The organism is Streptomyces sp. NPDC048415 (assembly GCF_040651675.1).
Classification (GTDB): domain Bacteria; phylum Actinomycetota; class Actinomycetes; order Streptomycetales; family Streptomycetaceae; genus Streptomyces.
In genome coordinates, this window is the sequence record NZ_JBEZKJ010000001.1 from 1 (window position 1) to 57671 (window position 57671).

The window sequence follows — 57671 nt, forward strand, 5'->3', positions numbered from 1 at the left end:
CGCAGCCGCCGCAGGCGGTGGCCATCGCCATCCGCCGCGACGGCTGCGCGGGCAGGGATAGGGCCAACACGCATACTCCGCCCCCAAAGTATGTTGTCCCGCCATATGTGCGCCTGACCTGCGCCTTCCTACCGTGTGCCGACACCTACCCGTCCCCACCGCACACGAGGAAGTGGCGCACATGGCCTCCGCAGCAACCGCTCCCCCACCACCCACGAGCCTCAAGCGCATCGTCGCCGCGAGCCTCATCGGCACCACCATCGAGTGGTACGACTTCTTCCTCTACGGCTCGGCCGCCGCGCTGGTGTTCAACAAACTGTTCTTCCCGGGCTCCGACCCTCTCGTCGGCACGCTGCTGTCGTTCCTGACGTACGCGGTCGGGTTCGCCGCCCGGCCGCTGGGCGCGCTCGTCTTCGGGCACTACGGCGACCGGCTCGGCCGCAAGAAGCTGCTGGTGCTGAGCCTGCTGCTGATGGGCGGGGCGACGTTCGCGATCGGCCTGCTGCCCACGCACGCGACTGTTGGCTCGGCCGCCCCCGTGCTGCTGACCACACTGCGCCTGGTGCAGGGTTTCGCGCTGGGCGGCGAGTGGGGCGGCGCCGTCCTGCTGGTGTCCGAGCACGGGGACGCCGAACGGCGCGGGTTCTGGGCCTCCTGGCCGCAGACCGGCGCGCCCGCGGGGCAGTTGCTGGCGACCGGTGTGCTCTCGCTGCTGACCGCCACGCTGTCGGACGACGCCTTCGTCTCCTGGGGCTGGCGCGTCCCGTTCCTGCTCTCCGGCGTTCTGGTCGTCGTCGGTTTGTGGATACGTCTGTCTGTCGATGAATCACCCGTCTTCCAGCAGGCGTTGGCGCGGGCCGAGGCCCGCAGGGCGGCGCCGAACGCGGGGGCCGCGGAACCCGAGAAGCTGCCGCTGGTCTCCGTACTGCGCCACCACTGGCGTGACGTGCTCGTCGCGATGGGCGCCCGCATGGCGGAGAACATCAGCTACTACGTGATCACCGCCTTCATCCTCGTGTACGCCACCACCTCGGCCGGCGTCTCCCGGCAGACCGCGCTCAACGCGGTGCTCATCGCGTCCGCCGTGCACTTCGCCGTCATTCCGGCGTGGGGCGCGCTCTCGGACCGGATCGGCCGCCGGCCCGTCTATCTGCTGGGCGCCGCCGGAGTAGGCCTGTGGATGTTCCCGTTCTTCTCCCTCATCGACACCGGCGGCTTCGGCAACCTGATCCTCGCCGTCACCGTCGGCCTGGTCCTGCACGGCGCCATGTACGCACCCCAAGCCGCCTTCTTCTCCGAGATGTTCGCGACCCGGATGCGCTACTCCGGGGCGTCCATCGGCGCCCAGTTCGCCTCGGTCGCGGCGGGCGCGCCCGCCCCGCTCATCGCGACCGCGCTGCTGTCCGCCTACGGCAGCTCCACACCGATCTCTCTGTACGTGATCGGGGCGGCCGTCCTGACCCTGATCGCGGTGGGAGCCGCCAAGGAGACCCGGCACCGCGACCTGGCCGACGTGGAGGCCGCGGGCGACGACCGGCCCGCGACGGCCCCGGCGGCGGACGCCCGTACTGCCTGACCCCCTCCCCGCCCCTCGACGACCCCCGTATGCCGACGGCGTGTGTACGGGGGTCAGGGCGATGTCGCCGACGACAACCGGTGCAACCGCAGGGCGAGTTGGATCTCGAGCGCCCGGGCCGGGCTCTGCCAGTCGTCCCCGAGCAGGCGCCCCACTCGCTCCAGTCGCTGCGCGACGGTGTTCACATGCACATGCAGGTCGTCCTTCGTGCGCGCCGGGCTCATGCCGCACCCGAAGTACGCGTCGAGGGTGCGCAGCAGATCGGTGCCACGCCGTTCGTCGTACGCCACGACCCGGCCGATGGTGCGTTCGACGAAGCCGGAGATGTCCCGGTCCCCGGCGAGCAGCAGCCCCAGGAACCCGAAGTCCTCAGCGGCGGCACCGTCTCCCGCCCGGCCCAGCACGAGCAGGGCCTCCAGACAGCGCTGCCCCTCCGCATAGGCCGCCGCCACGGCGTCGGGGCGGGCGGCGAGTCTCTCGACAGGCGCGGAGGCGCCGACAGTGACTCGCTCGCGCACGGCGGTGCCGAGGTCCCTGGCCGTACGGCGGGCCAGGGTCGTCGCGGTGTCACCGGGCCCGAGGGGAAGCAGCAGGACGGTGCCGCCGTGGCGGGCCGCGGCCAGTCCGCGCCGGGTGGTGGCGAGATGGGACGCGGTCGACCACAGGCGTCTGCGGGCGGAGGCCTCCTGGTCGGCGTCGGCGGCTCCGGCGTCGAGTCGGGCGGCCAGCACCACATGGGAGCCGTCGAGGTCGGCGTGCAGGCGAGCGGCCCGTTCGCGCAGCAGGCGGGGATCGCGGTCGCGGGCGTCCAGCAGGTCGTCCAACAGCTCGCCCCGAACGCGCTGTTCTGCCTCGGAGGCCGAGCGTCTGGCCAGCAGGAGCAGTGACGTGACCATGGCCGCGCGCTCCAGGGTGCGCTGGTCGACGGGGTCGAGGCCCGGATGCCCGCGCAGCACCAGCGCGCCGAGCAGCTCGCCTCCGGCGGCCACGGCGGCGATCCAGTCGTCTCCGTGCCGCACGGCGTGGCCCTCGGCTCGGGATGCCTCCAACGGAGCGGCCGGCGCGTCGCTCGATTCGGCGAACTCGACCATGCCGTCGAGGACTTCCGACACCGCGGCGGCCACGTCGTGGACCCCGCCACCGCGCAGCACGAGCTCGGCGAGCCGGTCGTGGACATCCGACGCGCGCTCGATCACTCCGCTCCGGTCCCGGATGATCTCGTTGGCGCGGCCCAGACGGTCCAGGGCGGAACGCGTCTCCGTGAGCCAGTTGGCCGTGTCGATGGCCGCCGCGGCCAGGGCGGCGAACGAGCCCAGCAGGGCGATCTGCTCCCGCTCGAAGACCCGCGCCCGGCGGTCCGCCGCGAACAGCACCCCGATGACCTGGGGCCCGATCATCAACGGCACGCCGAGAATCGCGACGAGCCCTTCGTCCCGTACGCCCGCGTCGATGCTCTGGGTGTGCTGGAAACGTCCGTCCTTAAAATAGTCGTCGGTGACATAGGGGCGGGCGGTCTGAGCGACCAGTCCGCCCAGCCCCTCCCCCATGCCGAGCCGCAACTGCTGGAACCGCGCGGCGACCGAACCCTCGGTGACCCGCATGTACGTGTCGCCCCTGGCCGCGTCGTTCAGGCTCAGATACGCCACGTCGGTGCCCAGCAGTGACCGGGCCCGCTGCACGATCGCCTGCAGCACGGCGTCCAGATCGCGCAGGCCCGCCAGATCGTGCGCGGTCTCGAAGAGTGCGGAGAGCTCGGCCTCACGGCGGCGCCGTCCCTCTATCTCCGAGCGCACCCGCAGGGCAAGCAGCTTGGCCCGCTCGAGCGCGGCGATGCGCCCGGGCGGCCGGCCGTCGGCGCGGGCGAGCAGCACGGGCTGCTCGTACGCGTCGGCGGACGCCCCCCTGGCCAGGAGTTCCAAGAACGGCGCCTCGGCGCTGTCGGCGGAGCGCTCGGCGGATTGCACGTGATCGCTGGACATGGTCACAGGATCGCTCATCCGCGGCTCGGCGCCACGGCCCTGTGGATAACTCACGATCGGCTCCGGATGGCTCCCTCGGTCTCCGTCGGTTTCCGGCTCAGTGCGCGGTCCAGCCGCCGTCCAGCGCCAGGGACGTACCGGTGATGAAGGCCGCCTGCGGGCCGCACAGGTAGGCCACCGCCTCGGCGACCTCCTCCGGCTCGATGAGCCGTTTGACCGCACTGTCCTGCAGCAACACCTCGGCGAGCACTCGCTCCTGTGGAATGCCGTGCGCCTGCGCCTGATCGGCGAGCTGCTTCTCGACCAGGGGGGTGCGGACGTAGGCGGGGTTCACACAATTCGAGGTGACTCCATGGGGCGCGCCTTCCAGAGCGGCGGTTTTCGAGAGGCCCTCAAGACCGTGTTTCGCGGCCACATAGGCGGACTTGAACACCGAGGCGCGCAGCCCGTGGACCGATGAGACATTGACGATTCGGCCCCACCCCTGCCCGTACATGTGGGGCAGGGCTCCCCGGATGAGCCGGAACGGTGCCTCCAGCATCACGGTCAGCACGGTGTGGAAGACGTCGGGTGGGAACTCCTCGATGGGGCACACGAGTTGCAGTCCGGCGTTGTTCACGAGGACGTCGGTGCCCGCCGCGGCCTGCTCCGCCGCGTCGAGGTCGGTGAGGTCGAGGACATGCGGCTCGACGGTGCCCGCGAGACCGTGCGCCTGTTCGGCGAGCGCGTCCAGGCCCGCGGCGTCCCGGTCGACCGCTCTCACCTTGGCTCCGGCGGCGGCGAGCCGCAGCGAGCAGGCGCGGCCGATGCCGCCTGCGGCGCCGGTGACGAGGGCGGTGCGGCCGCCGAGGTCACGTGCGGGAGTGTGGGTGCCGGGGAGGGCGCTGGGCGCGGTCATGCCTCGACCCTAAGCAGCTCGCCCACCTCAACCGATGTGGTTGCCACACACACTTAAGGCTCAGGTCATAGGGTCAAACCATGTGGGTCCATCCGAAAGCGCCTGCTTGATCCGGAACTGACTGTGCTCATTGAGCACGGGCAGCGCGTCCACCTCGAACCAGCCGACCTGGAGGGACTCTTCGTCGTTGACGCGCGCCATTCCGCCGACGGCCCGGCAGCGAAACGTGATGTCCATGAACTGACAGACGTCGTCGTTGTCGAAGACGACGGGCTTCGTGGCGTACACACTCACGATCCGCTCGACCTCGCAGCGCACGGCGGTCTCCTCGTACACCTCGCGCACCGCGCAGGCGGCGGGCTGCTCGCCCGGGTCCGGGATGCCGGCGAGCACCGCCCACTGGCGGTTGTCGGCGCGCTGGCCCAGCAGGACTCTGCCCTCGTCGTCGAAGACGACGGCGCTCACGCCGGGGAGCCAGAGGAGCTGATGGCCCGCGGAGGCCCGGATCGTGCGGATGAAGTCGGGAGTAGCCATGGCCCGACCCTAACGGGCCAACTCCGTTACCCCGCCGCGTTCCCGGGCGCCCCGTCCTAGCCGCCGGTGCTGCGCCGTCCACGAACCGCCGTCGCCACCGCCCAGCCGAGCCCGCCCGCCGCGACAAGCACCAGGACCATCTCGGGGACGATCCCGAGCTTCGTGGCGGGTGTCTGGGAGTAACGCAGCGGGACCTTCTGGACCAGCGAGTCGGCCACGAACATCCCGGTCTTCTGGGTGATCTTCCCGTCCGGCATGATCACGGCACTGACACCGCTCGTCACCGGCACCGTGACGGTGCGGCTGTGCTCGACGGCACGAACGCGGGACATGGCGAGCTGCTGGTAGGTCATCTCACTGCGGTCGAACGTCGCGTTGTTGCTGGGTACCGAGATCATCTGGGCGCCGTCCGTGACGGTGTCCCGCACGGCCCAGTCGAAGGCGGCCTCATAGCAGGTGGCGAGGCCGACCTTGGTGCCGTCCATGGTGAACACGCCCGCCTTGGAGCCGCGGCTGAAGTCCTGGCGCACCATGCTCGTCCAGTTCTTGTTGATGGCCCCGAGAAGCGGACGCAGGGGAAGGTACTCGCCGAACGGCTGGACCTGCCGCTTGTCGTACGTGTCGACGACGCCCTTGGCCGGGTCCCACAGGATCTGTTCGTTGTAGAGCTTGCCGCCCCGCTCGACGACACCGCCCACCGAGATGGGAGCGCCGATCGCCTTGGCCGCTTCGTCGATCACGGCGCGCGCGTCGGGGTTGGTGAACGGGTCGATGTCGGAGGAGTTCTCCGGCCACAGCACGAAGTCGGGCTTGGCGACCTTGCCCGCCTTCACCTTGGCGGCCAGCCGCTCGGTCTCGCGCGCGTGGTAGTCGAGGACGGCGCGCCGCTGGGCATTGAACTCCAGTCCCGCACGCGGCACGTTGCCCTGGATGACCGCGACGGTAGCCGTCCCGTTCTCGGCCTTGTCGCTCACCAGCGTCCGCGCGGCAAGCGCTCCCCCTACCGGGACGGCGATGCTGAGCAGCGCCGCCGTGGCCGCGCCTCGCTGGACCACCCGGGTGCGGCGGCCCTCAACGGCCAGCCGTACGACCTCGTACAGCGCGAAGCCGCACAGCACGACAGCGAAGCCGAGCACCGGAGTGCCGCCCACCGCGGCGAGCGGCAGGAAGACTCCGTCGGCCTGTCCGAAGGCGATCTTTCCCCAGGGGAAGCCGCCGAACGGCGCACGCGCGCGTGCCGCCTCGCCCGCGATCCACACCGCCGCCGCCCACAGCGGCCACGCGGGCAGCCGGGACACGACAGAGATGCCGGCGCCGACGAGCGCGGTGAACACCGCCTCCACGGCGACGAGCGCGAGCCACGGCCCGGAGCCGACCTCGACACCCGTCCACACCAGCAGCGGCAGCAGGAATCCGAGGCCGAAGAGATAACCGAGGCCGAGACCGGCCTTCCAGGTGCGGCCGCGCAGGGTCCAGCCGAAGACCGCGAAGGCCGGCAGGGCCAGCCACCACAGCGTGCGTGGCGGGAAGCTGACGTACAGCAGCACTCCGGAGAGCGCCGCGGCGGCGGCCGGAACGAGACGCCGCACCCGCTCGGCCCCGCGCGAGGCGGGAGCGGCCTGGGGTTCGAGCTGTTCCGGCTCGTCTACGGTGGTTGCGGTGGCGGTCACCCGGGGAGTGTACGGCGGGTGAGCTGGGCGCCGACAGCACGGTCTCATCGCCCCCGGCAGGAGACCGATGGTCCGGCAGGACCCTTCGCACACATCTGCTGCAACGTTCCTGCGCAACATGTCCACAAACCGCCACATCACCCGTTACGGTGTGCCCGAGCCTCTGACGTGCGGCCGGATGCGGTCACCACGGCCGGGGCCCGTCATAGTCGGGGGGCGACGGGGTGGGGTCCACGGGGATGACGTCCGCGGCCGGTTCTGCGGCCGAGGGCGAAAGACGCAGCGCTTCGGACGCCACGGGTGTGATCGTGCTCGCGGCGTGCGCCGTCTGGTCCTTGATCACGGGGGCCACGCACGACGGCCGGCCCGAGGGTGTGCTGCTGGCAGTGCTCGCCCTGGCCGCCGGTTACGCCTCGGGGCGTATCTTCGGGGCGCTCCTGCCCGTCGCCGCCCCCTGCGCCGGTGCGCTGGCAGGACTGGGCCTCGCGATCGTCACTCCCGGCCCGCAGATCACCTCGCAGCTCGGACACACCGGCGCCACGGCCGCCCTGCTGACGCTCTCGGCCGGAGCCGCGTGCTGCGCGGCCTGGGCGGCGCGTCCGCCGGCGCTGCGCCTGACGCTGAGGCTGCTGGCCGGCGGGACAGCGGTCACCGCGGCGGTGCTGGGCTCCACCACCGCATTCGTCACCTGCGCCGGCGTCCTGCTGTGTTCGCTCGCCGCCGCCCGTGTGCGCCACCGCGCCCTGGGACTCGCGGGCCTCGCGCTCGCCGCGGCACTCGTGACGGGAGCCACCTGGGCGATCGCCGAGAACGCACTGCCCGACGGACTGACTGCCGCCCTGGAGGGCCGGCTCACCCGGCACCGAGTGCTGCTCTGGCACGACGCGCTGCGCCTGGCCCGCCACGATCCGGCGCTGGGTGTCGGTCCCGGTCGCTACGGAGATCTCAGTCCGACGGTCGCCCAGTCACTGCTGCCCGACGGCAAGCCGCATTCCGCTCCCCTGCAGCAGGCGGCCGAGCAGGGTGTGATCGGCGTGGCGCTGCTCGCGGCGGCCTTCTGCTGGGTGCTGTACGCGCTGTGGCGCACTCCGCGGTCCACGCCGATCGCCCTGACGGCGGGCGCGGCCCTGACGGCGCTGGCCGCCCTCGCGTCGATCGGCAACGCGCTGAGCTTCACCACGGTGACGGCCGGTGCGGGGCTGCTCGCCGGGCTCGCCACGGCCCGGCCGCTGAGCGAGGACGGGCCGGGTGCGTCATGAACACGGCCCGGCGGCCACGCGCACTCGTGAGTCGACTCAGTGCACTGCGCCGGGAATGCTCGGCCGCAGCCGGTCACGGATGACCCGTACCGCCGCCTCCGCGTTGTCCACCGTGATGGTGAACGTGTGGCCGTCGCCGAGCCGCAGCACTACGCCCTCGCCGCGCCGGACGATGACGGCGGTGCCCTTGTCGGGCCGCCAGCGGTAGCCCCAGCCGCCCCACTGGCGCGGGGTGACGCGGGGCGCGAAGTCGGCGCCGACGACATGCGAGAGAGGGATGCGGCGACGCGGCAGTCCGATGTGGCCGCAACGCACTTCCACGTAGTCCTTGTCGACCTTCACTGCGACATGCACGAACGCCAGCGTGCCGCAGAGGATCAGCAGTCCCGCCGCGATGCATCCAACGACGGACATGGCGAGCGGGGCGCTGCCCGACGTCCACACCGAGTCGACGGCGAGCTCGATCCCGAGCGCTATACAGGCGGCACCGCCGAGCGCGGGCAGCCACTGGACGCGGTTGGTCGCACGCCCGGTCCAGATCTCCGGATGCGGGCTGTTCTCGCCGTGGGAGTGGTCCCTCATGCTTATGAGACTACTCAGGTTCCGCGCTGCGGGCACTGGGTTGCGCAGCGTTACTGCTCCGCAAGGACGCGCCTCGTACGCAGGGCGTTCATCCGGCGACCGACTGTACCCACCGGCACGTCCGGCCTGTGTACGGCAGTCAGCGTGCGGGGCTGACCGCCGACAGGATGCGCCCTTCCTCATATGTCAGAGCGGTCGCCGGCAGCGCGCCCTCGCGACCGCCGAGGAGCACCGTGACGGCCGAGTCGGCGGCGGGTGCCTCAATGTCCGGCAGCTCACCGATCCTGCGCAGCGCCTGGGCGGCGACCGCGCCGGCGGAGCCGTGCAGGACGAGCGGCGGAAGGCCGGGACGCTGCACGGCGGCCCGGATGCGTTCGGCGACCAGTTCGTAATGGGTGCAGCCCAGGACGACGGCCCTTACATCCTGAGGGGTGCGGGCCGCGGCTGCGGCGATCGCGGCGTCGATGGCGGCCTGGTCCGCGTGCTCCACGGCGTCCGCGAGTCCGGGGCAGGCCACTTCGGTGACGCTCACCCCGTCCGCGAACTCACGGATGAGGCCCCGCTGATACGGGCTGCCGGTGGTCGCGGGCGTGGCCCAGATCGCCACGGGCCCGCCGCCCGCGGCGGCCGGCTTGATCGCCGGGACGGTGCCGATGACGGGCACCTCCGGCTCCAGTCGGGCGCGCAGCGCGGGCAGAGCGCGTACGGAGGCGGTGTTGCAGGCGACGATCAGCGCCTCGGGCCGGTACCGGGCGGCGGCCTCCGCGACGGCGAGCGCGCGTGCGGTGACGTCCTCCGGCGTGCGAGGCCCCCAGGGCATGCTGCCGGGGTCCGAGGAGAGCACCAGATCGGCGTCCGGCCGCAGTCGACGTACCGCGGCGGCAGCAGCCAGCAGTCCGATTCCGGAGTCCATGAGCGCGATCTTCACCCGGTCACCTTAGACGATCCCCCTCGAGGGGCGGCCGTGGTGGGGCAGACTGCGGCGGATGAGCGCCGTTGTGTGGACCGCCGTGGGGTCACTGGCCGCGTGGCTGTGGCTGCTGCTGGGCCAGGGTTTTTTCTGGCGTACGGATGTGCGGTTGCCGCCGCGACGGGAGCCGGAGGACTGGCCGTCCGTCTGTGTCGTCGTACCGGCCCGGGACGAGGCCGCCGTCCTGCCCGAGAGCCTGCCGTCGCTCCTCGCGCAGGACTACCCGGGGCGGGCCGAGGTCTTCCTCGTCGACGACGGCAGTTCGGACGGCACGGGAGAACTGGCCCGCGAGCTGTCGCGCCGGCACGGCGGGCTGCCGCTCACCGTCGACTCGCCCGGGGAGCCACCGGCGGGCTGGACGGGGAAGCTGTGGGCCGTGCGCCACGGCATCGGTCTGGCACGCGCGCGTGCCCCCGAATATCTGTTGCTGACGGACGCGGACATCGCGCATGCCCCGGACAGCCTGCGGAGGTTGGTGGCGGCGGCGCGCACGGGCGGTTTCGATCTCGTCTCGCAGATGGCGCGATTGCGCGTGCGGAGCGTGTGGGAGCGGCTCGTCGTACCCGCGTTCGTCTACTTTTTCGCTCAGCTCTATCCCTTCCGGCGGATCGCCGTGAAGGGCGCGCGCACGGCGGCGGCTGCGGGCGGCTGCGTCCTGCTGCGCACGGACGCCGCGGAGCGGGCGCGGATTCCTGACGCGATCCGGCATGCCGTCATCGACGACGTGGCCCTCGCCCGGGCGGTCAAGCGCGGTGGGGGCCACATCTGGCTGGGACTCGCCGAGCGGGTGGACAGTGTGCGCCCGTATCCGCGGCTGCACGACCTGTGGCGGATGGTCTCCCGCAGCGCGTACGCCCAGCTTCGGCACAATCCGCTGCTGCTCGCCGGCACGGTCGCCGGTCTTGCCGTGGTCTATCTGGTGCCGCCGGTCGCACTCGTGGTCGGTCTCACGGCGGGGAACGCGTGGGCGGCGACGACCGGAGGGCTCGCGTGGCTCCTGATGACGGCGACGTATCTTCCGATGCTCCGCTACTACCGGCAGCCGCTGTGGCTGGCTCCGCTGCTGCCGGTCACGGCGTTTTTGTACCTCCTCATGACGGTCGATTCCGCGGTGCAGCACTACAGGGGGCGCGGCGCGGCCTGGAAGGGCCGCACCTACGCGCGCCCCGACACCGCCTTCGACGAGGGCTGATCGCTCACTTCCTGCCGGGGGTCCAGTTCATGCCCCAGCCGTAGACGCGGTCGACGGTGCGCTGGGGGCTGACTCCACGCTCGGGGACCAGGTAGCGGGCCTCTCGCTGGACGACCAGGTCGCCGCCGTTGTTGGTGATGAGAGCGAGCGCGCAGACGGTCGAGGGCACGGTGCACTCGTCGAGCGAGAAGTCGACGGGTGCGCCGCCCAGGGGTTGAAGGGTGACCGTGGCGTGCAGATCCGCGAAGGAACGGGCTCCTTCGTAGATGGTCACGAAGATCAGGATGCGCCGGAAGCTCTGCTGGTGATCGAGGTTGATGGACAGGTTCTCGCCACTGGCCACGGCACCGGTGCGGTCGTCCCCGTCGAGAAGGATGTACGGCGGCTGGTGCAGCGCCCCGAAGGCGTTGCCGAGTGCCTGGACGACTCCTTTGCGGCCGTCGGACAGCTCGTAGAGCGCGCAGAGGTCGAGATCGAGGTCCGCGTGCATCGCCACAGCCCGGCCGCGCTTGCTGCCCCACCCCGAGAACTGCTTGCGCGTCTGCCAGTTGAGGTTCACGCGCATGGCGCCTGACGTGCCGCCCTGTTTGGTGAGCGAGACCGAGGGTGCCTCCTTGGTGAGCGTCACCTTGGAGAGGCGGACCGCAGCCGCGGGGGGCGCGGGCGGGGGCGCCACAGGCGGCGGCAGGGTGACGGGCGGGGTCATGGTCACCGGTGGGGCAACGGGCGGCGGCGGGCCCTGGACCCGGGTGCCGGGCGTGGGTGGCAGGGGCGCCCGCGGTGCCGCGTTCTGGGGCTCGTCCACGGTGATTCCGTAGTCAGTGGCCAGTCCCTCGAGTCCGCTGCTGTAGCCCTGCCCGACGGCGCGGAACTTCCAGGCACCCTGGCGACGGTAGAACTCGCCCAGCACGAAGGCCGTCTCGACGGTCGCGTCGGCGCTGTCGAAGCGCGCGACCTCCGTGCCCCGCTGCGCGTCGAGCACCCGGATGCAAAGGCCCGGCACCTGCCCGAAGGCGCCGCCGTCCGCAGAGGCGGCCACCACCACGCTCTCGATCGCGGACTCCACGCGCGCGAGGTCCACGAGCAGCGCGTCGGTGACCTGGCCGCCCACATCCCTCTTGCCCTCGTGCCGCACGGCGCCGGAGGAGTGCGCGGGCTGGTTGTAAAAGACGAAGTCGCCGTCCGAACGGACCTTCCCGGAGACCAGCAGCAGCGCGGAGGCGTCCGCATCGGGCACCCCCGGTCCTGAACGCCATCCCAATTCGACGCGCAGTGCGGTCGTCGGGACAGGAACATTCGATCCCTTAGGCATTGACATGTACGCCCCCATCACGTGTCTCCGCGCCGGCCGCGTCTCGCGCGGTCCGGCGGCCCCGTCCCGCCAAACCTAATCCCCCGCCCCTTGAACTCCCATCACCCGCACCAGAAGACCGTGGTCAACCGCGGGTAACCCGCCAGGAACTCGGCTTTTACACGATCCGAAGGCTCTTTGGCGTCCTTTTTTGCCGAGTTCGCTCGCATTGGGGATCCCACGTCACTGCCGACACGGAAAACAACCCTCTTATCGGTCTCCCCAACCGGCACATCGTGGGCTTAACTTATGTGCCATGACCTCCCCCCGCTCCACCTATGGCGGCGGTTACTACTCCGCCTTCCAGGACACCCCGATCTACGACTCCCTCGTCGCCGAGCGGGGCACCCCCCAGATCGCTCCGATCCGGGTTCCCGCCGCATACGACACGGGAAGCCACCTCCCCGCACTTCCGTCGGCGCTGCCCGCGCTGCCGGCCGGACCCTCCCATCAAGCTCCCTCCTACGGCTACCCGCAGGCCCATCAGCCCGCTCCGCTGCAGCAGGCCCCCGCGCCGTACATCCCGCAGCAGGCGGGGGGACCGCGTGGTTATCCGGGCGGCCAGCAACAACAGCGCCCGATGGCGACCGGCACGGGCTACGAGGCGATGCGCCCCGCGGCTCCCCGCCCCAATCCGGCTCCCTACCAGGATCCGTACAACGGGCAGCAGTACCGCGGCTACTGAGTCCTCCTGCCGGATTGTCGGTGCCGACTGGCACCATTGCGGTCATGGGGAACGCGGAGCTGCACTCGATCCATGTCCATCCGGTCAAGGCGTTCCGGGGCCAGTCGCCCCGGGAAGCCGCCGTGGAGCCCTGGGGGCTGGCCGGGGACCGACGCTGGGTACTGATCGACGACGGGGGAAAGGTCGTCACACAACGCCAGCATCCACGTCTGGCACTGGCCGCCGCCGAGCTGCTGCCCGGCGGCGGCGTACGGCTGTCGGCGCAGGGGCGCGAGCCGGTGAACGTATCCGTGCCCGCGCCGATGGGCACCACGGCCGTGGAGATCTTCGGCGACAAGGTGGAAGCCGTCCTCGCGGACGAGGCCGCGCACGCGTGGTGCAGCGATTACCTGGGGGCGAAGGTGCGCCTCGTCCACATGGACGATCCGGCCACGCGCCGTCCCGTCGACCCGGACTTCGCGCACCCGGGCGAGACCGTCAGCTTCGCCGACGGCTTTCCGCTGCTCGTCACCACACTCGCCTCGCTGGATGCCCTCAACTCCTTGATCGCCCAAGGGGATGAGGCCCATGAGGGCCCCCTGCCGATGAACCGCTTCCGGCCGAACGCCGTCGTCCGCGGCACGGAGGCCTGGGCAGAGGACGACTGGTCCAGGATCGCCATCGGCGAGGTCACCTTCCGGGTCGCCAAGATGTGCGGCCGCTGCGTCGTGACCACCACCGACCAGGTCACCGCCGAGCGCGGCAAGGAACCGCTGCGCACCCTCGGACGCCACCGCCGCTTCGGCGGCCAGCTCGCCTTCGGGCAGAACCTGGTGCCCGAGGCCCCCGGCACCGTGCGTGTGGGTGATCCGGTCACCGTCCTCGAATAGTCCGCGCGATCAAGTTCGGCGAACGGGGGCGCGGGGAGGGAACCCGCGCCACGGACAGGATCGTTGAGAGTGAGTGAGAAGTTCATGAGAGGCCCAGGGGAAGGGTGATTTCGCTCTCTCTTCCCCGACCTCTCGCGTGAACGGCTCCGCTGCGGGTTATCACGGAGGCGGAAGGGGGTGCGGGACGGTGCGAGCAATCAGCGGACTCTGGCGCTGGCGGCACAATCCGCTGCGCCGCACGAGCGATCTCGTCGAGGCCTGGCTGGCCCTGGCCGCCATGGTGCTCATCCTCCTCGCCGCGCCCCTCCTCGGCGCCGTCGTCGGTGCCTCGGCCCAGGACGCCTTGCAGCAGTCCGTGCGGGACCAGCGCCAGGCCCGCCACGAGGTGGCCGCCACCGTCGTCAAGGAGCTGTCCCACAGCCCGCTCGATCCCGATCCGGAGACCTCGTCGTCACTCGACCCCCACAGCCGCGTACTGGCCAACTGGACAGCACCGGACGGCACCGCGCAGCACGGCACGGTGATAGCCGCCCTCAAGTCACCGCACCACGGCGACCACTTCACGATCTGGACCGATCTGCAGGGGCGAATAGTCGGCCGGCCGTTGGACAGTGCCACCGCGACGACGCACGCCGTGCTGGCCGGATTCGGCGCGGGCCTGATGTCCGCGGGGCTCATCGAGGGCGGCAGGCGGCTGATCGTCTGGCGCATGGTCCGTCGGCGGTACGCCTGTTGGGATCGGGCGTGGGACAAGGCGGGTCCCGACTGGGGCAAGGCCGACACCGGCAGCTGACGGCCTTCCCGCTCCGGTCAACCCGGCGTCCCCGCGCACGCTACGGTGGACCGGCCGAACTGTTCGGCACCGTCGTGAGAGGCTGTCCGGCAGGGACCTGGATCCCGACGGGGCATCAGTACGGCCTCGCAGGACCCGCGTACGACGAGGTGGGGGCACAACAGCGCCATGGCACAGGGCACGGTCCAGGTGACGCACACCGGCACCTCGCGGTGGCGGCGCCGCACGGGTGAGTACGCATCGCTGGCCGCCGCCCTGGAGGCGGCCGCCGACGGCGACGTTCTCACCGTCGCTCCCGGCACCTACCGGGAGAACCTGGTGGTGCAGCGCGCGGTGACGCTGCGCGGCCCCGAGGGCTCCCCGGGCTCCGTGCGCATCGCGCCGGTGGACGGGGTGCCGCTGACCGTGCGTGCCTCGGCCGTGGTCCAGGACCTGCATGTGGAGGGCCAGGACTCGGCCGCGCCCGCCCTGCTCGTCGAGGAGGGCACTCCGGAACTGCTGGACGTGCGGATCGTCACGCGGTCCGCGGCCGGGATCGAGGTGCGTGGCGGCGCCCGTCCGACCGTTCGCCGCTGCACGGTCGACAATCCGGCCGGTATCGGCATCGCCGTACTGGACGGCGGCGGTGGGGTGTTCGAGGAGTGCGAGGTCGTCTCGGCCGGCCAGTCGGGCGTCGCGGTGCGCGCGGGCGGTCGTCCGCGGCTGGAGCGCTGCCGGGTGCACCACACGTCCGGTGCGGGCCTGTCGGCGACCGGCGAGAACTCGTCGCTGGAAGCGGTCGGCTGCGAGGTGTACGAGGTCAAGGGGTCCGGGGTGCAGATCACCGGGCGGGCCACGGCTCATCTCACCGACTGCGATGTGCACCGCACGACCGCGGACGGCGTCACCCTCGACACGGACGCGGTGCTCACCCTCGCCGACTGCCGAATCCATGACATCCCGGAGAACGCGGTCGACCTGCGCTCACGCTCGGTCCTCACGCTGACGCGTACGAGTGTGCGGCAGTTCGGGCGCAACGGCCTGTCGGTGTGGGACCCGGGCACCCGCGTGGACGCCAACCAGTGCGAGATCTTCGACAGTACGGGCGACTATCCCGCAGTGTGGGTCAGCGACGGAGCGACGGCGGTGCTCGACTCGTGCCGGGTGCACGACGTGCCGGACGCCCTGTTCGTCCTCGACCGCGGTTCGCGCGCGGACGTCGTGGACAGCGACCTCTCGCAGGTACGCAACACCGCCGTGTCGGTGAGTGACGGCGCCACCGCGCAACTGGACGACTGCCGTATCCGGGACGCCGCGACGGGCGCCTGGTTCCGTGACCACGGCAGTGGCGGCACGTTGTCCGGCTGCACCGTGGACGGCACGCAGACCGGCGTGATCGTCACCAAGGGCGCCGATCCCACCATCGAGCGCTGCACGGTCACCTCGCCCGCCGAGGCGGGCTTCTATGTGTCGGCGGGCGGCCGGGGCAGCTTCCTCAACTGCCGGGTGACAGACAGCGGAGGCTATGGCTTCCATGTGATCGACGGCTGCCGGGCGACGCTGCGCAAATGCCGTACGGAGCGGTGCGCGCGCGGGGGTTACGAGTTCGCCGACGGCGGCGGCGCACCCGGCGGCGGACCGATCGTCGAGGACTGCTCGAGCGACGAGAGCGCCGGACACCGGCCCCCGGCGCACGAGACGGCCGTACAGACGTCGAGCCCGTCCTTGAGCCTGCTGGGCGCGATCCCGGGGCAGCGCACCACCGAGCAGGAACCGCTCGTCGCCGCCGCGGAGCCCGTGCAGCAGGCCCGTACGTCGAAGGCCGTACTCGGTGAACTCGACGCGCTGGTGGGCCTGGAGAGCGTCAAGCGCGAGGTGCGGGCCCTCACCGACATGATCGAGGTGGGCCGCCGAAGGCAGCAGGCGGGGCTCAAGGCGGCGTCCGCGCGCCGCCATCTGGTCTTCACCGGCTCCCCCGGCACCGGCAAGACGACGGTCGCCCGGCTGTACGGCGAGATCCTCGCCTCGCTGGGCGTGCTGGAGAAGGGCCATCTCGTCGAGGTGTCCCGCGTGGACCTGGTCGGCGAGCACATCGGCTCCACCGCGATCCGCACCCAGGAGGCGTTCGACCGGGCGCGCGGCGGTGTGCTGTTCATCGACGAGGCGTACGCGCTCTCGCCGGAGGACTCGGGCCGTGACTTCGGCCGCGAGGCCATCGACACGCTGGTGAAGCTCATGGAAGACCACCGGGAGGCGGTGGTGGTGATCGTCGCGGGGTACACGGCCGAGATGGAGCGGTTCCTCTCCGTCAATCCCGGTGTGGCGTCCCGCTTCTCACGGACCATCACCTTCAGCGACTACGCGCCCGAGGAGTTGCTGCGGATCGTGGAGCAGCAGGCCGAGGAGCACGAGTACCGGCTGGCTCCCGGCGCGGCCGAGGCGCTGCTCAAGTACTTCACGGCTGTCCCGAAGGGACCGGCGTTCGGCAACGGCCGCACCGCGCGGCAGACCTTCGAGGCCATGGTGGAGCGGCACGCCGGCCGGGTCGCCCAGTTCGACGAGCCGAGCACGGACGACCTCACCCTCCTCTACGCGGAGGATCTCCCGGAGCTGCCCTGACCATCAGCTTGGGGGCGTGGTCCCGGCACATCCGGCCGCAGCCGTGCCAGCAGGCGTTCCCGCTCCCCGGCGAAGGCCGGATCCGCCTGGTAGTCGGAGTGGCCGAGGATCGGCGCCGGCAGCGGATGCCGCTCGGTGCGGCCGTAGGCGAGCGGGTCCTTGAGTGGCTCGTGGTCGACCTGGGGACCGCAGTCGCCGGGCAGCCGGACAGGTCCGCCGATGGGGTCGGTCAGCCGGTACAGATTGCGCCAACAGGCGACCTCGCGGTGCAGCGAGGTCAGGGCGGCCGGGCCGAAATGCGCCGGGAACCAGCGCCCGTACAGGCGTTCCAGTGGTGAGCCGTAGGTGAGCAGCGCCACCCGTTTGCGGACCGACGGCTTGAGCTGCCAGGCCGCGGCGGCCGCCAGCACACTGCCCTGGGAGTGGCCGGAGAGCACGAGTCGTCCCCCGGTGGAATGGGTCCAGGTGGCCATGCGCCAGGTCAGGTCGGGCACGGCGCGCTCGGCGTAGCAGGGCGGTGCGAAGGGATGGGCGGCACGCGGCCAGAAGGTGCCGACGTCCCAGAGGATGCCGATGGTGCGGCGGGCGGCGGGGTCCTTGTAGGCGCGCCGGCCCCAGGTGACGAACAGTATGAAGCCGAGGCCGATCAGCCAGGACCCAAGCGCCTGCGCGGTCTCGGCCGCGCCCTGGACGAAGCCGTACGTCCCGCGCGCGGCCTCGCCCGGAGCGTCCTGGGTGCCGAGGGCGCCGGCCAGGGCTCCGGCGCCCAGCAGCAGCGTCACGGACGAGATGACGCCGACCATGAGGGGCGTCCGGTCGGTGAGCGCGGCCATCGCGCGCGTGCTCGCGATACGGCGGGTGCGGGCGGTGTCCTTGGGCTCTGTCCGGTAGTCGAACTCCACGGTGCCCATCTCCCGACCGCGTAACTGCCAGGTGCGCCAGGCCAGCCAGGCGATGAGGGCCAGCAGGACGACGAGCAGCGGCGGGATCGCAGAGGCCTGCCAGGTCAGCAGGACGGGCGGCCCCGGGATCGAGTGCCGGGTGCCGTCCAGCCAGTCGGCGACGCGCTGGGACACTCCTCCGGACATCACGCCGCCCAGCGCGCAGGCGAGCATCGCGACGGCCGGACCGGCCAGGCCGCGCATCGCGGTGCGCGAATCAGGACGGGTGCGGTACAGGATGTGGGCCACCACGCCGAGCGCGATGACCAGCAGGCCCTGGACGAGGGCGATGCCGCCGAACGTCATGTCGCCGGGCAGTCGCCCCGCCGAGTGCCAGCCCGGGCGTGGCCATCCGGCGTACACCAGGGTCAGGGCGAGCAGGGCGAGGGAGCCGAGGGGCAGCCGGCGTACCAGGCTCTGGTCCAGTTCGTGGTCCAGCCGGTTCTCGCTGCGGCCGCGACGGCAGACCACCCACAGCACAACGGCCGCGCCGACGAGGAGGATCGCGTACAGGAGCGTGCCCAGCGTCGCGAGTAGGGCGGGGCCACCGGAGGCACGGTCGTGGCGGGCCGCGGCGGTGCCCACGGCCGCGGCGACCGTCAGGAAGCCCGCGGCGGTGTGCGCGGCGCGCAGCCGGGCCACCAGGCGGCGCCCGTACCAGAAGCCGGGGCGGCCGAGCGCGGTGCGGCCGGTGTCCTCGTCGGGCTCGGCGCTGCGGGACATCGGCTGCTGCGACTCGTACGCGCTCCAGGTGCGGTGGGAGAGGTACCACAGGAGGCCGGTCAGCGCGGCGGGCACCAGGCAGGCGAGGGCGAGGCGACGGCCCGGCTGGCTCCACCAGCCGTCGCCGGACACGGCCGGTGAGAGGAATCCCAGCCAGGAGTGTTCCCGGGCGCAGGCGCCGTTGCCTGCGCACTGCCAGGCGGTGAGGTCGAGGGCCACCTCACAGGCGGCGGCGACCAGCAGGACCGTGAGGGTGAGTCCGGTGAGGCGGACAAGGAGGCCGTAGAGGCGGACCGTCCGCCGGTGGCCGCGGGTGGTGGGGCGCATCCAGTGCGCGAGGTTGACCACCATGAAGGGCAGCAGGAGCAGCCATAGGGCGCGGGCACCGTTGCCGGAGGTGAGGTTGCACCAGACGTAGGCCTCGCGCACCGGTCTGCCGCGGTAGTCGTCGGGGCGCCGCTCGGCGTCGGCGTCGTCGACGCGCCGGTAGACGGCCGCCGTCGCGTCGCCGGTGATCCGGACGGTCCGTGGATCGTTCAGCATCTCCTCGGGCGTGGTGCCGCCGACTCCGTGGACCAGGAGTTCCAGGGCGGTCTCGGCCACTTCGGGCCGTGCTGCGGGGCTGTCGGGCTCCCCCGTCGAGGCATGTTCCGGTGCACGTTCCACTGTTCTGCACTTCCCCCGTGACGCGCGTGTCGCCTGTGTCATGTGCAGGCACAAGGTTCTCCATTCCTGGGGGTGCGCACACGTGAAGTCACGGAATCTCCCCGATACGTGTGACAGCGGCGGCACAGGAGGGGCCCGGTGTCCGTGCGGGCAGTGGCGCGACTGTCGGTGAGCCGTGCGAGGATGGGACGTCCTCCAGACCTCGGACAAGGAGAATGTCCACGTGGGAGTGGGTTCGGACGGAGTGTCGGGCAGACAGCGGCGAAGGGACCGGAGCGGACGTGAGTGAGAATCAGAACCTCCTCGCGGAGCAGCGTCGCGCCCTGATCCTCGACGAGGTGCGCCGCCGCGGTGGCGTCCGCGTGAACGAGTTGACCCGCAAGCTCGGCGTCTCCGACATGACGGTCCGCCGCGACCTCGACGCCCTCGCCCGCCAGGGCGTCCTGGAGAAGGTGCACGGCGGCGCGGTGCCGGTGGTCGAGGCGAGCACGCACGAGCCGGGCTTCGAGGCCAAGTCGGGTCTGGAGCTGACCGCCAAGGAGGACATCGCGCGCGCCGCCGCCGAGTTGGTCGCGCCGGGCTCCGCGATCGCGCTCTCGGGTGGGACGACGACGTACGCGCTGGCTCATCAGCTCCTTGACGTCCCGGACCTGACCGTGGTCACCAACTCGGTGCGCGTGGCGGACGTGTTCCACTCGGCGCAGCGCACGTCCGGTCAGCGGCAGGGCGCCGCCACGGTGGTCCTCACCGGTGGGGTGCGTACGCCGTCCGACTCCCTCGTCGGGCCCGTGGCCGACCAGGCGATCGCGGCGCTCCACTTCGATGTGCTGTTCCTGGGTGTGCACGGGATATCGCTGGAGGCGGGCCTGTCGACGCCGAACCTGGCGGAAGCCGAGACGAACCGGCGGCTCGTGCAGTCCGCGCGGCGTGTCGTCGTGGTCGCCGACCACACCAAGTGGGGCACGGTGGGCCTCAGTTCGTTCGCCGCGCTCGAACAGGTCGACACACTGGTCACCGACGCCGGGCTGCCCGCCGAGGCTCGCGTGGAGATCGCGGAGCACCTCAGGCGGCTGGTGGTGGCCGGTGAGCCCGGAGACGGTACAGACATCTGACGGCCCGCCAGCTATGGTGACGCTGCCCGCACCGCCGGCGACACCGTTCGCGTGGCCCGGGGTACGGGCGCGCCCTGGTCATCGCCCGCTGCCGTCCGGGACTCGGTTCCCGCAAGGGGGTTTCGTTCATGGCACGCCGTCTGCGTCCGGTGGGACCCGATTTCGTCGAGACCGCTCCGCTGCGTCTGGTGTTCGCGCGGGAGGTGACCGCAGCTCCTGAGGCGGTCTTCCACGCGCTGGCCGAGGACACACCCGGCTGGAGCGAGTGGTTCTCGGCCGTGACACTCGCCCGGCCGACGGCCGAGGGCACGGGGCGCGAGGTTCGGCTGCGGGGCGGCACACGCTTCGAGGAGACCGTCCTCGTGACCCAGGCCCCCGAGGTGTACGCGTACCGGGTGGACGTCACGAACGCGCCGGGCGCCCGCGCCCTGGTCGAGGAGTGGCGGCTCACGCCCGCCGGGACGGGCACGCGGGTGCGGTGGACCTTCGCCGCCGACGGGACAGCCCCCTTCCGCGCGGCCCTCGTGCTGGGTCGGGCGGGTCTGGGCCGCGCCTTCCGCACCGCGATGACGGCGCTGGACCAGCGGCTGGCATCGACACACGCCTGACGGCACACCCGCCCGAGCGCAGGCCGCCTGACGGCACACCCGCCCGAGCGCAGGCCGCCTGACGGCACTCCCGCCCTTGCGCACGGCCCATGACCACACGCCTGCCGGCACGCCCACCTGACCGCCCGCCGGCACACCCGCCCGACCGCACGTCCCATGACCACACGCCTGCCGGCTCGCCCGACTGCACGTCGGCACACCCGCACGCTGGCACGCCCGGCCGACCGCATGCCCCATAACCGCACGCCCGTCGGCACGCCCATCTGACCGCACGCCCTCGTGACCGCGCACCCTCGTGACCGCACGCAGGACCGCGCGGCGGCCGTCAGGCGCTCGAGTGGCAGTTCGGCCAGACGCCCGTCTGCAGCAGCGACCTGATCGCCGCCGTGTAGGGCGCGATGTCCAGGCCCCGTTCGGCCAGCCACGCGTCCGAGTAGTACTTGTCCAAATAGCGGTCCCCGGGGTCGCACAGCAGCGTCACCACGCTGCCCGTGCGTCCCTGAGCCACCATCTCGGCGACGATCTTCAGCGCGCTCCACAGGCCGGTGCCGGTCGAGCCGCCCGCCTTGCGGCCTATGGCCGCTTCCAGGGCGCGTACGGCGGCGACGCTCGCCGCGTCCGGCACCTTCATCATGCGGTCGATGGCGCCGGGCACGAAACTCGGCTCCATGCGCGGCCTGCCAATGCCCTCGATGCGCGAGCCGGAGTCGCAGGTGACGTCCGGATCGCCGGTGGTCCAGCCCTCGAAGAAACAGGAGTTCTCCGGATCGGCGACGCAGATACGGGTGTCGTACTGCATGTAGTGGACGTAGCGGGCGAGGGTCGCTGAGGTGCCGCCGGTGCCGGCCGTGGCGACGATCCACGCCGGCTCCGGGAAACGTTCCAACTCCAGCTGGCGGAAGATGGATTCGGCGATGTTGTTGTTGCCGCGCCAGTCCGTGGCCCGTTCCGCGTAGGTGAACTGGTCCATGTAGTGGCCGCCGGTCTCGGCCGCGAGGGCGGCGGACTCCTCGTACATCCGGCGCGAGTCGTCCACGAAGTGGCACTGGGCGCCGTGGAACTCGATCAGACGGCACTTCTCGGCGCTCGTCGTGCGCGGCATGACCGCGATGAAGGGCACGCCGATGAGTTTGGCGAAATAAGCCTCGGAGACGGCCGTCGAGCCGCTGGACGCCTCGATGACGGGCCGGCCGGGCCGGATCCAGCCATTGCACAGTCCGTAGAGGAAGAGCGAGCGGGCGAGTCGGTGCTTGAGGCTGCCGGTGGGGTGGGTCGACTCGTCCTTCAGGTACAAGTCGATGCCCCAGTGCTCGGGCAGCGGGAAGCGCAGCAGATGTGTGTCGGCCGAACGGTTGGCGTCGGCCTGGACCTTGCGTACGGCTTCTTTCAGCCAGGTCCGGTACTCCGCGTCGCTGTGGTCGACGTCGAGGGTTTCGCCGGTCCGGGTGGTCTGCTGGGTGCTGCTCACGGCGGGCTCCTAACGCATCGTGCCGACGCCGGTTCAGCTGGTCGGACGCCTCGATCATAAACACCTTCCGCACGCTTCTCACCTGCATAAACACAGCTTTGAGCAGCCCAAAGGCAGCCCTGGGGCGGGCGGACCGTACGAGGGGGGCGCATCCCGGTGCGTGCTCCCGCCGCGCCCGCCACCTCGGCATGCGCACTGGTGCTCGCCGGTGCCTGCGGGCAGACTGCACCGCACGGGACGTGTCCGCCCCGCCGACCGCAGCGTGGGAGGGCGGTCCGCGGCGGGTGCACACTGGATCACGGACCGACGCGGGATCACGACAGGTCACAGCCGAAGCGCACAAGGGGGCGGGGCATCATGGCGGAGCCGGAGTTCACGGCCACGGGCGTGCGGATCGGGAAGAGGCTGCGCTCGCTCACCCGGGCCGGGCAGGTCCGGATCAGCGACGGCAGGCTGCAGTTGCTCACCAGTTACGGCAGCGAGATCGACAGTGCGCCGGTGCAGGCGGTGCGCGCGACGAAGCCCTGGTTCGCGCACGAGGACCGGGCGTTGGCGGACGTCAACGGCACGCGGTACTCGCTCACCCTCGGCGAGCACGACCCCGCGCCCGGTAGGCCGGGGCCGCCCTCGGCGCGCCGGTTCATCGACGCAGTACGCAGGGCGGCGGGGCGCAGCGGCTGAAGCGGTGCCGTGGCAGCGGAGCACCCGCCGCGGCTCATGCCGAGCACCGGGCAGCCGACCCTCGGCGCTCAAGCCGAGCACCGGGCAGCCGGCCCTCGGCGCTCATGCCAAGCGCCGGGCAGCCGCCCAGCGCCGCGGCTCGGGCAATGCGCGCGACAGCCGGGCACTCACCACAGGTCGAGCAAGGCACCCACCCCCGCTCGAGCAGCGCGCCCCACCCCGGCTCGAGCAATGCGCCCACCGCAGGTCAGGCGAGAGATCAGCAGCAGGACACGACAACTGAAGCGGTACGCGGTGCGGCCGGCCCTGGCGCGAGGACCGCAGCGTCGCCGCCACGGCTGAAGGGTGCCGCGAGTTGCGGGACCGTACCCCCTGAGTCACTCTGTTCTCACATCACTCTGGGTTTACCGGCGATAACGCTGCGAACCAGCCCGCCGGCCACCTCAGCAGGCGGCCGTTCCACTCAGCCACTCTGCTGGATCCGATCTCCGTCTTCTTCCGGACCTCAATTCGGGGAGTCGCAGCCGTGATCAGCCAGCCAAGCAGGCATTGCACGGTGGAGCTCCAAGCCCTGCCGTCGCGGATCGGCCAGGTCCGCAGAATCGTCTCTGCGCAGTTGCGCTACTGGCATCTGGACCCCTTGATAGACCGGGCCGCGCTCGGAGTGACCGAGCTGTTGAGCAATGTCCACCGGCACGCCCAGCCGGACAAACTGTGCACCGTCGAGATCGAGCTGCTGCTCGACCGGCTGACGGTCTCGGTGCGCGATCACGACCCCCGCCTTCCCGAGGTCCGGGACGCGGACCCCACGTCCACCTGCGGCCGCGGCCTTTCGATGGTCGCCGCGGTGAGTGAGAGCTGGGGAGTGCGTCCCGACGGCGAGTCGGGCAAGGTCGTGTGGTTCACACTTCCGGCGCCGACGCCCGTGGTGGCGGCCCCCGTCCGTCTGTCGTACGACACGGCCCGCGAGACCACGCGCAGGCAGCCCCTCGACGGGCGCGACGGACACAGGCCGGAACACGCTCCCGCCCGGTCCGCCGTTGCCGGCTGACCGGGCGGTGACCCCCGTCCGGCGCATCCCGGACGCAAAGCTGTGGCTCACTCGGTGGCGATGGCGCGCAGCACGTCCATGCGTGCCGCCCGCCGCGCCGGGCGCAGGCCCGCGAGGGCTCCGGCCGCGAGGCCCACCAGGGCCACGACGGCGAGTCGCACGGGCGGCATCGCGAAGGCGAAAGCGCTGTCCGACAGGCCGTCGGATGCCTTGACGAGCACCCAGCCGAGGAAGGCGCCCAGCGCGAGCCCGCCCGCCGTGCCGAAGGCGGCCACCAGGACCGACTCCCAGCGGACCATGGCACGCAACTGTGCCCGGGTCTGTCCGACAGCCCGCAGCAGACCGAGTTCACGGGTGCGCTCGTGGATCGCGAGCGTGAGTGTGTTGGCGATGCCGAGCAGGGCGATGAGCACCGCCAGGGCGAGCAGCGCGTAGACCAGGGTCAGCATCATGTCGATGCCGCCGGCCGAGGACTGCGCGTACTCGTCGCGGGTCTGCACCTCCGGGTTGCCGTACCGCTCGGCGACCGTCCGCACCGCCGCCTTGCCCTCGGCCGTGCTCACCCCGTCCTTGAAGGAGACGGCGACGAGCGTGTCGGAGTCCTGAGTGCGGTGCGGGGCCCAGGCGGCGCGGGTGATGACGTAGTCGCCGGCGAGTTCCGAGTGGCCGTAGACCGCGCGGACGGTGAAGGGCTCCTTCTTGCCGTCGGTGAAGGCGAGGTGGGCCGTGCCGCCGACCTTGAGATGCTGCTTGTCGGCCTCCTTCTCAGTGATGGCGATGCCGTCCGTGCCGAGGTCGTCGAGCGAGCCGCGTACGTTGCCGAGGTCGAACACCTTGCCGAGCGTGGCCGGGTCGGTGACGGTCAACGCACGCCCTTCGCCGTCGACTTCGGCGACACCGCGACCCAGACCGACGGCGTTGTCGACCGTCGGCTGCCGCGCGATGGCGGGCGCCAGCTTCGGGCTCAGTCCGCTGCCTCCGGCTCCGAACGAGGGGGTGCTGACGGCCAGGTCGCCCGCGAAGGACCGGGAGACGGTCTGGTCCATGGTGGCCTTCAGCGAGGCGCCGAAGACGGTGAACAGCGAGACGACGGCGACCCCGATCATCAGAGCGCTCGCGGTGGCGGCGGTCCGCTTCGGGCTGCGCAGCGCGTTGCGCCGGGCGAGCCCTCCCGTGACGCCGCGCAGCTTGTCGAGAGGCGCGCCGAGAACCCGTACGGCCGTCGATGACGCGACGGGGCCGAGGACCACGAAGGCGGCGAGGGCGAGCACCGCTCCGAGGCCGGCGAGCCACAGGGACGGCTTCACGAGTACGCCGGACAGGGTGACGGACACCGACAGCGCGGCCAGACAACCGCCGACCACGGCGCGTCCGCGCGAGGCCCCGGACTGGTCGACGGCCGTCTCGCGCAACGCGGCCAGCGGAGCGGTGCGTCCGGCGCGTACGGCGGGCAGCAGCGCGGAGCCGAGGCAGACGACGATGCCCACCGCCAGCGGGAGCACCATGGAGAGCCCGCTGATCACCAAGTCTCCGTCGGGGAACGGGAATCCGATGGCCGGAAAGAGTGCCTGCAGCCCGGCCGCGATGCCGATGCCGCCCGCGAGTCCGGCGGCTGACGCGGCGACGGCCACGACGCTCGCCTCGATGAGGGTCGAGACGGTGACCTGGCGGCGCGAGGCGCCGAGGGCGCGCAACAGGGCGTTCTCACGGGTGCGTTGGGCGACGACGATCGCGAAGGTGTTGTGGATGGAGAACGTCGCGACGAGCAGCGCGATGCCCGAGAAGACCAGCAGGAAGGTGGTGAAGACGGTCAGGAACTGGCTGGAGATCATGTCGGTGTTCTCCTGCGCCGACTCCTGGCCGGTGATGGCCTCAACTCCCTTGGGAAGCACGGGTGTCAGATTGGAGACCAGCTTCTGCTGGCTGACGCCGGGGCCGGCCCGTACGCGGATGCTCGCCGCCTCGCCGGGCTTCGCGGTGAGGTACTTCTCGGCGTCGGCCCGCGTCATTCCGGTGAAGGTCACCTGCGCCATGCCGTCCTCGCCGCCGAAGGTCGCGAGGCCCACGATCGTCACCTGGACGGGATCAGGAGTGCGCAGGGTCGTCGTGTCGCCGATCCTCAGGTCGCCCTTCTTGGCGGCGCCGCGATTGACGACCACCTCGCCGGACTTCGAGGGGACGCGGCCTTCGGCGAGTCGGTACGCGTTGAGCTTCGGGTCGTCGATCCAGTTTCCCGCGAGGGTGGGCGGGCCCTGGCCGCCGATGGGCTTGCCGTTGGAGCCGACGAGCTGGCCCGCGCCCTGGATGTCGGGCACGGCTGCCGCGACCCCGGGGGTCTGCTCGAGGGTCCTCACCAGGGCGGTGTCGACGGGCTGACGAACGCCCTGGCTCTCCCCGGGCGTGGTGATGGTGTCCGCGCTGCGGACGACGGCGTCGGTGCCCTTCGTCGCGTTGCCGAACATGGTGTCGAAGCTCGTCCGCAGCGTGTCGCCCATGACGAGTGTTCCGGCGAGGAACGCGACGCCGAGGAGCACCGCCAGGAACGTTCCCGCGAAGCGGCGTTTGTGGCCCCGCAGGGACGAGACGCTGATGCGCAGTGCGGCGTTCATGACGGCGCCCCCTGGGTGATGAGGCCGCCGGAGCCGCCCTCGGAGCCGTCGAAGGCCTTCATCCGGTCGAGGACCTTGTCGGCCGTCGGGGATTCCATCCGGTCCACGAGGCGGCCGTCGGCGAGGAAGACCACCTCGTCGGCGTGCGCGGCGGCGACCGGGTCATGGGTGACCATGACGACCGTACGGTTCATCTGGCGCACCGCCCGGCCGAGGAGGTTCAGGACCTCCTCGCCGGAGCGGGAGTCGAGGTTGCCGGTGGGTTCGTCGGCGAAGACCACATCGGGCCGGCCGGCGAACGCCCGGGCCACGGCGACGCGTTGCTGCTGGCCGCCGGAGAGTTCGCTGGGGCGGTGGTGGAGCCGGTCGCGCAGGCGGACGACGTCGACGAGCGCGTCGATCCACTCACCGTCGCGCCCGGCTCCCGCGAGATCCATCGGCAGCGTGATGTTCTCCGCGACGGTCAGCGTCGGGACGAGGTTGAACGCCTGGAAGACGAAGCCGATGCGGTCGCGGCGCAGCAGGGTCAGGCGGCGGTCGTCCAGGGTGCCCAGTTCGGTGTCGCCGATGTACGCGGCCCCGGAGGTGAGCGTGTCCAGGCCCGCCGCGCAGTGCATGAGGGTGGACTTGCCGGAGCCCGAGGGCCCCATGATCGCGGTGAAGCGTCCGGCGGGAAAGCCGACGCTCACCCCGTCCAGGGCCCTCACGGCGGTGTCCCCGGAGCCGTACACCTTGACGGCGTCGGCGACGCGGGCCGCGCCCCGGGTGACGGTCGCTGTGGTCATGCCGCACCTCCCTTGCCCGTACGGCCGAACTGCTCGTCCAGGACGGAGAGCCGGCGCCGGTACTCGTCCTCGTCGATCTCGCCGGAGGCGAAGCGGCGGCCGAGCACGGCGATCGGGGAGTCGCCGGTGGGGCGTGAATCGCCCACCGGACCGAAGCCGCCCGTCGCGCCCCACGGGCCGCGGCGACCGCGCCCGACGGTGCGGCGCAGGACGGTCACGACGCCGATCACGACGGCCGCCCAGATCAGCGGGAAGAAGAGGATCCACGGGCCGGGGCCGCCGTCCCAGTTCGCCAGGGTCTGCATCTGAAGTCATCTCCTCGGTCGGGCCTGTTGCGATGCTTCGAGACTGGCGCCGGGAGGGGCCGAAGTCGTCGTACGGCCAGCGGCCGTGCGCGTACCTCCGCGGGAGTACGCGGGGCGTCGTCCACTGCTCCCGAAGACCCTCGACTTCTGTACCTACTAGTATGTACAGTGTCGTCATGAGCACTCCGGAGCGACTGATCGAGTCCACCCGCGAGCTGTTGTGGGAGCGCGGGTACGTGGGCACCAGCCCCAAGGCGATCCAGCAGCACGCGGGCGCCGGACAGGGCAGCATGTACCACCACTTCAAGGACAAACACGATCTGGCGCTCGCCGCGATCCGCCGCACCGCCGAGGAACTGCGGGCTGCCGCCGAGGACGTACTGAGCTCGCCCGGATCGCCGTACGAGCGCATCGAGGCGTATCTGCGCCGCGAGCGTGACGTGCTGCGGGGCTGCCCGGTCGGGCGGCTGACGATGGACCCGGAGGTGATCGCGAGCGACGAGCTGCGCGCGCCGGTGGACGAGACGATCGACTGGCTGCGCGAGCGCCTGGCCGGAATCGTCGAAGAGGGCAAGGAACAGGGCCAGTTCGCGCCCACGCTCGACGCGGAGGAGATCGCCGCGACGATCCTCGCGACCGTCCAGGGCGGCTATGTGCTGGCCCGCGCGTCCGGCTCATCAGCCGCCTTCGACACCGGCGTCCGCGGACTGCTCGCCCTCCTCTCGCCTCTCCGCTGAGGGAGTTCCCGCGGACGCACACCAACAGGAAGGGCATTCCGATGCACGCCATGCAGTACGAGCTCACCTTCCCCGCCGATTACGACATGGACATCATCCGGGGCCGCGTCTCCCGCATCGGGCACCTGCTCGATGACTGGGACGGGCTCGGATTCAAGACGTTTCTGATGCGCGAGCGCGGGTTGAACGGCTCCCCGGTCAACCAGTACGCGCCGTTCTATCTGTGGAACTCCGGCGAGGGCGTGAACTCCTTTCTGTGGGGCGGTGCGTTCCAGGGGCTCGTCAACGACTTCGGGCGACCGGTGGTGCAGCACTGGACCGGACTGGCGTACGAGGAGGGGGTCGCCGCCGGCTCAGCCGCCGAGGTCGCGGTGCGGCGACGGCAGCCCATACCCGAGGGAGTGGAGCTGTCGGTGGTGATGGAGGAGGCGGTACGCGAGGCCGGGCGGCTGGCCGCGCTGGACGGGGCGGTCTGCGCGGCCGCCGCCGTCGATCCCCGGCACTGGGAGCTGGTGCACTTCTCGCTCTGGGACCACGACTCCCCCAAGGCTTCGGGTGAGGTCTTCCAGGTGCTGCACATCTCGGCGCCGGAACGCGACCGGCTGCCGCGGGGCCGACAGTGGTGAGCACGGTCCGTACGGTCCTCGGCGACATCCGCCCCGAGGAGCTGGGCGTGTGCGACGCGCACGACCACCTCTTCTTCGGCAGCGCCCAACTCCCCGGCCAGGAACTGCGCGACCGGTCCGCCGCACGGGCCGAGCTGGCCGCGTTCCGCGCACAGGGCGGCACAAGTGTGGTGCAGTGGACGCCGTACGGCCTGGGCCGGCGCGCCGCGGACCTGCCCCTGCTCGCGCGCGAGACCGGCGTCCATGTGGTGGCCGCGACGGGACTGCACCAAGCGGCGCACTACACCGCGGAGTTGCTCGCCGAGGTGCGCGGCAGGCTCGCCGAGGTCTTCGTCCGCGAACTCACGTCGGGCATCGGCACGTCCGGCGTCAGAGCCGGGCTGATCAAGGTCGCCGGCGGCTTCCACGCCCTCGACGCGCACGCCCGCTGGACGATGACCGCCGCGGCCGAGGCCCACCACGCCACGGGTGCGCCGATCGCCGTGCACCTGGAGCTGGGCACGGCCGCCCTCGATGTACTCGACCTGCTGTGCGGCGAGTTGGGGGTACCCGCGCACCGCGTGATCCTGGGCCATCTCAACCGCTCGCCGGACTTCCTGGTGCAGCGCGAGGCCGCCGAGGCGGGGGCGTATCTGGCCTTCGACGGTCCCTCCCGTGCCCATCACGCCACCGACTGGCGCATGCCGGACGCCGTACGGGCCCTCGCCGACGCGGGTTTCGGCCACCGGCTGCTTCTCGGCGGCGACACGACGACCGCCGCGGCACGCTCGGTCAACGGCGGCCCGGGGATGCCGTATCTGCTGCGGCGTGTACGCCCGAGGCTCGAACTCGCCCTGGGCAAGGACCTGGTGGACCGCATCCTCACCGACAATCCCGGGCGCGCCTTCGCCGCCTCATGGTCCTAGGCCGGCGCGGGCGCGTCCGCCTCCTCAGAGCGGGGCCAGCGCCCCCGGTGGATCGTCCAGCACCGGCTGCCACGCCAACTCGGCCGCTCCCACCAGGCTGTTGTGGTCCAGGGTGCAGGCGAGGATCGGTACGCCTCCGCTCTGGCCCCACAGGCTGCGGTCGGCGACGACGGCGCGCAGTCGGCCCGGGTCGGCGTCGAGCAGGGTGCGGTGCAGTCCGCCGAGGATGATGCGGTCGGGGTTGAGGATGTTGACGAGGCCGGCGAGTCCGAGGCCCAGCCGGTCGATCAGCGCCTCGGTGGCCGTGCGGATGGACGGATCGGCGTAGTCGGCGCGGATCAGGTCGTTCGCCTGTTGGAGCAGCGACACCTCGGGGCCGGGGTCGCGGCCCGCCGCGATGAGGAAGGCCAGCGGGTCCGCCTCGACGTCCAGGCAGCCGCGGCTGCCGCAGTAGCAGGGGCGGCCGTCGGGGTTGACGGTGAGGTGGCCGACTTCGAGGGCGAGCCCCGAACTGCCCGTGTGCAGGCGCCCGTCGAGCACCAGGGCTCCGCCGACGCCCCGGTGTCCGGTGGCCACACACAGCAGGTCGCGCGCGCCGCGGCCCGCGCCGTGCCGGTGCTCGGCGAGGGCGGCCAGGTTGACGTCGTTGGCGGCGAAAGCGGGTCCCTCGATTCCGGCGGCGCGCACCCGTTCGGCGAAGATCTGGCGTACGGGGGCACCCGCGGGCCAGGCCAGGTGCAGGGGGTTGAGGGCGAGGCCCTCGGGTTCGGCGACGGCGGCGGGCACGGCGAGTCCGGCGCCCACGCAGCGCCGACCGGTCTCGCGCAGCAGCTCGGCACCGGCCTCGACGACCGAGCCGAGCACCTTCGCCGGATCGGCGTCGACGGTCTCGCAGCCGGGCGCGGTCGCGACGATCCGGCCGCCCAGGCCGACCAGCGCGGCGCGGAAGCCGTCGGCGTGCACCTGAGCGGCCAGTGCGACGGGCCCGTCCTCGGCGACCTCGAGGCGGTGCGAGGGCCGTCCCTGCGAACCGGCCGCCGCGCCGGGCCGTGCGTCGACCCGGATCAGCCCCAGCGCCTCCAGCTCCGCGGCCACCGCGCCCGCGGTCGCCCGGGTGACCCCCAGCTCGGCGGTGAGCACGGCACGCGTCGGCGCACGCCCGGTGTGCACGAGCTGCAGCGCCGGCCCGAGCGCCCCGCGCCCCCGGTCCAGCCGCGTCCGCGTGTTCCCTTCCCCCGCCGCCCGGGGGCCCGCCTTGCCGTTCATGAAGGCGAGTCTCCCATGATCCGCTCCTTCGGTGACCCGCCCGGCCGCCAAGCGAGGGGCGGAGCGGCGCGGGCTCAGAAGCCGCTCACTCGCAGCGTGACGTTCAGCCGTCCGGTCAGCCCCAACTCGGGCGGCGCCGTGCCCGCGTACACCTTCGGCACCCCGTGGTACGCGAGCCGGGACGCCCCGCCGAACACGAATACGTCCCCGCTGCGCAGCTCGACGTCCGTGTACGGCCGCGCGCGCGAGCGCGTGTTCCCGAACCGGAAGACGCACGTGTCGCCGAGGCTCAGGGACACGACGGGCGCGTCCGACTTCTCGTCGCTGTCGCGGTGCATGCCCATGCGGGCGTCGGCGTCGTAGAAGTTGATCAGCGCGATGTCGTAGGGGGCGGACGGCGCGGCCCGGGCGCCGAGGGCGTCCTTGGCCGTGTCCCGGCCCAGCTCGGCCAGCCAGTCCGGCAGTGGCTTGACGGGAGCGCCGTCGCCGTCGACGGCCGTGCGCGCGTACCCGTACGGATACCAGTGCCAGCCCAGGCAGACCTGCCGGGAGGTCATGGTGCCGCCGCCGGGGGTGCGGACGGTGCGCAGGCCGGCCGGTGGGCGGGCCCAGGCGCGGCAGGCCTCCAGGAGGTGCCGTTGGCCGTCGGCGTCCAGCCAGTCCGGAATGTGCACCGCTGCGGGTGCGATCTCTGCCCGGCTGCGGGGAAACAGCTCCGCGTCCATCGCCATGAGCCCATCCTCGCGCACCCGGACCGGCCGGCGTCGCTTAGCCTTGACCCACGATGAACGACCGTATGACCACACCGTGGGGCGAGTACGCGCTGGCCCGCTTCCCCGAGGACCCCCGCGACCGGCTGCGTGCCTGGGACGCCGCCGACACCTATCTGCTGCGGCATCTCGCGGAGAGCGGGACCCCGCTGACCGGGTCGGTCGTGGTCGTCGGCGACCGCTGGGGTGCGCTGGCCACGGCGCTGTCGGCGCATCGGCCGACGCAGATCACCGACTCTTTCCTCGCGCACGAGGCGACCCGGGCGAATCTGGCGCGGGCCGGTGTCGAGGAGGATTCGGTACGGCTCCTCACCACCCAGGACGCCCCTCCCGAGCGAGTCGACGTGCTGCTCGTCCGCGTGCCGAAGAGCCTCGCCCTGCTGGAGGACCAGCTGCACCGGCTGGCGCCCGGCGTGCATGAGGGGACGGTCGTCGTGGGCACCGGAATGGTCAAGGAGATCCACACCTCCACCCTGCGCCTCTTCGAGCGGATCATCGGCCCGACCCGTACGTCGCTGGCCGAGAAGAAGGCGCGGCTCATCTTCTGCACCCCGTACCCGGGGATCGCGCGGGACGCCAGCCCGTGGCCGTACAGCTACCAGCTTCCCGACGGCATCGGTCCGGTCTCCGGCCGCACCGTCGTCAACCACGCGGGCGTCTTCTGCGCCGACCGTCTCGACATCGGGACCCGGTTCCTCCTCCAGCACCTGCCGCGCAGCCGTGGCACCGAGCGGGTCGTCGACCTGGGCTGCGGCAATGGGGTGGTCGGTACGGCGATGGCGCTGGCCAATCCCGAGGCCGAGGTGCTGTTCGTGGACGAGTCGTACCAGGCGGTGGCCTCGGCAGAGGCGACCTACCGGGCGAACGCCGGCGGCGCCGCGGAGTTCCGGGTGGGCGACGGGCTGGCGGGCGTGGCCGCCGGAAGCGTCGACCTCGTCGTCAACAATCCGCCGTTCCACTCGCATCAGGCGACGACGGACACGACGGCCTGGCGGATGTTCTCGGAGGCGCGGCGGGCCCTGCGGCCGGGCGGCGAGCTGTGGGTGATCGGCAATCGTCATCTCGGCTACCACCTGAAGCTGCGCCGCCTCTTCGGCAACAGTGAACTCGTGGCCAGCGACGCGAAGTTCGTGGTCCTCAGGGCCGTCAAGAAGTAGCCCCGCGCAGCACGCGGGGTGCGGCTCCGAGTTCGCGGCGGCACGCTTTGTTGAAGGCCTGCAGGTCGGTGATGCCCACGGAGGCCGCCACAGCCGGGATGGACAGCGTCGAGGCGCGCAGCAGGTGGTGAGCGCGCTCCAGTCTGCGGAGGCGGATGTAGGCCACGACCGTGATGCCCGTCTCGGCGCGGAAGAGCCGGGTGAGGTGGTTGTGGGAGATCCCGGCGGCGCGGGCGATCCCGGGGACGGTGAGCGGGGCAGCGAGGTGAGCCTCGATGTGGGCGATCGCGGTGCTCACCGCGGGATGCGGGCCCGGATTCGGCACGGCGGGCGGCGTGAGGTCGGCGATGCGCCACAGCGCGGTCCAGATCTCGGCGCGGGTGCGCTCGGGCGCTCCGGGGGCGGCGGCGATCGCGTGCAGCAACAGGCCCGAGAGCGTGGCGAGTTCGGGACCGGTGTCCTGCATGACGGGGATGGTGCGCGGCGGACCGGCGGGGGTGATGCGGAGGTGGGCGTAGAGGTGCTCGGAGCGGCCCTGGTAGCGGTAGCGGACCGTGGTGCCGGGCGGTACGAGGCTCACGCGGCCGGGACGGATGACGTGCGACGTGCCGTCCACGGTCAGCTCAGCGTCGTACTGGTAGAGGTGCAGTTGCCACAGCTCCGGAAGCCGGAAGACGTCCGTGGGGCTCGCGACACCGTGCACGCCGACGCCGACGTTGACGACGGCGGGGGGCTCACCTAGGTGCAGCTCCGTCTCCCGCATGGTGAAAAACTACCAGTAGTGGTGAGTGGGGCCCACGCGCCCGTCCGCGAACCGGTCCTACGTTGGATCGCATGACCAACACGTTGGAGTACACGACCGGCGGCCCTCTGCTCGGTTCGGTGCGGATGGCGCACTTCGTGGCCCACGGCTCGCTGCGGCTGGACGCCGTGGTGCCGCCAGAGATGAACGCCGAGGGGATCACGGTGCTGCGCGAGGGCCTGCCCGGTGTGCCGTACGGCAGTCCCGTCCCGGACGCCTACCCGGACGGGTCCTTCGTCCGCCGCCTTCTGGAACTCCCTTCTGTGGCTGGGGCGTTGCACAGTCTCGTCGGTCCCGGACCCGCCGTCGACCATCACGCCGTCCACATCCGCGAACCCCGCCAGGGACAGGCGCAGCCTCTGCACGGAGACGCGATCACCGATGCGCGCACGGACGCCTTCGATGTCCAGTTGATGTACTACCCGCACGACATCACCCTCGACATGGGCGGCACCCTCAGTGTCCCGGGCAGCCATCTGCGGCGCACGAACGAGTCGGACACCGGGCGCTACCAGAACCTGCGCGGACAGAGTCGGCTCGTCTGCCCGGCCGGCACCGTGGTGTTTCTGCACCATGGGCTGTGGCACGGCGGACGACGCAACGACAGTGACGCGGTCCGTTACATGTTCAAGATCCGCTTCAATCCGACGGTGCCGCAGCGGCGTCTGTGGGACACCTCGGATCTCGGGGACCCCCGGGTTGCCGGGGAACTGGCCACGACCTTCTCGTGGTACGAACCGGCCACGGCCCGACTTGAGGTCTACAACCGCGTCGTGCTGTGGCGCTCACTCACCGGGGACGACTCCTTCGACCTGGACCACTGGGTGACCCGGGTCTCCAACCGTCCTCAGGAGAGCGCTGCATGAGCACGCGTCAGCAAGTCCTGGCCCTGTACCTGGCCACCTCCGCGCTGGACTCGGACGTGGTGGGCTGGTCGGTCTACGACGGCACCGGGCGTACGTCGCCCACTACGGGGGACAGCGACGAACCCCCGTACACGACGGGCGTGCGCGCCCTGGAGGACGGCTGGCGGCTGTTCCAGGCGGCGCAGCTGATCCCGCCGTATCCGGGGCACGAGTACGACGTGTCGTTCCTCAAGCACGAGTTCTTCTTCGAGAGGCTGGTCGAGACGGACGCCGCTTGACGTCGACCGGTCGCTCCGCCTCACGCCTGCCGCCTCCCGCCTCCCGCCTCCCGCCTCCCGCCTGCCACCTGCCGTCAGCCGCGTAGTACGCCGATGAGGCGCGCGACCGTGCGCGCCATCGCCTCCCGCCCCACGCTGAGGTACTTGCGTGAGTCCACCGCCGCGGGGTGGGCAGCGAGGAACTCCCGGATGGCGCCGGTCATCGCGATGTTCAGCGCCGTTCCCACGTTGACCTTGGCGATGCCGCCCGCGACGGCCGCCGTCAGCTCGTCGTCCGGCACACCGGAGGAGCCGTGCAGGACGAGCGGCACGCCGAGCGCTGCCGTGAGCCGCTTGAGCAGGTCGTGGTCGAGGGCCGCGGTGCGCGTGGTCATCGCGTGCGAGCTGCCGATCGCCACGGCCAGGGCGTCCACGCCGGAGTCGGCCACGAAGGCGCGGGCCTCGGCGGGGTCGGTCCGGGCGCCGGGCGCGTGCGCGTCGAGCGGCCCCGCGCCGTTCTTTCCGCCCACCTGCCCCAACTCCGCCTCGATCCAGAGCCCTTGGGCGTGTGCCCAGTCGGCGGCGGCCCGGGTCGCGGCGAGGTTCTCCGCATACGGCAACCGTGCCGCGTCGTACATCACGGAGCTGAACCCCGCGCCGGGCGCCTGTCGCAGCAGGTCGTCGCTCTGGACGTGGTCGAGGTGCAACGCGACCGGCACCGAGGCGCGTTCGGCGGCCGCGGTGGCGGCACGGGCCAGCGGAAGCAGCCGTCCGTAGCGGAACTTCACCGCGTTCTCGCTGACTTGGAGGACGACGGGCGCGCCGATGGACTCGGCGCCCGCGATGACGGCCTCGACGTGCTCAAGGGTGATGATGTTGAACGCGGCGACGGCGGTCCGCGTGTCGACGGCCGCCCGAACCAGGTCACCGGTTGCTGCGAGTGGCACAACTCCTCCTTCTCAGCGGGTCATTGGGCCGGTTCAGCGGGCCGTCGGGCTGAGGATCACCGAGCGGGTGAGGTGGCGCGGCTCGTCGGGGTTCAACCCACGGGAGGCGGCGAGCGCGACCGCCAGCCGCTGGGCGCGGACGAGTTCGGCGAGCGGGTCGAGACCGCCGTCCACCCACAGTCCGCCGGTCGCCCGCACCTGTTCGGCCAGCCCTTCCGGCGCCTCACCGAGCATCCAGGTGGCGGTGCCCCGGGTAGTGATGCTGATGGGGCCGTGCCGGTACTCCATCGCCGGGTAGGCCTCGGTCCAGGCGAGCGAGGCCTCGCGCATTTTGAGTCCGGCCTCGTTGGCGAGCCCGACGGTCCAGCCGCGGCCGAGGAAGGTGAACTGCGTGCAGTCGACGAGCCCTTCGGGCAGCGGAGCCGCCAACGCCGTGCGCGCGTCGGCGACGACGGCGTCGCTGTGCAGGCCGAGGTGGGCACGCAGCAGGGTGAGCGCGGTGGTCGCGAACCTGGTCTGCACGACGGACCGCTCGTCGGCGAAGCCGAGCACGAGGACGTCGTCCGCGCACTCCATCACCGGCGTGTCCGGGTCGGCGGTGATGGCCGTCGTACGCGTACGCCCCCGAAGCCGCCCGAGAAGCTCGAGCACCTCGGTGGTGGTCCCCGAACGCGTGAACGCGACCACGCGATCGTACGAGCGGGCGTCGGGGAACTCCGACGCGGCGAAGGCGTCCGTCTCGCCCTGCCCGGACTGTTCCCTGAGGGCAGCCACGGCCTGCGCCATGAAGAAGGAGGTGCCGCATCCCACGATCGCGACCCGCTCCCCCGCCGCGGGTAGCGCTCCTCCGTGCGCGGCGGCCTGCTCGGCTGCGCGTATCCAGCACTCCGGCTGGCTGCTCAGCTCGTTCTCGACATGCGACATGCCGTACCCCTCCCACTGATGCTTGTTCCTGCAAGATATAGCGAGCTTTCGAGCACAATCAAGCATTCGAGCGCCGGGTGGGGTGCGTTAGGGTCGCTGAGGATCGAGGAATGGAGAGTGCGGATGTCGCGCGACGCCCGCTGGAAGGCGCTGCTGGAACTGCTCGTGGAGCGGGGGCGATTGGATGTCGAGGAGGCCGCGACCCAGCTGGACGTGTCGGCCGCGACGATCCGGCGCGACTTCGACCAGCTCGCCGAGCAGCAGATGCTCGTCCGCACCCGGGGCGGCGCGGTCGTCCACGGTGTCTCGTACGAACTGCCCCTGCGCTACAAGACGGCCCGCCACGCCTCCGAGAAGCAGCGCATCGCCAAGGCGGTGGCCGACCTCGTCGCACCGGGCGAGGCTGTGGGCCTCACGGGCGGCACGACCACCACGGAGGTGGCGCGTGCCCTGGCCGTACGCCCGGATCTCGCGTCCGGCTCCCCCGCGCTGACCGTCGTCACGAACGCGCTGAACATCGCCAATGAGCTCGCCGTGCGCCCCCAGTTCAAGATCGTGGTGACCGGCGGGGTCGCGCGCCCGCAGTCGTACGAGCTCATCGGCCCCCTCGCGGACGGCGTGCTCAGCCAGATCACCCTCGACGTCGCCGTGCTCGGAGTGGTGGCCTTCGACGCCACGCACGGTGCGGCCGCCCACGACGAGGCGGAGGCCGCGATCAACCGCCTGCTGTGCGAGCGCGCCGAGCGCGTCATCGTCGCCGCCGACTCCAGCAAGCTGGGGCAGCGCGCCTTCGCCCGGATCTGCGCGGCCGACGCGGTGGACACGCTGGTCACGGACGCGGCGGTGGGGCAGGAGACGGTGCGGCGCTTCGAGGAGGCGGGGGTGGGGGTCGTCGCCGTGTGACGGCGGCCAGGAACATCTGGCGCCGGGGCGCCGCAGGAGAACGACGTAGGCGTTCGAGCCGGCGAACGGCGCGGGGGGGCATGGCGGTAGGCGGTCGCTGGGGCGGCGGTTCGGGTGGCTCTGGACGGCGTACGCGGTCAGCACGCCCGACACCGAGGACCGGGTTCGCTGGACGGCGTACGCGATCAGCACGCCCGACACCGAGGACCGGGTTCGCTGGACGGCGTACGCGATCAGCACGCCGGGCACCGAGGACCGGGTTCCCTGGTCCGCCGGATCTCAGCGGGCGCGGGGTCCCGCTGCGCCCGAGTCCGCGCGGCCCGACGTGCGCCACGTGCCGACCGTCTTCAGCAGCCGGTCGGCCGACTCCCGCAGCGTGGGATGGGCCAGGACCGTGTTCCGCAGGCCGCGCACCGGTCTGCGCCACAGTCGGTGCGCCGCCGCCACCGGGTGCGGACGGGTCGCGAACCCCTCGCCCACGCGCAGCTCCCGGGTCTTGAGCCAGTCCTTGTACTCTTTGTCGCCGCGCCCCAGATCCATGAGCCGCACGTCGTCCCGGCGGGCCGCCTCGGCCAGCCGAAGGTGCATGATCAACCCCGGCGAGTAGTAGCGGAACTCCGGGTCGTACGCGGTGAACCAGCACGCGAACACCGTGTGGGATCTCGGTCCGAAGTGCGCGGCCACCGGCCGGTCGCCGGCGTACAGCACGGACAGCACGCCGGTGAAGTGTTCCTCGCGGACCTGGAACAGGTGGTCCACCAGGTCGACTATCCACGGCCGCGCGAACCGGTCCATCCGTCCCGTCCTGCGGTACTGGGCGGACTTCCACTGCATGAGCGTGCGCAGCACGCGCGGGTCGCGCTCGTCGAAGACGAACCGCACCTCGCCCAGGTCGCGCCCGATGCGACGTTCCTTCTTCAGCGTCGTCTTGGCCAGCCCCGGGTACGCGCCGCGCAGCCACTCCGCGTAGCTGCCCTCGCCGTGCTCCAGGTCGATCACCGGGGAGGCGAACATCCCCGTGACATGTCTGCCGAACGGCTTCTGCTCTTCGACCAGGTGGTCGAACTCGAAGATGGACAGCCCGCAGGCCCGCAACAGCTCCTGGGCGTCCCAGGTGACTCCGGGACGGTGCACCAGGGCCTGGCAGTCGGACAGACCGAGCCCCATGGCCCGGCCGACACCGAGGGAGTTGCGCTCGTACGGGAAGAACCCGACGGGCTCCCCGTATTCATGCAGGACCGCCACCCGCGCCCCACCGCGGTATCTGCCGATCCCGGTCGCGAACTCCGGTGAGAGGAAGGGGTTGGCGTATTCGGGCGACTCGTCCATCGCCCGGTGCCAGGCTTGGCGGAGCGAGACGCTCAGCTCGTCAAGCCGGTGGATCGTGATGTGCACCTCGCACGCATCTTTACTCATGGATCGCATGGCCGGCCACTCCCCCTGTGACGCGCTGTCCGCGTCCTGCCACTTCTTCGGTTGTCTGCAGATCCACGCCGTGTACGCGCTCGTTCCGCGATCGACGATTGACGGTCGACGATTCGAGCTGTTGGGCGAGGCTCAAACGTGGCGAAACAGTACGCACGCTGTCAAGGGTGTCTGCCGCAGCGGAAGGAGCCTCAGGCTCGGCCGGTCACGAACCAGTCGAGCGCCGAGGTCAGTTCCGCCGGCTTCTCCACGGGCAGTTCGTGCCCGGCGTCGAGGATCCGCACGACCGCGTCCGGGTAGGCCTTCGCCATCCGCAGCATCTGGGAGACGGGCAGCTGGATGTCGTGGTAGCCGTGCACGAGCAGCGTGGGCACCCGGATCTCACCGACCCGGTCGAGGACGTCGAAGGCGCGCATGGCGCCGTAGAGCGTCATGACCACCTCCCGGGGCGTGTCCGCGGACGCCTGCACATACCTGCGGATCTCCTCGCGCGGATAGCCCGGGGCGAAGGCCCGCTGGATGTTGGCGGCGACGAACAGCTTGAACGGCACCAGCGTCGACGCCGCCATCACCAGGCCTCGGCCCCGGCTGTAGGTCATGCGGCCGATCGAATTCACCAGCACCATGCGCTCGACCCGTTCGGGGTGGGAGAGGGCGATGGTCTGCGAGATCATCCCGCCCATGGAGTGACCCACGGGGACGAACCGTTCGACCTCCAGGTGGTCGAGGAGGGCGAGGACGTCGCTCGCCAGCTCCTCGATCGTCCGCACTCCCGCCCCGCCGCTCTCGCCGTGCCCGCGCAGGTCGAGGCGTATCACCCGGCGCTTCCCGGCGAAGTGTTCCACCTGGTGGTCCCAGCGGTGCCGGTTCGCCGTCCAGCCGTGGACGAACAGGAGGGGCACGCCGTCGCCGTCGCGCGGGCCCTCGTCGTCGTACGTCAGTGCTGCGCCGTCGACTTCGAGCTGCGGCATGGGGCGCCTCCTGAGGTGTGCTCCGGTTACTGACGGGTACGGTAGCCGGTCGTCCCGGACGCCGTCACCGCCGTTTGCCGAGGAAGTCGAGGATGTGTCCGAACACGTCCAGGGCGGCGCCCCGGCCGAGGAACGTGTCGAGGTGACCGTAGCCGGGGATCTCCGTGTATGCCACGTCCAACTGCGGCTGACGGCGGGCCAGTACCTGATGGCAGAGCTTCTGGGAGTCCAGCCACAGGCCGTTCTCGCTGCCCGCGAGCAGCAGGACAGGGGTGTCGATACGGGCTGCCGCGTCGAGTGCGTTGTTCGGCAGTGCCCGGTAGCGGTGGTCGCCGTCGTGCCAGCGCACCACGGTGCGGGCCAGCTCGATCCGGCGCAGATGCGGCAGGATCCACAGCGGCGCGGGACCGAGGAGTTCCGCGAGCCGGTCGTGGGTGGCCTCGGTCAGGTGCTCGTGCACGAACAGCGACGCGCCCGTGCCCCATGCCGAGTTGTGCAGGATCTGGCAGGTCGGATCCGGGCAGCTCGCCTTCCGCGAGGCGAGCGCGAACAGCGGCGTGTACTTCGACCAGAAGCCCACCTTGCGGAAGTCGACGGGCACGTGATCGATACGGGATTTCAGCAACTCCCCCGCCACCGACATCCGCAGCGAGGTCCTGCCCGCGAGCTTCGGCGTCAGGAACACGCCCTGCGACACCACACCCGCGAGCCCGGGCACCAGCCCCGCCGTCATGCTCAGCGACAGGGTGAGCGAGCCGATGCAGTGCGCGACCACGAACAGCGGCCGGTCGCCGATGCGCTGCCGGATGTGGGAGACGGCTTCGGGGATGTCGTAGACGGCGACATCGTCGTAGGTGTACTTCTGGCCGGTCTCGTTGTACGGCAGTCGGCAGCTGCCCCGCCAGTCGAGCAGCCAGGGCTCGTAGCCGTCGTCGAGCAGGACGTCGACCAGGTTGCGGGTCTCGGGCAGCAGGAACATGTCGGCGGACGCGGTGTGCCCGTGCAGAAGCAGTACGGCAGGGCGGTCCGTCTCACCGCTGTCGATGCGGGTCAGGCCGAGGCGTACGCCGTCGCCCGCCCGGAAGGGGATCTCCTCGACGGCTGCCGGATCGAGGCGGTGGTGCAGCGGGCGCAGCGCCGTGGTGCTCCTGACCTTGCGAAGGGCCGGCCTGGTCCGGGAATTGGTGGCCTTGAGGATCATCGGGTGGGCTCCGAGGGGGTCTTGGTGCGGCGCAGGTCGAGGAGGTCCGCGGCGGCCCGCGCGAAGGGGCCGAGCAGACCGCGGCCCATTTCCACGCCGAACCAGGCGAGCCAGGTCATCTTGGCGGCGCGCTTCTCCTGGCTGGTCAGGCGCGGGTCGACCTTGATGCCGTCGACCTGGTCGCGTACGTAGCTGTCGGCGGGCACGACCACCTCGCCGGCGAGGCTTGCCGGCTCGCCCTCGCGGCCGATCTCGACGCTCAGCGCGCGGGTCTGCCGCCACAGGTCGCGCCGGGCCCGGGCGTACTTGTGGCCCTCCAGCCACCAGCGCCCGCCGTCGGCGGCCCGCAACGACAGCCGGTAGCGCAGGAGTTGGTGCCGCAGTCCGTGCCGCTGCGGGATGCCCTCCTCGGGGCGGATCCAGACGTCGCCGCGCTCCACGATCAGTGGCTCGGGGTGCACCGCCGTGCACACCAGCGTGCCGCTGACGTCCACCCGGCGCTCCTTCACCAGTTGGTACATGCTCGCGATGGACAGGGTGAGCGCCATCGAGCAGGGCGTGTCGGCGTCGGCGCCGACCGGGCCCACGCCGCCCTCGGTCGTCTCGGAGAACCACAGGTACGGCTGGTCGTCCTTGTGCGGTAGCCGGGCGAGGCCGTCGCCGGCGAGCCGCTCGAATGTCCTCAGCTGCGCCTGGGCGTCGTAACGGGCCGCGGGTTTGAGGCCGAGCGCCTCGACGAACGCGTCGGTACGCTCGGCGATGGCCGCGGGCCCCTTCAGCGTGGCCTCGCACAGCTTGAGGGCGGTGGGGCTCTGCAACACCCTCGCCAGGAAGGCCAGTTCGGGGATCGGGTCGGCCTCCAGCCGGGCCAGGGCGTCCGTACGCCACTCGTCCCAGTCCTGTACGCGGACGTGCATGCCGCCCATCGCCATGTCCCGTACGACGTCGTCGAGGGTGTTGGGCACGCCGGTCAGGTTGTAGTCGTAGCCCCAGGCGTCGGGTTCGCAGATGACGCCGACCGCGACCCGGCTCACCCAGTCGACGGGTGCGGCGTTCAGACAGCGGAAGGCGGGCACAGTGCGGAAGCGGCCGAAGGCCGAGATGAGACCGCTGCTGAGGTCCTGGGGGTTGTAGGCGCCGGTCTTCGTGTGGCCCCCGATGCCGCCCGGGCGCAGCGCCGTGACGATCAGGCCGTGGTCGCGGGCCCGCCGCAGCGCGACCTCCGCGGCCCACTTCGTCTGGTCGTAGCCCGCGATGAGGCGGTCCGCGTGGGCGAGCGGGTCGTCCTCGCCCATGGCGGCGATGCCGACCTCGTTGAACACCGCGATCGAGGAGATGTGGTGCAGCGGCTTCGGCCTGCCGGTCGCCGCCAGTTCGGCCAGGGTCAGCGCGCCGACGACGTTGCTCTGCCTCAGTGACTGGTAGCCGCGCAGGAAGTCCACGGCCGCGGCCACGCCGACGACGCTGTCCAGCTCGTGGGTGAGTGTGTTCCACAGGTCGTCGGACAGGCCGAGGCGCGGGCGCCGGATGTCGCCGGGGAGCACGGTCACCCGGCGGCGGATCTCCGACGACCAGGGCAGCTCGTAGCCCTTCAGCGCCTCGCCGAGCCGCGCCGTGGCCGCCTCTTCGTCGGCGGCACGCACCAGGCAGTAGACGTGGGCGTCGCTGTGCCGCAGCAGATCGAGGAGCATGTGGCTGCCGAGGAAGCCGGTGGCGCCGGTCAGCAGGATCCGGCGGGGCCGCAGTGGCTCGGGCGAGCCTGCCCATGGCAGGCGGTCGGCGAGGGCGAGGTCGGCGAGTATCTGGTTCAAGTCCTCGCGACGGGCGGTGGAGTACGGGGCTTCGGCGGCCCCCGGGGTGGCCGTCAGCGCGGGCGGCGTGCGCGGGGACGGGACAGGGAGCGTGCTCGGAGCGGAGGTCGGCCGGGTGCCCGCCGCGGAGAGCGGCAGCACGGCCGGAGTCGGCGAAATGCCGCTCGCGGCGCTCGTCGGGGCCGAAGTCGCCCTGAACTCAAGGGCTTCCGACGGGGCCTCGGCCGAGGTCACGGAGGTTCCCGACATGGCCGGGGCCAAGACCGTCCGGTCCGTCACCGGCCCCGAGGCCACCGCCTCTCCAGACACCGCGCGTGCCGAGGCCGCTGGGACCCCTGATACCACCGGTCCTGAGGCCACTGATACCACCGGTCCTGAGGTCGCCAGGGCTCCGGACGCCGCCGAGGTCGTCGGGGCGCCTGATGCCGGGCTCCCCGAGGTGGCAGAGGTCGGGACGGTGGCCGTGGCCGGCGCGGTCGACAGCCAGCGCCGGGCGAGGCTGCGCGGCCGGGCGTCGGCGAACACGTCGTCGAGCTCGAGCCGCATGCCGAGCTCGTCCTCCAGCGCCGCGACGAGTTCCACGGCGCCCACAGAGGTGCCCCCGGCGTCGAAGAAGTCGGCGTCCGGCGCCAGGTGCCCCTCGGGCAGATGGCGGCCCGCCGTGGCGGCGATGGCGTCGGCCAGGCCGTCCACGTCCGGGACGACTGGGACGGGGTCGGCGCCCGGATACGTATCGGCAGGGGCGTACGTACCGGCACCGGCCGGGTCGGCACCCTCAGCGGCACTGGCCGGGTCGGCCCCCTCAGCCGCACTGGCCGGGTCGGCCCCCTCAGCGGCACTGGCCGGTCGCGCACCAGGCACAGCCCCCGCACCCGTACCGGCCGGGCGGGCACCAGGAGCAGACTCCCCACCAGCACCCGGCGGCGCGGCCCCCGGAACAGACTCCTCAGCGAAACCGGCACCGGCTCCTGCACCCGCATCGGCCGGTGTCGGCGCGCCGGTCCCCCTGACCCTGGCCAGCAGCGCGTCCACGTCGAGCCCTTCGCCACCCCGCTCGATCGCTTCGGCGGCCGCTCGCTGTCCGGCGTACACGGACACGTCCTCGTTCATCTCAGGCATGAGAGCCCCCCACGATGTGCACTGTCCTCTCGCTCACTGCCATTGCCTCCAAGGCCGAAGCCGGCCGCTCATCGCCGCTCCCAGGACCGGAAAGCACGCAGGTGTTCCGGCGTGACCAGGCACTCCAAGCGTTCGTCGTCCTGGTCGCCGCCACCGAGCGCCGCCAGCAGACGACGGGCCGGTACGTTGCGTGCCGTGCGCTCCGCCGTCAGCCGGACCTTCGCGCAGCCGAGTTGTTCGGCGCGGTCTGCCAGCCACCGCAACAGGCGTTCCTCGACACCTCGGCCGAGCGCCCGGCAGCTCATCATCCAGGCGAGGACGTCGAGTTGCTCGCCGTCCGGACGGATGGCGAGCAGGCCGATCTGGCCGTAGTCGCCGAATCGGTCCCGCGCCGCGGCCGTCCACACCTCGCCGCGCTCCCGCCACCGGGCGAGGTCGCCGCCGTCGGCCGAGCGGGCGCGGAGAGTGAACTGGTTCGTGCGGCGGACGAGTTGGCCGGCCCGCTCGACGTCGGCCTCGGACAGGGCCCGGATGTCGACCTCGAGCTCCAACTGGTCGAGGAACTCCTCGAAACCGGCCTGTTCGCGTACGGCATCCCGCTCCCGCTCCTGCTCGTAGAACCGTGCCCGCAGCGCGTCCTCGGCCGTCGCCGCCGCCGGGACCAGCGGCCACAACCGGCCCAGGAACTCGTCGAGTTGGGCCGTGGGCGGGCAGGTCACCGACAACACCTCCGGCAACGCCGACCGCACTGCCGCGATCTCGACCGGGTTGTCGTCGAGGAACAGAAAGCTGTCCAAGCCGAGATTGAGCGTGCGCGCCGCCTCGGCCAGCCGGCCGGACTTGGGGCCCCAGGCGGCGGAGAGCACACTGAAGTGCTCCGCCTTCAGCGGACTGTCCGGGCGGTCCAGGACGGCTCGGACCGTGTCCTCGTCGTTGTTGCTGACCAGCGCCAGCAACGCGCCCGCGGCACGCCACTGCAGCAGTCGGCGCGCGAGCAGGGAACGGGGGCCGCTCAGGTCCACCGCATCCGGGCCGATCTCCCCGGCCACACCGCCCCACAGGGTCTCGTCGCCGTCCACCGCGATCACCTTCGGCACGGGGCGCCGCACCGCTCGTACGACGTCGGCGAGCCGTAGTGCCACCGCCGCCTGGAAGTGCGGGGTGAAGGGCAGGTGGGCCAGCCGCTCGGTCCGCTCGTCGAAGCGTTCCTCGACGGCGTGGAACCGGGTCCAGTCGTCGGGGCGGAGCACGGCGATGCCGGGCGACTCGGCCAGCTCGGCGGCGATGTCACGCTCCCATGGCGCGAAGCGGCCGTCCGCGCTGGACGACGGCAGGAAACCGACGATCAGCGGCCGGCGGATCCGCTCGGACAGGGCCCGGAGCGCGGCCGGGTACGCGGTGCGCAGTTCGGCGAGCAGCGCGTCGTCCACCGTGCCGAAGCGTTCCAGATCCGCCGCCCGCAACAGCACCACGCCCAGCGCTGTGGAGGGGTCGGCGAAGACGCCGGAAGGGTCCCGCAGGCTCGCGAGCACCTGGTGGTACGGCGCTTCGGCGACCGTCAGGGCGCCGCCGTCCCGCGCCCCTTCGTCGAGTGCCGCCTCGCACAGCTGCGGCAGATCGCCGAGGGCGAAGGTGGCGGCCAGGGCGAGCGAGCGGCGCGGGGCGGCCTCCACGGCCGTAGTCTCCGTACGCTCCATGCGTACCGCCGCCGTCGGGTCCTCCACCGCCTCCGCGAGCAGCCGCAGGAACTCCTCCCCCAGCTCGGTGGAGGTCGCCGAGTCGAGGATGTCGAGATTATGGTCGAGCCTGATCCGGCCCGCGTCCGGGGTCATCGTGATCATCAGGTCGAGGTCGGAGTAGCCCGTCCCGGCGGGCAGCACCTCCAGGTGGGTGAGGCGGCCCGCGGAGGAACGTACGTAGTTGAAGTACACCTCCACCAGCGGCGCGTTCGCCCGGTACAGCCCCTGTCGGGCCAGCGTCGACAGCACGTCCGAGAACATGGCGCCCTTCGCGAGGACCCGGTCGAGGCGACCGTCGGTGCGCCGCAGCACCTCCTCGATCCGCTCCCCGTCCGCGGCCTCGGCCGGGAACGGCACCGGCACTCCGAAGAAGCCCACCGCGTCGTACGCCTCGGCGTGGATGCGTGTGTCCACGGGCACGGCGAGCACGAAGCGCTCCCGCTGCCGCTTCCGAGCCAGCAGCACGGTCAGGGTGCCGAGGCAGAAGGCGGCGGGCGTGACGGCGAGCCTGCTCGCGGCTGCCGACACCCGCTCCATGAGCCCGTCGGGGATCGCCACGGTCACACTGCCGGCCCGGTACGAACGCGCGGCAGGGCGTGGCCGGGCGAGCGTGAGGTCGAGCCGCGCGCTGCCGTGGAAGGTCTCGCGCCACTCGGCCGCGTCGGCGCCGGGGGCGTCCTCGGTCTGTTGCGCCTCGATCAGCAGCTCGATGTCGCGGTTGGTGACGGTGTCGCCGAGCGAGGTGCCGGACAGCTCGGCGTCGATCTCCTGCGCCACGAGCAGCAGCGACTGCAGATCGCTGACCGCGTGGTGCGCGCCGAACACCAGGATCTGGCCCCGCCTGCCGCCGTCCAGCAGCTCGAACCGCCACATCGGCGGGTTCGCCGGCTCGAAGGGCCGTTCCAGAAGCTCCCGCAGCCGGTCGGCCGCGTCGAATTCGGCCTCGTCGGCCACCGTCGTCCAGCGCAGCACCGGCTCGCTCAACTCCCGGTCCACGCGAAGCTGCCATCCTCCTTCCGTTCCGCTGACGATCGCCGTGCGCAGGGCGGCGTGCCGGGCGGCGAGGCGGGTGACGATGCCGGTGAGCGTCTCACGGGTGGTCGGCGTGGTGAGCCGCACAGCGAGGCCGACGCCGTGCGCCGCGCCCGGCATACCCGGCTGGGCACTGCGCAACAGCCGTATGACATCGCGGGTCGCGGGCCGCAGTTCGCTCTCCGGCACCTCCTGCGGAATGTCGCCCGGCTGCTCCCGCACCACCGTCGCCCGCTCGGGCAGGACCTCGCCCAGGGCCCGTGCGAGGCTGCGGACGTCGGATGCCGAGAACACCTCGGCGGTCGGCAGTTCGGCGCCCAGCTCGCGGGCGAAGGCGTTGCGCAGCCGTACCAGCATGAGGGAGTCGAGGCCCAGCTCCTTCAGGGCGGTGGTCGCGGACACGTCCACGACACCTCCGGAGACCTCGCCGGCCCTGGCCCGGACATACGCTTCGAGCCATGCGGCGCGATCGTGGTCATTCGTCGCCGCGAAGACCTTCTTGACGAGATCGTCGGAGTCCGCGGGGCCGGTCGGCACGGTGACCAGATCGCCGAGGATCGGGCGGGTCCGCGCCGCGTCCGGGTCGAGCGCCAGCATCTCCCAGTCCAGGGCGAGGGGCGCGAGCTGGCGGCGGGAGCTGGACAGCACGCGCTCGAACAGCTCGCCGCCGTCCTGCGGGGAGAACCCGACCAGACCGGACCGGCTGGTCTCGGCCGCCCGGGTGCCGCTCTCGGCGACCATGCCCACGCCCGTCCAGGCACCCCAGTCCAGGCTCAGTGCCCGCCTGTCGGCGCGGGAGAGATGATGCGCCCAGGCGTCGAGGAAGGCGTTCGCCGCCGCGTACGAGCTCTGCCCTGCCGAGCCGAGGAGGCCGGCCGCCGAGGCGAAGAGGACCAGGCTCTCGGCTTCCGGGATCAACTCGGTGAGCAGGGTGGTGCCAAGGACCTTGGGGGCGAGCACGCGCAGGACTCGTTCGTCCGTCAGGTTCGCCACCATGGCGTCATCGAGCACACCGGCCGCGTGGACGACTGCGGCGATCGGACCGACGTCCCGTCGTACGGCGTCCAGCGCGGCCGTCAGGCCGTCACGGTCGGCGACGTCGGCGCGGGCGAGGTGCACGGTGACGCCGCGCTCTTGGAGGCCGTTGATCCACCTCGCGGTGTCCGCGTCGGGCCTGCCTCGGCTCATCAGGGCCAGTCGGCGGGCACCGCGGTGGACCAACCGCTCGGCGACGACGCGGCCGAGGCCGCCCAGACCGCCGGTGATCAGGTAGACACCGTGCGGGGTGATCTCGAGGGGATCACCTACGTCCGGGCGGGTGCGGGCCAGGCGCGGCACGAGCCGGCCCGACTCCCGCAGCGCTACCAGCCGTTCGTCGTCCGCGTGCCGGAGCTGTGTCCACAGGGCGTCGCTCCCGCCTGTGGCGGGCAGGTCGACGAGCGTGGTCGACAGCTCGGGATACTCCTGCGCCACCGCTAGGGAGAAGCCCCAGGCGAGCGCCTGCTGAGGGTGCGTCACCTGAGCGCTGTCACCGGCGGCCTGGCTGCCACGGGCGACGACGAAGAGGCGGGGGGCCCGCCCCTGCGGACGGTCGGCGAGCGTCCGTACCAGGTGGAGGGTGCTCAGGCAGCACAGCCGGGCCGCCGACTCGGCCGTAGGGGCGTCCTCGATCGCGGGAGCGTCGAGCGCGGACAGCTGGACCACCCGCTCGGGCGGCCCGTCCGGGAAGGCCTCGTCGAGCAGACGGGTCAACTGCCGCGGGTCGGCCGGATCGAGGACGTAGTGGCCGGGGCCCTCTTCAGCGAACTCCGCGCCCCTGCGGGCGATCACATGCGGCACCGAGGAGCCCAGCCGTTCGCCGAGTTCGGCTCCTACGCCCGTGTCGTCGGCCAGGATCAGCCAACTGCCCTCGGTCGGCGGCTCCTGTGCGGCCGGGCGCGGTTGCCAGCGGGTCTCGAAGAGGGCGCCGTCCAGTGGTGAGAGTGCGGCGAGCTCGAACTCCTCCGCCTCCAGGACCAGTTGTTCGTCCTCGTCCCAGAGCCGCAGATCCAGCGTCGCGGTGTCGCCGTCCAGGGCACGCAGTCGGCAGGTCGCCCACACGGGCGTGGTGCGCAGCCCGGTGAACCGCAGCCGTCCGAACCCGGCGGGCACGAACGCCCGGCCTTCCGGCGCGTTGCCCGGCAGGGCGGCCGTGTGGAAGGCGGCGTCGAGGACCGCGGGGTGCAGGAGATGGCCGGCGGCGGGCCGCTGGGCCAGTCGGCCGAGCGCCGCGGAGTCCGTGCGGTGCCCCTGGTCCAGGCCTCGGAAGGCGGGGCCGTAGTCGATGCCGAGGGCGGCGAGCTGGGCGTAGACGCCCGACAGATCGACCTCTTCGTCGCACCGCTCGCGCAGTGCGGCGGGCGACTCCCCCGCGTCGGACGCGGGTTCGGCGGCGCTGACGGCGACGCGTCCGGTGACGTGCCGCTCCCACGGCGTACCGCGTGCACCGGAGACTGTCGAGGCGATGGTGAAGTCACGGAAGCCGTCCTGGGCGGGCCGCAGGGCCAGTTGCAGCCGTACCGGCCGGTCCTCCTCCAGACGCAGCGGTCGCGTGAACCTGACGTCGGCCAGGCGCACTTCGCCGCCGTCCTGCAGTGCGGACGCGGCCTCCAGGGCCATGTCGAGGAAGACGGCGCCCGGCAGCCACACCTCGCCGGTGACCCGGTGGTCGGTCAGATAGGCGAAGCGGCTGTCGCGCAGGGCGATGTCGGTCTGGAAGATGTGCCGGTCGGGCTCGTCGGCGGCCTCGACATGCGTGCCGAGGAGCGGCGAACCGCCTGTCGCGGTGGCCGGGGCGGGCGCGAGCCAGTGCCGTTCGCGAGCGAAAGCGTACGTGGGCAGGCCGACCTGGCGGCCCCGCGGGAACAGCACCGGCCAGTCGGGCGCGTGCCCGGCCTCGTACAAATTTCCCAGCCTGTGCAGCAGTACATCGCGTATGTCCTGCTGCCGGCGCAGCGAGCCGACGCCGACCGCGTCGATGCCGGCCTCGGCGGCCACCGCCTCGACCGACGCGGTGAGCGAGGGATGCGGGCTCAGCTCTATGAAGTAGCGGTAGCCGTCGTCCAGCATCCGTCGGATCGTGTCCGCGAAACGGACGGGTTCACGGAGGTTCGCACACCAGTAGTCGGCGTCCAGCAGGTCTCCTGAAACAGGTTCGGCCGACACCGCCGAGTACAGCGGGATGGCCGTCTGTGCGCCCCGGATGCCCGAGAACCGGTCGAGCAGTTCTTCGCGCAGCGGATCCATCAAGGGGGTGTGTGAGGCGAACGGCGTGGACAGCCGACGTACGGGGACGCGCTGCTCGTCGAGGTGCCGGCGCAGCTCGGCCAGCGCGTCGGCGTCGCCGGAAACGGCCGTGGAGCGCGCGCTGTTGACCGCCGCGACGAACAGCCGGCCCGTGTAGGGCGCGAGCAGCTTGTCGACCTCCGTGCGCGGCAGCTCCACGGCCAGCATGCCGCCCTGTCCGACCAGCGGTACGACCGCCTGGGCGCGTCCGGTCACCACCCTCACGGCGTCGTCCAGGGTGAGGGCGCCCGCGCTGTACGCGGCGGCGATCTCGCCCAGGCTGTGTCCGACCACGGCGTGCGGACGGACGCCGAGCGCCCGCCAGGCGGCGGCCAGCGCCGCGTTGACGGCGAACAGTGCCGGCTGCAGGAACTCGGTCCGGTCGAGTGGGGAGAACTCCTCCGGTGCCCGCAGCGCGTTGAGAACCGACCAGCCGACGTGACGGTGAACTGCCCGGTCGATGCGGGTCAGTTCGTCCCGGAACGCCTGTGACTCGGACATCAACTCCACGCCCATGCCGGGCCATTGCCCGCCGTGTCCGGCGAAGACGAAGGCCACCTTGCCCGCGTGCTCCTCGCGGTGCGGCGCCAGCGGCGCCCGTCCGGATGCCAACGCGTCGAGCCGTGGCAGCAGTTCGTCCCGGTCACCCGCCACGATCGCCGCGCGCCGTTCGAAGTGGCTGCGATGTCGTGCGAGGGTGTGGGCGACATCCGGGAGGGCGGCGCCGTCGGTCAGCTGCCGGGCCAGCCGCGCGGCCTGTCCGCGCAGGGCGGCCTCGTTGCGCCCGGACAGCACGAACAGCCGTTTGCCGGGGGCGACTTCGGGCGTCGGCTCCGCCTGGAGTGGTGGCGCCTCCTCGACGATGACATGGGCGTTGGTTCCGCTGATCCCGAAGGCACTCACGCCGGCACGCCGTACGCGCTCGCCCGAGGACGGCCAGGCGACCTCCTTGTGCAGCAGACGCAGCCCGCTGTCGTCCCATTCGACGTGGCGGCTGGGCGTGCCGGCGTGCAGGGTGCGCGGCAGGGTCTGGTGGCGCAGCGACTGCACCACCTTGATCAGGCCGGCCACTCCCGAAGCCGCTTGCGCATGCCCGATGTTGGACTTGAGGGAGCCGAGGTAGAGGGGCCGGTGCTGGGGGCGCGTGTCGCCGAAGACCTCCGCGAGGGCGTTCGCCTCGATCGGGTCGCCCAGCGTAGTGCCCGTTCCGTGCGCCTCGACGTAGTCGATGTCGGCGGGTTCCAGCCCGGACTGCTCCAGCGCCCGCCGGATCACCTGCTCCTGGGCCGGACCGTTCGGCGCGGACAGTCCCTGGCTGCGGCCGTCCTGGTTGACGGCCGTGCCGCGCAGCACGGCCAGTACCTCGTCGCCGTCCCGCCGCGCGTCACTCAGCCGTTTCAGTACGACCATGCCCGCGCCCTCGGCCCAGATGGCGCCGTCGGCGTCGTCGGAGAAGGAGCGGCAGCGGCCGGTCGGAGACAGGCCCCGCAGCCGGCTGAACTCCACGAAGGTCCCCGGCGTCACCATCAGCGTCACCCCGCCGGCGAGCGCGAGGTCGCACTCGCCGGAGCGCAGCGCCTGCGCGGCCAGGTGCAGCGCCACCAGCGACGACGAGCACGCCGTGTCCACCGTCAGCGCCGGGCCGTGCAGCCCGAGCGCGTACGCGAGCCGGCCCGAGGCCACGCTCAGCGCGGACCCCGTACCGACGTAGCCGTCCAGTTGGTCGAGCCGGGAGCCCGCGAGGTAGTCGCTGCCGAACATGCCGACGTACACCCCGGTGGTGCTCCCCGCCAGCTCGGCGGGCACGATCCCGGCGCGTTCCAGCGCCTCCCACGCCGTCTCCAGCAGCAGGCGCTGCTGTGGGTCCATGGCCGCCGCTTCCTTAGGAGTGATGCCGAAGAAGCCCGCGTCGAAGGACTCGATGTCGTCCAGGAAGCCGCCTTCCCTGGCGTACGACTTGCCCAGGGCGTCGGGGTCGGGGTCGTACAGCGACTCGACGTCCCAGCGGCCCGCGGGGAACGGGCCCACCGCGTCGCGGCCCTCGGCGACCAGGTGCCACAGGCCGTCCGGATCGCTGACGCCGCCCGGCAGACGGCATGCCATGGCCACCAGGGCCACCGGCTCGTCGGACGCCGACCGGCTCGTGCGCGCCGGCCGGGTCTCGGGCGCGGCCCTCCGAGTCGTACGGCCGCCCGTCGCGAGTGCGGTGGTCAGCAGGTACTCGGCGAGCCGGGCCGGGGTGGGATGGTCGAACAGCAGAGTGGCGGGCAGCTTGGCGCCGATGCGGGTGCCGATGCGGTTGCGGAGTTCGACCGCGGTCACCGAGTCCATGCCGAGTTCGCGCAGCGGCTGATCGGGGCGGACGGACTCCGCCGAGCGCAGGCCGAGGGCGCGGGAGGCCTCCTCGCGCACCAAGGCCAGTACACGTTCGGCGCGTTCGGCGTCCGGCAGCCGGGCCAGGCGGTCGGCCAGACGGTCGCCGCCGTCCTGGCCGGTACGGGGCGCGGGCAGCAGCGAGCGCCACAGCGCCGTCGCCGTGCCGCCCGCGGCTGTCGTGGTCTCGCGCAGGCGGGGCAGGTCCAGGGCCCAGGCGACCTGGTGCGGTGTGCCTCGCCGCAAGGAGAGTTCGAGGAGGTCGCGGCCCTGGTCCGGGGTGAGGGCGCGGTGGCCGAGGCGGGCCATCCGCTCCAGGTCCGCGTGTTCGGCGGCGAGACCCTCGCCCGCCCACGCGCCGAAGGAGATCGAGACGCCGGGCAGTCCCAGGGCCCGTCGGTGGTGGGCCAGTTGGTCCAGAAAGACATTGGCGGCGGCGTAGTTGCCCTGGCCCGCGTTGCCGACCACGCCGGCGGCCGAGGAGAGCAGCAGGAAGAGGTCGAGCGGGGCATCGGCGGTGAGCCGGTGCAGATGGGCTGCGCCGTCGACCTTGGGGCGCAGCACCTGCGCGAGGCGTTCGGGCGTCAGCTCGGCGACCACCGAGTCGGCCAGGACGCCGGCGCAGTGCACGACGCCGCGCAGCGGCATCTCCTCGCCGATACGGCCGAGTACGTCGGCCACCGCGTCCCCGTCGGCGATGTCGCAGGCCGCGACCTCGACCTCGGCGCCGAGCGCGGTCAGTTCCGCGACGACCTCCGCGGCGCGCGGGTCGTCGGTTCCTTGACGGGACGTCAGCAGTAACCGTGGGACGCCGTGTTCGGCGAGGAGGCGGCCGATATGGCGGCCGATCGCGCCCAGGCCACCGGTGATGAGCACGGTGCCGTCGGTGGGCACCAGGGTGGGTCGGCCGACCAGGTCGAGGACGATGGGGGTACCGGACGCGATCCGCCGCCGTATCGCCTCGCGTGCGGCGGTGACGGGCACCACCTGGGGGCGCAACGGACGAGCCGGTCCGCAGGCGGCCGCGCGAAGGGCCGCGCCGAGCTGGTCGGGATCGGCGCCTTCGCTGACGACGCCGGGCGCGAGGTGCACAGCCGCCGCCGTGGTGAACGGCAGGTCGTGCGGGAGGACCGCGACCAGCCGCGCGTCGGCGACGGCCTCGGAGCCGGGCGGGGTGTCGGCGAGGGCGACGACCCGCAGTCCGGCGACGAGATCATCGACGTCCGCCCCGATCTCGGTGAGCACACCGGCGCACGGCGCCGCGTCACGGGAGACCGGGACGGCGGTCGCGTGGACCTGGATCCTCACCTCCCCCGGGGCCAGCGCCCGGGATTCCGCCGTCCGCAGTGCGGGGTCCGTGGGGAGGCCGGTCAGCTCGTAGTGGTCCCCGGCCGGGATCCGCAGGACGTCCTGCGTGCGGGCGCGGATCAGTCGTGGTACGAGCAACGCACCGCCGCGGTAAGCGAGTTCGGGCTCATCGATGTATGCCACGGCAGTCGGCAGGGCATGCGTGGGATCCGAGCCCTCGATGTCGAGCAGGGTCAGCCCGAGGTCCGGATGTTCCGTGCGGGCGCTGCGGGCCAGGCCCCACAGCACCGACTGGGCGAGGCCCGGCACGGTGTCCCCCTCACCGGCCGCGATCGCGCCGCGGGTCACCCAGACGGTCCGCGTCGGCGCCTCGTCCTGGGAGAGGGCGATCAGCGCCCGCAGTTCGGCCAGTGCCGTGGCCACCAACTCCTGTGCCGCCGCGGACGGTTCGGCATCCGCTGCCGGGCGCGGCCAGAACCGTACGAGGATGTCGGCGCCCGCCTCGCGCGGCTGGATCCCCGCCGTCTCCAGGCCGCGCAGCGCTGCCGCGACCTCCGGGTCCGACCGGTCGCCGACGACAGCCCACTCGGTGCCCGGCGCATCGGCGGGCTTGTCGGATACGGCGGTCCACGCCACCTCGTACAGGTGCCTGGCGTTGCCCGAGGCCGCGTTGAGGTCCGCCGGGTCCGCCGCCCGCAGCCGCACACCCTCCAGGCGTCCCGCGGGGAGACCGTCGGCGTCCCACAGCGTGACGTCCAGTGTGAGGTCCGTGCCGGAGCCACCCGTCCGCCGTACGGACGCCGTGAGGTCACTCGCGCCGCCGGACGGGAGGACGCAGCGGCCCACCGCGATCGGCAGCAGCACCCGGTCGTCGGACGCGTCGAACGCGGCGGCCACGTGCAGCGCGGCGTCCAGCAGCGCCGGATGGACCGGGTAGGGGTCGGCCGCGTCGCGGGCCACGGACGGCAGCGAAAGCCGGGCCAGCAGGTGGGCGTCGCCGATCTCGACGGCCGCCCGTACCCCCTGGAAGGCCGGGCCGTAGCCGAGGCCGAGCGCGGTGAGCCGTTCGTACGTTCCCGGGCTCCAGGCCGGATCGGCCGCCTCCGGCCACACGGGCGGCTGCCCGGCCGACACCGGAGCGGATGCGTCCGCCGATGCGGTGGCATGCAGGGTCCAGCCCGTGGCCCCCTGGCCGCGAGGTCGGCTGTGCACGGTGATCTCCGGTACGGGACCCGCGGTGGCCACCTCCACGGACACCTCGGCCGTGCCCGACTCGGGCAGGGTCAGGGGCGACAGGAGAAGCAGGTCGGTGACGTCAGCCGGATCGTCCGGGCGGGCCACGGCGAGCGCGGCGCGGCACAGTTCCATCAGGGTCGTGCCGGAGACGACGGTCCGCCCGAACACGGCGTGGTCGGGCAACCAGTCGGCGGTGGCCGGGGACCACTCGTTGCGGAAGGTCCAGCGGGTCTCGTCCGCCGACTGCAACTGGACACCGAGCAGCGGGTGCGCGGTGCGGTCGAACAGAGCGGGGACACCTGCGGCGGACTCCGGATCGATCCAGTGGCGTTGCTGATCCCAGGCGTACGTCGGCAGGTCCAGCGGTGTGGTGTCGGGGACCAGGCGGCGCCAGTCGATCCGCCGTCCGTGGACGTGGAGTTCGGCTGCGGCCCGGTCCAGGCAGTCGGGCCCGTCCGCGTCACGGCCGAGCGATCCGACGGTGACGAGGTCGCGGCCCGTCTCCTCGGCGACGGTGCGGACGGCGGTGAGCAGGGAGGGATGCGGGCTGAGTTCGACGAAGTACCGGTAGCCGTCGGCCGCCATGCGCTCCGCTGCGGGCCCGAAGCGGACGGGTTCGCGCAGGTTCGTGTACCAGTAGTCGGCTTCGAGCTCCTCGGTGACCGGCTCGCCCGTGACCGTGGAGTACCAGGCGACAGTGGTCGGGTAGGTGATGATGCCGTCGAGCTCGTCGAGGATCGTCGCGCGGACCGGCTCGACCCGGGCGCTGTGGGAGGCGTAGTCGACGTCGAGGCGGCGGGTGAACACCTGCTGCCGGTCGAGGTCGGTGAGCAGTGCCTCCAGGGGCTCGACGTCACCCGCGATCACCGTCGACCGGCCGCTGTTCACGGCGGCGACGGACACCCGGCCGCCGAGTTCGGCGAGGTGGGCCTCTACCTCCGTGTGCGGCAGCGCGACCACGGCCATGGTGCCGGTGCCGGACAGCTCGGTCAGGGCCCGGCTGCGCAGGGCGACCACCGCGGCGGCGTCATTGAGGCTGAGCGCCCCGGCGACGCAGGCCGCGGCGACCTCGCCCTGGCTGTGCCCGATCACGGCGTCCGGCCGTATGCCCCTGGCCCGCCACACCGCGGCCAGGGACACCATCACGGCGAAGAGGACCGGCTGGACGACGTCCACGCGGTCCAGGGGCGGGGCGCCCGCGTCACCGCGCAGGACGCTCGCCACCGACCACGTGGTGAACGGGCGCAGGGCGGCGTCGCAGCGGTCGAGTTCGTCCGCGAACACCGGCGAGCGGTCGAGCAGGTCGCTCGCCATTCCAGCCCACTGGGCACCCTGGCCGGGGAACACGAAGGCCAACTTGCCTGCGGCGAGCGCCTGTTGGGGGCCCAGGACGGCGTCGCTGTCGGGCTGTCCCTCGGCGAGTCCGCTCAGCGCGGTCAGCAGTTCGTCGCGGCCGCCCGCCTGGACGACGGCTCGGTGCTCGAAGTGGGTGCGGTGGTGGGCCAGCGTTGCGGCGACTTCGGGGAGCGATGACTGCGGCTGCGCCGCGAGCACTTCCAGGAGACGGCCGGCCTGCCCCCGGAGGGCGGGCAGGGTGCGAGCGGAGAGCGGGAAGAGGATCTTCCCGGGCGGTTGCGCGAGGGGTTCATCAGCGGGGGGCTCCACTGCGGGCGCCTGGTCTACGAGGGGCTCCGCTGCGGGCGCCTGGTCGGCAAGGCGCTGCTCGGCGGGGGGCTCCACTGCGAGGGGCTCCACTGCGGGCGCCTGGTCGGCAAGGCGCTGCTCCGCGGGGGGCTCCACTGCGAGGGGCACCGCTCCGGGCGCCCGGTCGGCAAGGCGCTGCTCCGCAGGAGGCTCCACTGCGAGGGGCACCGCTCCGGGCGCCCGGTCGGCAAGGCGCTGCTCTGCGGGGGGCTCCACTGCGGGCGCCTCGTCGGCAAAGCCCTGCTCCGCGGGAGGCTCCACTGCGCGCGGCACCACTGCGGGCGCCTCGTCGGCAAAGCCCTGCTCCGCGGGAGGCTCTACTGCGAAGGGCACCGCTCCGGGCGCCCGGTCGGCGAGTTTCGG

40 protein-coding genes (1 of these 40 running past the window's edge) are annotated in these 57671 nt (G+C 72.1%); 18 read left to right on the top strand and 22 right to left on the bottom strand.

Going from position 1 to position 57671, the window contains the following annotated elements; translation table 11 throughout:
- Positions 1 to 181: 181 nt before the first annotated feature.
- The gene (locus tag AB0D27_RS00005; protein ID WP_362500600.1) at positions 182 to 1576 is read left to right on the top strand and encodes an MFS transporter; all 1395 of its coding nucleotides are present in this window, start codon (positions 182 to 184) and stop codon (positions 1574 to 1576) included.
- Between the two features lie 53 nt (positions 1577 to 1629).
- Here AB0D27_RS00005 and AB0D27_RS00010 read toward each other — a convergent pair whose 3' ends face one another.
- The 4 genes from AB0D27_RS00010 to lnt all read right to left on the bottom strand — a co-directional run bounded on the left by AB0D27_RS00010 (position 1630) and on the right by lnt (position 6657).
- Entirely contained in the window at positions 1630 to 3555 is a 1926-nt protein-coding gene (locus AB0D27_RS00010) for a GAF domain-containing protein (RefSeq protein WP_362500602.1), read from the bottom strand.
- A gap of 97 nt (positions 3556 to 3652) precedes the next feature.
- Positions 3653 to 4453: a 3-hydroxybutyrate dehydrogenase gene (locus tag AB0D27_RS00015; RefSeq protein WP_362500604.1), complete on the bottom strand. Its 801-nt coding sequence runs from the start codon at positions 4451 to 4453 to the stop codon at positions 3653 to 3655.
- Between the two features lie 60 nt (positions 4454 to 4513).
- On the bottom strand, positions 4514 to 4987 hold the full coding sequence (locus AB0D27_RS00020; RefSeq protein WP_362500606.1) for an NUDIX domain-containing protein: 474 nt from the start codon (positions 4985 to 4987) through the stop codon (positions 4514 to 4516).
- A gap of 56 nt (positions 4988 to 5043) precedes the next feature.
- Positions 5044 to 6657: an apolipoprotein N-acyltransferase gene (gene lnt, locus AB0D27_RS00025; protein ID WP_362500608.1), complete on the bottom strand. Its 1614-nt coding sequence runs from the start codon at positions 6655 to 6657 to the stop codon at positions 5044 to 5046.
- 239 nt (positions 6658 to 6896) lie between these two features.
- Between lnt and AB0D27_RS00030 the strand changes: the two genes are divergently transcribed.
- A complete protein-coding gene (locus tag AB0D27_RS00030; protein WP_362500610.1) occupies positions 6897 to 7916 on the top strand; it encodes an O-antigen ligase family protein in 1020 nt (339 codons plus the stop codon).
- Between the two features lie 36 nt (positions 7917 to 7952).
- Here the strand turns inward: AB0D27_RS00030 and AB0D27_RS00035 are convergent, their stop codons facing one another.
- Together AB0D27_RS00035 and AB0D27_RS00040 are read right to left on the bottom strand one after the other, a co-directional pair.
- On the bottom strand, positions 7953 to 8498 hold the full coding sequence (locus AB0D27_RS00035; protein WP_362500612.1) for a hypothetical protein: 546 nt from the start codon (positions 8496 to 8498) through the stop codon (positions 7953 to 7955).
- Between the two features lie 139 nt (positions 8499 to 8637).
- Entirely contained in the window at positions 8638 to 9426 is a 789-nt protein-coding gene (locus AB0D27_RS00040) for an aspartate/glutamate racemase family protein (protein WP_362500614.1), read from the bottom strand.
- Between the two features lie 58 nt (positions 9427 to 9484).
- On the opposite strand from AB0D27_RS00040, the gene AB0D27_RS00045 reads away from it, so the two are divergent.
- Positions 9485 to 10660, top strand: coding sequence for a glycosyltransferase (locus AB0D27_RS00045; RefSeq protein WP_362500615.1), 1176 nt, complete (start codon positions 9485 to 9487; stop codon positions 10658 to 10660).
- Positions 10661 to 10664: 4 nt separating this feature from the next.
- Here AB0D27_RS00045 and AB0D27_RS00050 read toward each other — a convergent pair whose 3' ends face one another.
- Positions 10665 to 11972 (bottom strand): TerD family protein, encoded by a 1308-nt coding sequence (locus tag AB0D27_RS00050; RefSeq protein ID WP_362500617.1) that lies wholly within the window; start codon positions 11970 to 11972, stop codon positions 10665 to 10667.
- Between the two features lie 295 nt (positions 11973 to 12267).
- Here AB0D27_RS00050 and AB0D27_RS00055 point away from each other — a divergent pair, with 295 nt between their 5' ends.
- The 4 genes from AB0D27_RS00055 to AB0D27_RS00070 all read left to right on the top strand — a co-directional run bounded on the left by AB0D27_RS00055 (position 12268) and on the right by AB0D27_RS00070 (position 16956).
- Positions 12268 to 12696 (top strand): DUF6643 family protein, encoded by a 429-nt coding sequence (locus tag AB0D27_RS00055; protein WP_362500619.1) that lies wholly within the window; start codon positions 12268 to 12270, stop codon positions 12694 to 12696.
- Positions 12697 to 12740: 44 nt separating this feature from the next.
- Complete coding sequence (locus tag AB0D27_RS00060) at positions 12741 to 13565, top strand: MOSC N-terminal beta barrel domain-containing protein (protein ID WP_362500621.1); 825 nt, start codon at positions 12741 to 12743, stop codon at positions 13563 to 13565.
- Positions 13566 to 13752: 187 nt separating this feature from the next.
- Positions 13753 to 14358, top strand: a complete 606-nt coding sequence (locus AB0D27_RS00065) for a hypothetical protein (protein WP_362500623.1) — start codon at positions 13753 to 13755, stop codon at positions 14356 to 14358.
- A 168-nt stretch (positions 14359 to 14526) separates the two neighbouring features.
- Positions 14527 to 16956, top strand: coding sequence for a right-handed parallel beta-helix repeat-containing protein (locus AB0D27_RS00070; RefSeq protein WP_362500625.1), 2430 nt, complete (start codon positions 14527 to 14529; stop codon positions 16954 to 16956).
- Here the strand turns inward: AB0D27_RS00070 and AB0D27_RS00075 are convergent.
- Positions 16926 to 19163 (bottom strand): hypothetical protein, encoded by a 2238-nt coding sequence (locus AB0D27_RS00075; protein ID WP_362500909.1) that lies wholly within the window; start codon positions 19161 to 19163, stop codon positions 16926 to 16928. The two genes, AB0D27_RS00070 and AB0D27_RS00075, sit on opposite strands and share 31 nt — an antisense overlap.
- A gap of 404 nt (positions 19164 to 19567) precedes the next feature.
- Between AB0D27_RS00075 and AB0D27_RS00080 the strand changes: the two genes are divergently transcribed.
- Both AB0D27_RS00080 and AB0D27_RS00085 read left to right on the top strand, forming a co-directional pair.
- Entirely contained in the window at positions 19568 to 20398 is an 831-nt protein-coding gene (locus tag AB0D27_RS00080) for a DeoR/GlpR family DNA-binding transcription regulator (protein ID WP_362500627.1), read from the top strand.
- Between the two features lie 128 nt (positions 20399 to 20526).
- Entirely contained in the window at positions 20527 to 21006 is a 480-nt protein-coding gene (locus tag AB0D27_RS00085; protein ID WP_362500629.1) for an SRPBCC family protein, read from the top strand.
- 325 nt (positions 21007 to 21331) lie between these two features.
- On the opposite strand, the gene AB0D27_RS00090 is transcribed toward AB0D27_RS00085, so the two are convergent.
- Positions 21332 to 22474 carry a PLP-dependent cysteine synthase family protein gene (locus AB0D27_RS00090; RefSeq protein WP_362500631.1) on the bottom strand — a complete coding sequence of 381 codons (1143 nt, stop codon included), beginning with the start codon at positions 22472 to 22474 and terminating at the stop codon, positions 21332 to 21334.
- Positions 22475 to 22831: 357 nt separating this feature from the next.
- On the opposite strand from AB0D27_RS00090, the gene AB0D27_RS00095 reads away from it, so the two are divergent.
- The gene (locus AB0D27_RS00095) at positions 22832 to 23155 is read left to right on the top strand and encodes a hypothetical protein (protein WP_362500633.1); all 324 of its coding nucleotides are present in this window, start codon (positions 22832 to 22834) and stop codon (positions 23153 to 23155) included.
- Positions 23156 to 23681: 526 nt separating this feature from the next.
- Positions 23682 to 24206, top strand: coding sequence for an ATP-binding protein (locus AB0D27_RS00100; RefSeq protein ID WP_362500635.1), 525 nt, complete (start codon positions 23682 to 23684; stop codon positions 24204 to 24206).
- A gap of 47 nt (positions 24207 to 24253) precedes the next feature.
- Here AB0D27_RS00100 and AB0D27_RS00105 read toward each other — a convergent pair whose 3' ends face one another.
- From AB0D27_RS00105 to AB0D27_RS00115, 3 genes are read right to left on the bottom strand one after another with little or no spacing between them, the layout of a single operon-like run.
- The gene (locus AB0D27_RS00105; protein ID WP_362500637.1) at positions 24254 to 26815 is read right to left on the bottom strand and encodes an FtsX-like permease family protein; all 2562 of its coding nucleotides are present in this window, start codon (positions 26813 to 26815) and stop codon (positions 24254 to 24256) included.
- Positions 26812 to 27600, bottom strand: a complete 789-nt coding sequence (locus tag AB0D27_RS00110) for an ABC transporter ATP-binding protein (RefSeq protein WP_362500639.1) — start codon at positions 27598 to 27600, stop codon at positions 26812 to 26814. Before AB0D27_RS00110 ends, AB0D27_RS00105 begins: the two co-directional genes overlap by 4 nt.
- Positions 27597 to 27905, bottom strand: a complete 309-nt coding sequence (locus tag AB0D27_RS00115) for an SHOCT domain-containing protein (RefSeq protein WP_362500641.1) — start codon at positions 27903 to 27905, stop codon at positions 27597 to 27599. Before AB0D27_RS00115 ends, AB0D27_RS00110 begins: the two co-directional genes overlap by 4 nt.
- A 176-nt stretch (positions 27906 to 28081) precedes the next feature.
- On the opposite strand from AB0D27_RS00115, the gene AB0D27_RS00120 reads away from it, so the two are divergent.
- Genes AB0D27_RS00120 through AB0D27_RS00130 form a run of 3 tightly spaced genes read left to right on the top strand, consistent with a single transcriptional unit; the run spans position 28082 to position 30173 of the window.
- Positions 28082 to 28642 (top strand): TetR/AcrR family transcriptional regulator, encoded by a 561-nt coding sequence (locus tag AB0D27_RS00120; protein WP_362500643.1) that lies wholly within the window; start codon positions 28082 to 28084, stop codon positions 28640 to 28642.
- Positions 28643 to 28683: 41 nt separating this feature from the next.
- Positions 28684 to 29268 carry a DUF4865 family protein gene (locus AB0D27_RS00125; RefSeq protein WP_362500645.1) on the top strand — a complete coding sequence of 195 codons (585 nt, stop codon included), beginning with the start codon at positions 28684 to 28686 and terminating at the stop codon, positions 29266 to 29268.
- Positions 29262 to 30173 (top strand): phosphotriesterase, encoded by a 912-nt coding sequence (locus AB0D27_RS00130; RefSeq protein ID WP_362500647.1) that lies wholly within the window; start codon positions 29262 to 29264, stop codon positions 30171 to 30173. The genes AB0D27_RS00125 and AB0D27_RS00130 overlap by 7 nt, the downstream gene beginning before the upstream one ends.
- A gap of 24 nt (positions 30174 to 30197) precedes the next feature.
- On the opposite strand, the gene AB0D27_RS00135 is transcribed toward AB0D27_RS00130, so the two are convergent.
- Both AB0D27_RS00135 and AB0D27_RS00140 read right to left on the bottom strand, forming a co-directional pair.
- On the bottom strand, positions 30198 to 31439 hold the full coding sequence (locus AB0D27_RS00135; protein ID WP_362500649.1) for an ROK family protein: 1242 nt from the start codon (positions 31437 to 31439) through the stop codon (positions 30198 to 30200).
- Positions 31440 to 31513: 74 nt separating this feature from the next.
- Complete coding sequence (locus tag AB0D27_RS00140; protein ID WP_362500910.1) at positions 31514 to 32164, bottom strand: alpha-ketoglutarate-dependent dioxygenase AlkB; 651 nt, start codon at positions 32162 to 32164, stop codon at positions 31514 to 31516.
- 59 nt (positions 32165 to 32223) lie between these two features.
- Between AB0D27_RS00140 and AB0D27_RS00145 the strand changes: the two genes are divergently transcribed.
- On the top strand, positions 32224 to 33366 hold the full coding sequence (locus tag AB0D27_RS00145; protein ID WP_362500651.1) for a methyltransferase: 1143 nt from the start codon (positions 32224 to 32226) through the stop codon (positions 33364 to 33366).
- On the opposite strand, the gene AB0D27_RS00150 is transcribed toward AB0D27_RS00145, so the two are convergent.
- Positions 33356 to 34129 (bottom strand): AraC family transcriptional regulator, encoded by a 774-nt coding sequence (locus tag AB0D27_RS00150; RefSeq protein ID WP_362500653.1) that lies wholly within the window; start codon positions 34127 to 34129, stop codon positions 33356 to 33358. The two genes, AB0D27_RS00145 and AB0D27_RS00150, sit on opposite strands and share 11 nt — an antisense overlap.
- Before the next feature lie 71 nt (positions 34130 to 34200).
- On the opposite strand from AB0D27_RS00150, the gene AB0D27_RS00155 reads away from it, so the two are divergent.
- A complete protein-coding gene (locus tag AB0D27_RS00155; protein WP_362500655.1) occupies positions 34201 to 35034 on the top strand; it encodes a phytanoyl-CoA dioxygenase family protein in 834 nt (277 codons plus the stop codon).
- Positions 35031 to 35312, top strand: a complete 282-nt coding sequence (locus AB0D27_RS00160; protein ID WP_362500657.1) for a hypothetical protein — start codon at positions 35031 to 35033, stop codon at positions 35310 to 35312. Before AB0D27_RS00155 ends, AB0D27_RS00160 begins: the two co-directional genes overlap by 4 nt.
- 74 nt (positions 35313 to 35386) lie before the next feature.
- Here AB0D27_RS00160 and AB0D27_RS00165 read toward each other — a convergent pair whose 3' ends face one another.
- Positions 35387 to 36238 carry a class II fructose-bisphosphate aldolase gene (locus AB0D27_RS00165; RefSeq protein ID WP_362500659.1) on the bottom strand — a complete coding sequence of 284 codons (852 nt, stop codon included), beginning with the start codon at positions 36236 to 36238 and terminating at the stop codon, positions 35387 to 35389.
- Positions 36239 to 36271: 33 nt separating this feature from the next.
- The gene (locus tag AB0D27_RS00170) at positions 36272 to 37162 is read right to left on the bottom strand and encodes a sugar isomerase (RefSeq protein ID WP_362500661.1); all 891 of its coding nucleotides are present in this window, start codon (positions 37160 to 37162) and stop codon (positions 36272 to 36274) included.
- Between the two features lie 123 nt (positions 37163 to 37285).
- On the opposite strand from AB0D27_RS00170, the gene AB0D27_RS00175 reads away from it, so the two are divergent.
- Entirely contained in the window at positions 37286 to 38065 is a 780-nt protein-coding gene (locus tag AB0D27_RS00175; RefSeq protein WP_362500663.1) for a DeoR/GlpR family DNA-binding transcription regulator, read from the top strand.
- Between the two features lie 279 nt (positions 38066 to 38344).
- Here the strand turns inward: AB0D27_RS00175 and AB0D27_RS00180 are convergent, their stop codons facing one another.
- The 5 genes from AB0D27_RS00180 to AB0D27_RS00200 all read right to left on the bottom strand — a co-directional run.
- A complete protein-coding gene (locus AB0D27_RS00180; protein ID WP_362500665.1) occupies positions 38345 to 39490 on the bottom strand; it encodes a GNAT family N-acetyltransferase in 1146 nt (381 codons plus the stop codon).
- A gap of 191 nt (positions 39491 to 39681) precedes the next feature.
- Positions 39682 to 40461 carry an alpha/beta fold hydrolase gene (locus tag AB0D27_RS00185; RefSeq protein ID WP_362500667.1) on the bottom strand — a complete coding sequence of 260 codons (780 nt, stop codon included), beginning with the start codon at positions 40459 to 40461 and terminating at the stop codon, positions 39682 to 39684.
- A gap of 64 nt (positions 40462 to 40525) precedes the next feature.
- Positions 40526 to 41662: an alpha/beta fold hydrolase gene (locus AB0D27_RS00190; protein ID WP_362500669.1), complete on the bottom strand. Its 1137-nt coding sequence runs from the start codon at positions 41660 to 41662 to the stop codon at positions 40526 to 40528.
- The gene (locus AB0D27_RS00195) at positions 41659 to 44592 is read right to left on the bottom strand and encodes a thioester reductase domain-containing protein (RefSeq protein ID WP_362500671.1); all 2934 of its coding nucleotides are present in this window, start codon (positions 44590 to 44592) and stop codon (positions 41659 to 41661) included. Before AB0D27_RS00195 ends, AB0D27_RS00190 begins: the two co-directional genes overlap by 4 nt.
- A gap of 68 nt (positions 44593 to 44660) precedes the next feature.
- Positions 44661 to 57671, bottom strand: the 3' portion of a protein-coding gene (locus AB0D27_RS00200; protein WP_362500673.1) for an SDR family NAD(P)-dependent oxidoreductase. 1866 nt of this gene lie beyond the right edge of the window; 13011 of the gene's 14877 nt are visible here — the last part of the coding sequence; its start codon lies off the right edge, out of view; the stop codon is at positions 44661 to 44663.

Bases quoted from the DNA above. Each gene is read 5' to 3' on its own strand.
- AB0D27_RS00005 (WP_362500600.1), top strand. From the start codon at position 182: ATGGCCTCCGCAGCAACCGCTCCCCCACCACCCACGAGCCTCAAGCGC.
- AB0D27_RS00010 (WP_362500602.1), bottom strand. From the start codon at position 3,555: ATGTCCAGCGATCACGTGCAATCCGCCGAGCGCTCCGCCGACAGCGCC.
- AB0D27_RS00015 (WP_362500604.1), bottom strand. From the start codon at position 4,453: ATGACCGCGCCCAGCGCCCTCCCCGGCACCCACACTCCCGCACGTGAC.
- AB0D27_RS00020 (WP_362500606.1), bottom strand. From the start codon at position 4,987: ATGGCTACTCCCGACTTCATCCGCACGATCCGGGCCTCCGCGGGCCAT.
- AB0D27_RS00030 (WP_362500610.1), top strand. From the start codon at position 6,897: ATGACGTCCGCGGCCGGTTCTGCGGCCGAGGGCGAAAGACGCAGCGCT.
- AB0D27_RS00035 (WP_362500612.1), bottom strand. From the start codon at position 8,498: ATGAGGGACCACTCCCACGGCGAGAACAGCCCGCATCCGGAGATCTGG.
- AB0D27_RS00045 (WP_362500615.1), top strand. From the start codon at position 9,485: ATGAGCGCCGTTGTGTGGACCGCCGTGGGGTCACTGGCCGCGTGGCTG.
- AB0D27_RS00050 (WP_362500617.1), bottom strand. From the start codon at position 11,972: ATGCCTAAGGGATCGAATGTTCCTGTCCCGACGACCGCACTGCGCGTC.
- AB0D27_RS00055 (WP_362500619.1), top strand. From the start codon at position 12,268: ATGACCTCCCCCCGCTCCACCTATGGCGGCGGTTACTACTCCGCCTTC.
- AB0D27_RS00060 (WP_362500621.1), top strand. From the start codon at position 12,741: ATGGGGAACGCGGAGCTGCACTCGATCCATGTCCATCCGGTCAAGGCG.
- AB0D27_RS00070 (WP_362500625.1), top strand. From the start codon at position 14,527: ATGGCACAGGGCACGGTCCAGGTGACGCACACCGGCACCTCGCGGTGG.
- AB0D27_RS00075 (WP_362500909.1), bottom strand. From the start codon at position 19,163: ATGCTGAACGATCCACGGACCGTCCGGATCACCGGCGACGCGACGGCG.
- AB0D27_RS00085 (WP_362500629.1), top strand. From the start codon at position 20,527: ATGGCACGCCGTCTGCGTCCGGTGGGACCCGATTTCGTCGAGACCGCT.
- AB0D27_RS00095 (WP_362500633.1), top strand. From the start codon at position 22,832: ATGGCGGAGCCGGAGTTCACGGCCACGGGCGTGCGGATCGGGAAGAGG.
- AB0D27_RS00105 (WP_362500637.1), bottom strand. From the start codon at position 26,815: ATGAACGCCGCACTGCGCATCAGCGTCTCGTCCCTGCGGGGCCACAAA.
- AB0D27_RS00110 (WP_362500639.1), bottom strand. From the start codon at position 27,600: ATGACCACAGCGACCGTCACCCGGGGCGCGGCCCGCGTCGCCGACGCC.
- AB0D27_RS00115 (WP_362500641.1), bottom strand. From the start codon at position 27,905: ATGCAGACCCTGGCGAACTGGGACGGCGGCCCCGGCCCGTGGATCCTC.
- AB0D27_RS00120 (WP_362500643.1), top strand. From the start codon at position 28,082: ATGAGCACTCCGGAGCGACTGATCGAGTCCACCCGCGAGCTGTTGTGG.
- AB0D27_RS00125 (WP_362500645.1), top strand. From the start codon at position 28,684: ATGCACGCCATGCAGTACGAGCTCACCTTCCCCGCCGATTACGACATG.
- AB0D27_RS00135 (WP_362500649.1), bottom strand. From the start codon at position 31,439: ATGAACGGCAAGGCGGGCCCCCGGGCGGCGGGGGAAGGGAACACGCGG.
- AB0D27_RS00140 (WP_362500910.1), bottom strand. From the start codon at position 32,164: ATGGACGCGGAGCTGTTTCCCCGCAGCCGGGCAGAGATCGCACCCGCA.
- AB0D27_RS00145 (WP_362500651.1), top strand. From the start codon at position 32,224: ATGAACGACCGTATGACCACACCGTGGGGCGAGTACGCGCTGGCCCGC.
- AB0D27_RS00150 (WP_362500653.1), bottom strand. From the start codon at position 34,129: ATGCGGGAGACGGAGCTGCACCTAGGTGAGCCCCCCGCCGTCGTCAAC.
- AB0D27_RS00155 (WP_362500655.1), top strand. From the start codon at position 34,201: ATGACCAACACGTTGGAGTACACGACCGGCGGCCCTCTGCTCGGTTCG.
- AB0D27_RS00160 (WP_362500657.1), top strand. From the start codon at position 35,031: ATGAGCACGCGTCAGCAAGTCCTGGCCCTGTACCTGGCCACCTCCGCG.
- AB0D27_RS00170 (WP_362500661.1), bottom strand. From the start codon at position 37,162: ATGTCGCATGTCGAGAACGAGCTGAGCAGCCAGCCGGAGTGCTGGATA.
- AB0D27_RS00175 (WP_362500663.1), top strand. From the start codon at position 37,286: ATGTCGCGCGACGCCCGCTGGAAGGCGCTGCTGGAACTGCTCGTGGAG.
- AB0D27_RS00180 (WP_362500665.1), bottom strand. From the start codon at position 39,490: ATGCGATCCATGAGTAAAGATGCGTGCGAGGTGCACATCACGATCCAC.
- AB0D27_RS00185 (WP_362500667.1), bottom strand. From the start codon at position 40,461: ATGCCGCAGCTCGAAGTCGACGGCGCAGCACTGACGTACGACGACGAG.
- AB0D27_RS00190 (WP_362500669.1), bottom strand. From the start codon at position 41,662: ATGATCCTCAAGGCCACCAATTCCCGGACCAGGCCGGCCCTTCGCAAG.
- AB0D27_RS00195 (WP_362500671.1), bottom strand. From the start codon at position 44,592: ATGCCTGAGATGAACGAGGACGTGTCCGTGTACGCCGGACAGCGAGCG.